The sequence below is a fragment of the Burkholderia stagnalis genome (assembly GCF_902830275.1).
In the GTDB taxonomy this organism is placed as follows: domain Bacteria; phylum Pseudomonadota; class Gammaproteobacteria; order Burkholderiales; family Burkholderiaceae; genus Burkholderia; species Burkholderia stagnalis.
In genome coordinates this window covers 173,015-229,914 of sequence record NZ_CADESW010000010.1, presented here as the reverse complement: position 1 = coordinate 229,914, position 56,900 = coordinate 173,015, and the positions used below count along the sequence as shown (strand labels likewise).

The 56,900-nt window shown below is 66.6% G+C and carries 50 protein-coding genes (2 of these 50 running past the window's edge); 23 read left to right on the top strand and 27 right to left on the bottom strand.

The features are described from left to right. From HWY45_RS19330 to HWY45_RS19310, 5 genes are all read right to left on the bottom strand, one after another. A protein-coding gene (locus HWY45_RS19330) for a CaiB/BaiF CoA transferase family protein (protein WP_059686315.1) crosses the window boundary here: on the bottom strand, window positions 1-1,016 show its 5' portion. Its footprint begins 166 nt before the window's first position; only the first 1,016 of its 1,182 coding nucleotides appear in the window; its start codon is at window positions 1,014-1,016; its stop codon lies off the left edge, out of view. 18 nt (window positions 1,017-1,034) lie between these two features. Continuing rightward, complete coding sequence (locus HWY45_RS19325) at window positions 1,035-2,987, bottom strand: AMP-binding protein (protein ID WP_059881660.1); 1,953 nt, start codon at window positions 2,985-2,987, stop codon at window positions 1,035-1,037. A 15-nt stretch (window positions 2,988-3,002) separates the two neighbouring features. Further along, a complete protein-coding gene (locus HWY45_RS19320; protein WP_059881662.1) occupies window positions 3,003-4,208 on the bottom strand; it encodes an acetyl-CoA C-acetyltransferase in 1,206 nt (401 codons plus the stop codon). Window positions 4,209-4,300: 92 nt separating this feature from the next. Further along, entirely contained in the window at window positions 4,301-5,050 is a 750-nt protein-coding gene (locus tag HWY45_RS19315; protein ID WP_059881665.1) for an SDR family NAD(P)-dependent oxidoreductase, read from the bottom strand. Between the two features lie 24 nt (window positions 5,051-5,074). Continuing rightward, the gene (locus tag HWY45_RS19310) at window positions 5,075-5,950 is read right to left on the bottom strand and encodes a MaoC family dehydratase (RefSeq protein WP_059881668.1); all 876 of its coding nucleotides are present in this window, start codon (window positions 5,948-5,950) and stop codon (window positions 5,075-5,077) included. Between the two features lie 241 nt (window positions 5,951-6,191). Here HWY45_RS19310 and HWY45_RS19305 point away from each other — a divergent pair, with 241 nt between their 5' ends. The 7 genes from HWY45_RS19305 to HWY45_RS19275 all read left to right on the top strand — a co-directional run bounded on the left by HWY45_RS19305 (window position 6,192) and on the right by HWY45_RS19275 (window position 15,017). Further along, the gene (locus HWY45_RS19305) at window positions 6,192-7,343 is read left to right on the top strand and encodes an acyl-CoA dehydrogenase family protein (RefSeq protein WP_059881670.1); all 1,152 of its coding nucleotides are present in this window, start codon (window positions 6,192-6,194) and stop codon (window positions 7,341-7,343) included. 236 nt (window positions 7,344-7,579) lie between these two features. Further along, the gene (locus HWY45_RS19300; protein WP_059686327.1) at window positions 7,580-7,774 is read left to right on the top strand and encodes a hypothetical protein; all 195 of its coding nucleotides are present in this window, start codon (window positions 7,580-7,582) and stop codon (window positions 7,772-7,774) included. A gap of 274 nt (window positions 7,775-8,048) precedes the next feature. Beyond that, on the top strand, window positions 8,049-11,567 hold the full coding sequence (locus HWY45_RS19295; RefSeq protein ID WP_059881673.1) for a pyruvate carboxylase: 3,519 nt from the start codon (window positions 8,049-8,051) through the stop codon (window positions 11,565-11,567). A 431-nt stretch (window positions 11,568-11,998) separates the two neighbouring features. Beyond that, window positions 11,999-12,868: an IclR family transcriptional regulator gene (locus HWY45_RS19290; protein WP_059686547.1), complete on the top strand. Its 870-nt coding sequence runs from the start codon at window positions 11,999-12,001 to the stop codon at window positions 12,866-12,868. Between the two features lie 7 nt (window positions 12,869-12,875). Next, entirely contained in the window at window positions 12,876-13,664 is a 789-nt protein-coding gene (locus HWY45_RS19285; protein ID WP_059686331.1) for an IclR family transcriptional regulator, read from the top strand. Window positions 13,665-13,768: 104 nt separating this feature from the next. Continuing rightward, the gene (locus HWY45_RS19280; protein ID WP_059881675.1) at window positions 13,769-14,482 is read left to right on the top strand and encodes a nitroreductase; all 714 of its coding nucleotides are present in this window, start codon (window positions 13,769-13,771) and stop codon (window positions 14,480-14,482) included. Between the two features lie 121 nt (window positions 14,483-14,603). Further along, a complete protein-coding gene (locus tag HWY45_RS19275; protein WP_059881677.1) occupies window positions 14,604-15,017 on the top strand; it encodes a YybH family protein in 414 nt (137 codons plus the stop codon). A 23-nt stretch (window positions 15,018-15,040) separates the two neighbouring features. Here HWY45_RS19275 and HWY45_RS19270 read toward each other — a convergent pair whose 3' ends face one another. Further along, a complete protein-coding gene (locus HWY45_RS19270; RefSeq protein WP_230946898.1) occupies window positions 15,041-15,928 on the bottom strand; it encodes an alpha/beta fold hydrolase in 888 nt (295 codons plus the stop codon). Window positions 15,929-16,502: 574 nt separating this feature from the next. On the opposite strand from HWY45_RS19270, the gene HWY45_RS19265 reads away from it, so the two are divergent. Beyond that, the gene (locus HWY45_RS19265) at window positions 16,503-17,126 is read left to right on the top strand and encodes a TetR/AcrR family transcriptional regulator (protein WP_059686339.1); all 624 of its coding nucleotides are present in this window, start codon (window positions 16,503-16,505) and stop codon (window positions 17,124-17,126) included. A 50-nt stretch (window positions 17,127-17,176) separates the two neighbouring features. On the opposite strand, the gene HWY45_RS19260 is transcribed toward HWY45_RS19265, so the two are convergent. The 5 genes from HWY45_RS19260 to HWY45_RS19240 all read right to left on the bottom strand — a co-directional run bounded on the left by HWY45_RS19260 (window position 17,177) and on the right by HWY45_RS19240 (window position 23,997). Continuing rightward, window positions 17,177-18,088, bottom strand: a complete 912-nt coding sequence (locus HWY45_RS19260; RefSeq protein WP_059686341.1) for an alpha/beta fold hydrolase — start codon at window positions 18,086-18,088, stop codon at window positions 17,177-17,179. Window positions 18,089-18,343: 255 nt separating this feature from the next. Continuing rightward, window positions 18,344-19,423 (bottom strand): porin, encoded by a 1,080-nt coding sequence (locus HWY45_RS19255; RefSeq protein WP_059881681.1) that lies wholly within the window; start codon window positions 19,421-19,423, stop codon window positions 18,344-18,346. A 766-nt stretch (window positions 19,424-20,189) separates the two neighbouring features. Continuing rightward, complete coding sequence (locus HWY45_RS19250) at window positions 20,190-21,008, bottom strand: SDR family NAD(P)-dependent oxidoreductase (RefSeq protein ID WP_081069757.1); 819 nt, start codon at window positions 21,006-21,008, stop codon at window positions 20,190-20,192. 48 nt (window positions 21,009-21,056) lie between these two features. Continuing rightward, window positions 21,057-22,529, bottom strand: a complete 1,473-nt coding sequence (locus HWY45_RS19245; protein ID WP_059881683.1) for an aldehyde dehydrogenase — start codon at window positions 22,527-22,529, stop codon at window positions 21,057-21,059. Between the two features lie 28 nt (window positions 22,530-22,557). Further along, window positions 22,558-23,997, bottom strand: coding sequence for an MmgE/PrpD family protein (locus HWY45_RS19240; protein WP_059686348.1), 1,440 nt, complete (start codon window positions 23,995-23,997; stop codon window positions 22,558-22,560). A 325-nt stretch (window positions 23,998-24,322) separates the two neighbouring features. Here HWY45_RS19240 and HWY45_RS19235 point away from each other — a divergent pair, with 325 nt between their 5' ends. The 6 genes from HWY45_RS19235 (at window position 24,323) to HWY45_RS19210 (ending at window position 32,449) form a co-directional block, all read left to right on the top strand. Continuing rightward, window positions 24,323-25,135, top strand: coding sequence for an enoyl-CoA hydratase/isomerase family protein (locus tag HWY45_RS19235; RefSeq protein ID WP_059686350.1), 813 nt, complete (start codon window positions 24,323-24,325; stop codon window positions 25,133-25,135). Between the two features lie 212 nt (window positions 25,136-25,347). Next, complete coding sequence (locus tag HWY45_RS19230) at window positions 25,348-26,838, top strand: aldehyde dehydrogenase family protein (RefSeq protein ID WP_059881685.1); 1,491 nt, start codon at window positions 25,348-25,350, stop codon at window positions 26,836-26,838. A gap of 39 nt (window positions 26,839-26,877) precedes the next feature. Further along, window positions 26,878-28,341 carry an aldehyde dehydrogenase family protein gene (locus HWY45_RS19225; protein WP_059686355.1) on the top strand — a complete coding sequence of 488 codons (1,464 nt, stop codon included), beginning with the start codon at window positions 26,878-26,880 and terminating at the stop codon, window positions 28,339-28,341. 55 nt (window positions 28,342-28,396) lie between these two features. Continuing rightward, complete coding sequence (locus tag HWY45_RS19220; protein WP_035956474.1) at window positions 28,397-29,467, top strand: zinc-dependent alcohol dehydrogenase family protein; 1,071 nt, start codon at window positions 28,397-28,399, stop codon at window positions 29,465-29,467. A gap of 43 nt (window positions 29,468-29,510) precedes the next feature. Next, on the top strand, window positions 29,511-30,965 hold the full coding sequence (locus HWY45_RS19215) for an MmgE/PrpD family protein (protein WP_059881687.1): 1,455 nt from the start codon (window positions 29,511-29,513) through the stop codon (window positions 30,963-30,965). A gap of 59 nt (window positions 30,966-31,024) precedes the next feature. Next, on the top strand, window positions 31,025-32,449 hold the full coding sequence (locus HWY45_RS19210) for an MmgE/PrpD family protein (RefSeq protein WP_059686550.1): 1,425 nt from the start codon (window positions 31,025-31,027) through the stop codon (window positions 32,447-32,449). Between the two features lie 153 nt (window positions 32,450-32,602). On the opposite strand, the gene HWY45_RS19205 is transcribed toward HWY45_RS19210, so the two are convergent. The 6 genes from HWY45_RS19205 to HWY45_RS19180 all read right to left on the bottom strand — a co-directional run bounded on the left by HWY45_RS19205 (window position 32,603) and on the right by HWY45_RS19180 (window position 38,498). Continuing rightward, window positions 32,603-33,463 carry an HpcH/HpaI aldolase/citrate lyase family protein gene (locus HWY45_RS19205; protein ID WP_059686361.1) on the bottom strand — a complete coding sequence of 287 codons (861 nt, stop codon included), beginning with the start codon at window positions 33,461-33,463 and terminating at the stop codon, window positions 32,603-32,605. Window positions 33,464-33,466: 3 nt separating this feature from the next. Next, complete coding sequence (locus HWY45_RS19200) at window positions 33,467-34,666, bottom strand: CaiB/BaiF CoA transferase family protein (RefSeq protein ID WP_059881689.1); 1,200 nt, start codon at window positions 34,664-34,666, stop codon at window positions 33,467-33,469. Window positions 34,667-34,676: 10 nt separating this feature from the next. Beyond that, on the bottom strand, window positions 34,677-35,534 hold the full coding sequence (locus HWY45_RS19195; RefSeq protein WP_059686365.1) for an HTD2 family dehydratase: 858 nt from the start codon (window positions 35,532-35,534) through the stop codon (window positions 34,677-34,679). 72 nt (window positions 35,535-35,606) lie between these two features. Beyond that, window positions 35,607-36,539, bottom strand: a complete 933-nt coding sequence (locus HWY45_RS19190) for an electron transfer flavoprotein subunit alpha/FixB family protein (RefSeq protein ID WP_059686366.1) — start codon at window positions 36,537-36,539, stop codon at window positions 35,607-35,609. Between the two features lie 16 nt (window positions 36,540-36,555). Then, the gene (locus HWY45_RS19185) at window positions 36,556-37,305 is read right to left on the bottom strand and encodes an electron transfer flavoprotein subunit beta/FixA family protein (RefSeq protein ID WP_059686368.1); all 750 of its coding nucleotides are present in this window, start codon (window positions 37,303-37,305) and stop codon (window positions 36,556-36,558) included. A gap of 20 nt (window positions 37,306-37,325) precedes the next feature. After that, window positions 37,326-38,498, bottom strand: coding sequence for an acyl-CoA dehydrogenase family protein (locus HWY45_RS19180; RefSeq protein ID WP_059881691.1), 1,173 nt, complete (start codon window positions 38,496-38,498; stop codon window positions 37,326-37,328). A gap of 113 nt (window positions 38,499-38,611) precedes the next feature. Here HWY45_RS19180 and HWY45_RS19175 point away from each other — a divergent pair, with 113 nt between their 5' ends. Next, the gene (locus tag HWY45_RS19175; RefSeq protein ID WP_035956489.1) at window positions 38,612-39,541 is read left to right on the top strand and encodes a LysR family transcriptional regulator; all 930 of its coding nucleotides are present in this window, start codon (window positions 38,612-38,614) and stop codon (window positions 39,539-39,541) included. 12 nt (window positions 39,542-39,553) lie between these two features. Here HWY45_RS19175 and HWY45_RS19170 read toward each other — a convergent pair whose 3' ends face one another. The 8 genes from HWY45_RS19170 to HWY45_RS19135 form a co-directional block, all read right to left on the bottom strand. Continuing rightward, a complete protein-coding gene (locus tag HWY45_RS19170; RefSeq protein WP_059881867.1) occupies window positions 39,554-41,050 on the bottom strand; it encodes a class I adenylate-forming enzyme family protein in 1,497 nt (498 codons plus the stop codon). Between the two features lie 70 nt (window positions 41,051-41,120). Further along, window positions 41,121-41,807 carry a nitroreductase family protein gene (locus HWY45_RS19165; protein ID WP_059686369.1) on the bottom strand — a complete coding sequence of 229 codons (687 nt, stop codon included), beginning with the start codon at window positions 41,805-41,807 and terminating at the stop codon, window positions 41,121-41,123. 99 nt (window positions 41,808-41,906) lie between these two features. Next, window positions 41,907-43,073 (bottom strand): CaiB/BaiF CoA transferase family protein, encoded by a 1,167-nt coding sequence (locus HWY45_RS19160; protein WP_059686371.1) that lies wholly within the window; start codon window positions 43,071-43,073, stop codon window positions 41,907-41,909. 2 nt (window positions 43,074-43,075) lie between these two features. Continuing rightward, window positions 43,076-44,314: a CaiB/BaiF CoA transferase family protein gene (locus HWY45_RS19155; protein ID WP_059686373.1), complete on the bottom strand. Its 1,239-nt coding sequence runs from the start codon at window positions 44,312-44,314 to the stop codon at window positions 43,076-43,078. Between the two features lie 111 nt (window positions 44,315-44,425). Beyond that, the gene (locus tag HWY45_RS19150) at window positions 44,426-45,592 is read right to left on the bottom strand and encodes an acyl-CoA dehydrogenase family protein (protein ID WP_059686376.1); all 1,167 of its coding nucleotides are present in this window, start codon (window positions 45,590-45,592) and stop codon (window positions 44,426-44,428) included. 25 nt (window positions 45,593-45,617) lie between these two features. After that, entirely contained in the window at window positions 45,618-46,079 is a 462-nt protein-coding gene (locus tag HWY45_RS19145) for a MaoC family dehydratase (RefSeq protein ID WP_059686377.1), read from the bottom strand. Between the two features lie 31 nt (window positions 46,080-46,110). Next, window positions 46,111-46,998 carry an HpcH/HpaI aldolase/citrate lyase family protein gene (locus HWY45_RS19140; RefSeq protein WP_059881693.1) on the bottom strand — a complete coding sequence of 296 codons (888 nt, stop codon included), beginning with the start codon at window positions 46,996-46,998 and terminating at the stop codon, window positions 46,111-46,113. 202 nt (window positions 46,999-47,200) lie between these two features. Beyond that, on the bottom strand, window positions 47,201-47,821 hold the full coding sequence (locus HWY45_RS19135) for a TetR/AcrR family transcriptional regulator (RefSeq protein WP_059686381.1): 621 nt from the start codon (window positions 47,819-47,821) through the stop codon (window positions 47,201-47,203). Window positions 47,822-48,150: 329 nt separating this feature from the next. On the opposite strand from HWY45_RS19135, the gene HWY45_RS19130 reads away from it, so the two are divergent. From HWY45_RS19130 to HWY45_RS19100, 7 genes are all read left to right on the top strand, one after another. Then, window positions 48,151-48,372: a hypothetical protein gene (locus tag HWY45_RS19130; protein ID WP_063803084.1), complete on the top strand. Its 222-nt coding sequence runs from the start codon at window positions 48,151-48,153 to the stop codon at window positions 48,370-48,372. A gap of 12 nt (window positions 48,373-48,384) precedes the next feature. Then, the gene (locus HWY45_RS19125) at window positions 48,385-49,104 is read left to right on the top strand and encodes a hydantoinase/oxoprolinase N-terminal domain-containing protein (RefSeq protein WP_059686384.1); all 720 of its coding nucleotides are present in this window, start codon (window positions 48,385-48,387) and stop codon (window positions 49,102-49,104) included. A gap of 340 nt (window positions 49,105-49,444) precedes the next feature. Further along, on the top strand, window positions 49,445-50,437 hold the full coding sequence (locus tag HWY45_RS19120; protein ID WP_081064738.1) for an AraC family transcriptional regulator: 993 nt from the start codon (window positions 49,445-49,447) through the stop codon (window positions 50,435-50,437). Between the two features lie 92 nt (window positions 50,438-50,529). Beyond that, the gene (locus tag HWY45_RS19115; protein ID WP_059686386.1) at window positions 50,530-50,985 is read left to right on the top strand and encodes a nuclear transport factor 2 family protein; all 456 of its coding nucleotides are present in this window, start codon (window positions 50,530-50,532) and stop codon (window positions 50,983-50,985) included. Between the two features lie 116 nt (window positions 50,986-51,101). Beyond that, window positions 51,102-51,464 (top strand): hypothetical protein, encoded by a 363-nt coding sequence (locus tag HWY45_RS19110; protein WP_059686388.1) that lies wholly within the window; start codon window positions 51,102-51,104, stop codon window positions 51,462-51,464. Between the two features lie 56 nt (window positions 51,465-51,520). Beyond that, window positions 51,521-52,765, top strand: coding sequence for an aromatic ring-hydroxylating oxygenase subunit alpha (locus HWY45_RS19105; protein ID WP_059686390.1), 1,245 nt, complete (start codon window positions 51,521-51,523; stop codon window positions 52,763-52,765). A 46-nt stretch (window positions 52,766-52,811) separates the two neighbouring features. Next, window positions 52,812-53,642, top strand: coding sequence for an aspartate/glutamate racemase family protein (locus HWY45_RS19100; RefSeq protein ID WP_060131810.1), 831 nt, complete (start codon window positions 52,812-52,814; stop codon window positions 53,640-53,642). A gap of 80 nt (window positions 53,643-53,722) precedes the next feature. Here the strand turns inward: HWY45_RS19100 and HWY45_RS19095 are convergent, their stop codons facing one another. Together HWY45_RS19095 and HWY45_RS19090 are read right to left on the bottom strand one after the other, a co-directional pair. Then, on the bottom strand, window positions 53,723-55,234 hold the full coding sequence (locus HWY45_RS19095; protein ID WP_059881699.1) for an aldehyde dehydrogenase: 1,512 nt from the start codon (window positions 55,232-55,234) through the stop codon (window positions 53,723-53,725). A 120-nt stretch (window positions 55,235-55,354) separates the two neighbouring features. After that, window positions 55,355-56,149, bottom strand: coding sequence for an SDR family NAD(P)-dependent oxidoreductase (locus HWY45_RS19090; RefSeq protein WP_059686396.1), 795 nt, complete (start codon window positions 56,147-56,149; stop codon window positions 55,355-55,357). A 374-nt stretch (window positions 56,150-56,523) separates the two neighbouring features. Between HWY45_RS19090 and HWY45_RS19085 the strand changes: the two genes are divergently transcribed. Further along, a protein-coding gene (locus HWY45_RS19085; protein WP_059686398.1) for a PDR/VanB family oxidoreductase crosses the window boundary here: on the top strand, window positions 56,524-56,900 show its beginning. 586 nt of this gene lie beyond the right edge of the window; the window shows 377 of its 963 coding nt (coding positions 1-377); it begins with the start codon at window positions 56,524-56,526; its stop codon lies off the right edge, out of view.

Here is a 56,900-nt window from a genome sequence, read left to right as displayed (position 1 = left end):
GCACCGGGATAGTCCATCCAATGGATCACGTCGGCCGCCTTGATGGTTTCGTCTTCCAGTGCCTGGCGTGGTGAATTGACGGGGCTGGCCGGGATGCGCGCCTGCTCCAGTTCACGAAGCGCATCGGCGAGCGTCTTGGCTGCGCACCATTCGCTCATGAGTTCGCTCAGGAACGCACCGTTTTCGCCGCGCAGCCTGTCGTCGGCAAAGCGCGGATCGTCGAGGAGTTCCGGTCGGCCCATGAGTTGCGTCCACCGTTTGAACATCGGACGGCCAATGACCTGGGTGATGAACCAGCCGTCCGTTGCCTTGAAGATGTCTGACGGCGCATAGCCGGACGCGCGGTTCAGCGTGGCCTGGCGATTCAGCCCGAGCAACGCTTCCTCGATCAGCGCGCCGCTGGCCATATTCAGGCCCGTGCACAGCAGCGACGCGCTGACTTCCTGTCCCATGCCGCTGCGCTGGCGTTCGTAGAGCGCCAGCATGACGCCCAGTGCACACGAGAACGCCGTGGCGAAGTCCACCACCGGAACCATGGCCTTTTGCGGCCGATCGGGCGTGCCTGCGATGTACACCGCGCCGCTCAGTGCCTGGCCGACGCCATCGAAGCCCACACGGTCGCGCACGGCTTCGCTGTTGCCGAATGCATTGGACGCGACGAGGATGATGTCGGGTTTGATCGCGCACAGGCTGTCGTAGTCGAGTCCGAGGCTCTTGAGCGTACGGGGCGGCATGTTCGCGATCACCACGTCGGCATCGACAACCAGCTTGCGCACGATGTCGCGCCCCTCGGGGCTGTCCAGATCGAGGGTCATCGAGCGCTTGTTGCGGTTGACTTGCAAGAACAGCGCGCCTTCGCCGTGCTCGGTCACGGGTACGATAAATCGATCCTCGCCGCCGCCGACGCGATCGATGCGGATGACGTTCGCACCATAGTCGGCGAGCAGCGCCGAGCAGAACGGCCCGGCGATGAAGCGGCCGAAATCGAGGACCTTGATGCCTTCGAGTACTTTCATGTTTCGTTTGCGGTTGAGTCAGGCGGAGGTCGCGGCAGCGCGCACTTCGTCGAGCGCGCCGGGGTTGTCGAGCGACGACAGGTCGCCCGGGGGCTGCCCGCAGTACACGCTACGGATCACGCGCCGCATGATCTTGGAGCTCCGCGTCTTCGGCAGTTGCGCGACCACATGTACTCGGCCTGGCCGGAACGGGCGACCGAGACGCTTGTCGACGTGGCCGGACACGATGGTCTCCAGATCCGCACCCGTGCCACTGGCACCGGGTTTGGGCACGACGAACACGACGAGCTTCTGCCCCTTGTCCGCATCGGCGACGCCGATCGCGGCTGCCTCGGCCACGTCCGGCAGTTCCAGCACGACTTCCTCTACCTCGGCCGGCCCCAGGCGCTTGCCGGCGACTTTGAGCGTGTCGTCGGAGCGGCCCATCATGAAGTAGTTACCTTCGGACGTGCGCAGCGCCAGGTCGCCGTGAACCCAGGTGCCCGGAATGGTTTGCCAGTAGGTTTCCAGGTAGCGTTCGTCGTCGCGCCAGAACGACTGCGTCATGCCGACGAACGGCGCACGAATCGCCAGTTCGCCGACTTCACCTGTTACGCTTTGACCATCGCCATTCACCACGTCGGCGGCCACGCCGGGCGAGACGGTGTTGAATCCGCTCGGCGGAATCGGCCGGATCGGAACGCTGGCGAGCAGCGCGCCCGACGCCTCGGTGCCGCCCGTGTAGTTGATGACGGGCGCCGTGCCGTCACCGAAGCGATGCAGGAACCAGTTGAAATGCTCGGGAGCGATGCCTTCGCCAGCCGTGATCAGCAATCGGACGGTGGAGCGGTCGCCGGCGAGCGCGAGCGCCTCGTGGCTGGCCATCCCGCGGATCAGCGTGGGTGCCGATCCGAAGTGCGTGACGCGGTGACGTTCCACCACGCGCGACATGCGTGACCAGTCGGGGTAGTCGGGTGCGCCGTCGTAGCACACCAGTGTGGCGCCCCGCAGCAGCGCGCAGCCCAGCACCAGCGTGCCCGCGATCCAGCCCATGTCGGCGGGCCAGCAGTAGACGTCGCCGGGATGCACGTCGAAGTGAACCAGCGAATCGTGCGCGATCTTGATCGGGAAGCTGCCGTGCGTATGCACCACGCCTTTCGGCTTGCCCGTGGTGCCCGACGTATAGATCACCATGAACGGCGTATCGGGTGTGACGGACACCGCGGGGACTCCCTGATCCTGCCCGACGCTCGCCGTTTCCTGCCAGTCGAGGTCGCGCGCGTCCTGAGCGGTGTCGTCTTCGCCGCGCTTCCAGATCACGTGTTCGAGCAACGGCAGTTGGCGCCATGCGTCGCGCAGCGAGCCCTGTACATCCACGCGCTTGGTTCTACGCGAGAAGCCGGTGGATGCGATCACGAAGCGTGCATCGGCAGCCGACAGACGCGCCACGATCGCATCAACCCCGAAGCCGCTGAACAACGGCACGACCAGCGCGCCGAGATGTACGATCGCCAGCAACGAGACGGTCGCCTCGACACCGTTCTCCATCAGCAGACCGACGCGGTCGCCCTGTTTGACACCACGCCGCACGAGTCCTGCGGCGAAATCGCTGACGCGTTGCTCCAGTTCCGCGTAGGTCAGCTCGCTTACGCCGCCGTCCTCGCGCTCGGCCACGACGGCCTTCTGCTGCGCGGTGGCGGGGTTGCGCGCCCAGCCATAAATGGTGTTGACCCAGTTGAGCCTGCCGCCCGGGAACCAGCTCGGAAACTGGGGGCCGCGCGACAGGTCCACGTAGCCGGTGGGCGGCGCGTCCCACGCGATCGCGCATTCGCGCATCACGGTGTTCCAGTAGCGTTCGGGCTCCGCGATCGACACGCGCATCAGTTCGTCGTACGACGGCACGTCCAGCGCGCGCATCAGCTTCACGATGCCGGCGTTCTGCAGCTCGCGCTGGCCCGGTTGCCAGATCTGGCCGGATTCAGGGTTGCTCATGATCGGTCTCCTGCCTTATGCGCGTTCGACGATCATCGCGATGCCCTGGCCGCCGCCGATGCACATCGTTTCAAGCCCATATCGCGCCTTGCGGCGCTGCATTTCGTGCAGCAGCGTGGTCATGATGCGCCCGCCCGTCGCGCCCACCGGGTGGCCCAGCGAGATGCCGGAGCCGTTCACGTTGAGCTTGTCTTCGAGCGCTTCCATCGAGCTGCCCCAGCCCTTCACGCAGGCCAGCGCCTGGCATGCGAACGCTTCGTTGAGCTCGATCAGGTCCATCTGGTCGAAGGTCAGGCCCGTGCGCGCCAGCACCTTCTGCACGGCGGACAAGGGGCCAATGCCCATGCGGGCCGGGTCGCAGCCGGCGGCGGCCCAGCCGACCAGCCAGCCGATCGGCGTCAGGCCGAGTTCGTCGAGCTTGTCCTCGGCCACGATCAGGCAGGCGGCGGCTCCGTCGTTCTGCTGGCAGGCATTGCCGGCCGTGACGACGCCGTCCTTCATGATCGTGCGCAGTTTCGCCAGGCTTTCGGGCGTCGTGTCGCCGCGCACGCCTTCGTCCCGCGCGACGATCACCGCATCGCCCTTGCGCTGCGGCACGGACACGGGAACGATCTCGGCATCGAAATACCCGGCCTGCTGCGCGGCAGCGGCGCGCTGGTGGCTGCGCGCGGCGAAGCGATCGGACGCGTCGCGCGTGATGTCGTACTCCCGCGCCAGCGTCTCGGCGGTTTCGATCATGCCGCTGATGCGGCCGAAACGGCTTTCCGGTTGCGAACGCTCGCGGCCGCGGTCGAGCCGGTCGTGCATCGTGACGGAGCCCGCACGCTTGCCCCAGCGCATGTCGGTCGTGTAGAACTCGACGTTGCTCATGCTTTCGACGCCGCCGGCCATCACGACGTCCGCCGCGCCGGTCTGCACCATCATTGCCGCCGTCGCCAGCGCCTGGACGCCGCCGCCGCAGCGCCGGTCCAGCTGCATGCCGGCCACTTCGATCGGGAAGCCCGCCTGCAACGCGACCCAGCGCCCGGTGCACGGCATCTCGCCGCTCGGATAGCTTTGCGCGAACACGACGTCGTCGATGCGTGCGGGATCGAGCCCGGTACGCGCTACGACGGCGCGTGCGACCGTTGCGCCGAGTTCCTCGACGGGAACGCCCTTCAACGTTCCGCCGAACGCACCCACGGGGGTGCGCAGCGGGGCGACAATGGCTGCTCGTTTCATTTCGAATGCCTCTTGTATGTCGTCAATATTCAGCCACCCGTGCTCGCGTGTCACGCGCCGGTGGCCATCGTTCATGCGGTGCCGTTGCCGGATCAGCCGTAGCGGCCACCCGTGACGTGCAGCACTTCGCCGCTGATGAAGCCCGCGCGCTCGCTGGCGAGGAAGGCCACCGCGTCGGCGATGTCGTCCGGCCGCCCGACGCGCTTGATCGGCTGCGCGGCCACCGCGCGCTCCTTGATCGTTTCGTAGGTCGGCAGCGCCTGTACCATTTCCGTTTCCATGAAGCCCGGTGCGACGCAGTTGGCGGTGATCCCGTAGCGGCCTTCCTCCATCGACAACGCCTTGGCCATGCCGATCAGCCCGGCCTTGGCGGCCGAGTAGTTGGCTTGCGTCGGGTTGCCCAGGTGCGCGCGCGAGCTGATGTTGATCAACCGGCCCCAGCCTTGCTCGATGAAGTGCGGCATCACCGCGCGGGCGGCGAGGAATGCACCCTTGAGCATCACGGTCATGACGAAATCCCAGTCGTCCTCGCTCATCTTCACGAGGTACTTGTCGCGCGGCGCGCCGGCGTTGTTCACGAGAATGTGCACGCCGCCGAAATGCGCGACCGTTTCGTCGACGAGGCGCTGCACGTCGGCCGCCTGCGTGATGTCGCCCACGACGCAGTGCGCGGCCAGGCCTTCGTCCCGCAGCGCTTGCGCGGTGGCCTGCGCCAGTTCGGCGTTGATGTCGGTGACGACGACGCTCGCGCCTTCCTGCGCGAGCCGCCGTGCGGTAGCGGCGCCCAGGCCGCGTGCCGAGCCGGTGACGATGGCGACCTTGCCGGTCAAACCCAGATCCATGTGTGTCTCCTGAAGAATTGCGTGTCAGCGCAGGTCGACCCGCGCGTTGGTCAAAACCACCACGTTGCGCTCCACGGCCGTGACGCGCAGTGAAACCGTCTCGCCGCGCACCCACATCTCGGTGCGCAGCGTGTCGCCGGGCCACGCCGGCGCAGTGAAGCGCACGCGCATGCCCGCGAAGCGCGTGTCGTCATAGTCCAGCACCGTGCGCAGCACCGCGTGCGCCGCCACGCCCATCAGCGCCATGCCGTGCAGGATGGGGCGTGCGAACCCGGCTGCGGCGGCCACCGTCGGGTCGGCGTGCAACGGATTCAGGTCGCCGCTCAGGCGGTAGATCAGGGCCAGTTGCGCGGGCGTGGTCAGGTCGCAGACGTGATCGGGCGCCCCGTCGGGCATCGCATGGGGCATCGGCAGCGCACCCGTGCTGCCGCCTTCGCCGAAACCGCCGTCGCCGCGCAACAGGCTCAGCTGCACCACGGTCGCGAGCAGGCGGCCCGTGTCGGCATCGGCGATCTCGCGCGTCTGCTGCAGGAACGCACCCTTGTTTTCCCCTTTGTCCCACAGGCCGGTGATGCGCGTCGTGCCCTTGACGCGGCCGCTGGCCGGCAACGGCGCATGAATCCTGATTTCCTGTTCCGCATGCAGGATCTTTTGCCAGGTGATGCCGGTGTCCGGTTCGCGTGCCCAGAAGCCCGGGTACGCGAGCACGTTCGCCATGGTCGGCAGCGCGCGCAGCGAGGCGCCGTCCCTGCCTTCGTAGACGTAACGCAATTGCCCGGCGTCGAGCGGATCGGCGCCCACGCCCAGGCCGAGCGCGTAGAGCTGCGTATCGCGCAGCGAGTACGCATGCTCGATGGGTGGGAACGGGCGGGACAGCAGGTGGTCGGGCTGGAGCGGCATGGCGTACGTGACGGCAGTGGATTCGAGTTCCTACGATGGAACCGCTCGATGTGCCGGTCAACGGATCGACGAAGTTTGTTCCGTACCTTGACAGGCGCCCCGGGCCGCAGCGGTCGCGGGCCCAATGCCGGCCTCATCGGTGCAATTTCATCCTCCGGAACGTTTTCGGCCGGGCGATTGTTTCGTGTCGGCTGCCGGCGCAGCATCTCGTCGTTTTCTTCCTCTTTTCAGGCGTACCGACATGATTCGCGATCAAGAAACGCTCAACGGCCTGCTCGACTCCATCGCCCGGTTCGTGCGCGAGCGACTCGTGCCCAACGAGGAGCGCGTGGCTGAAACCGACGAGATTCCCGACGACATCGTCGCCGACATGAAGGCGATGGGCCTGTTCGGCCTCACCATTCCGGAGCGCTTCGGGGGGCTGGAGCTGACCATGGAGGAAGAGGTGCTGGCGGTGTTCGAGCTGTGCCAGGCTTCGCCGGTGTTCCGCTCGCTGTTGGGCACCACCGTGGGCATCGGCTCGCAAGGCATCCTGTTCGACGGCACGCCCGAGCAACAGGAGAAGTACCTGCCGCGGCTCGCGACCGGCGAGCTGATCGCGTCCTTCGCGCTGACCGAACCGGAAGCCGGCTCCGATGCGGCGTCGCTTCGCACCACGGCAATCCGGGATGGCGACGACTACGTGGTCAACGGCACCAAGCGCTTCATCACGAATGCGCCGCATGCGGGCATCTTCACGCTGATGGCGCGCACCAATCCGGATGACAAGGGCTCGGGCGGCATCTCGGCGTTCATCGTCGACGCGAAAACGCCCGGCATCAGCTTCGGCAAGCGCGACAAGAAAATGGGGCAGAAAGGCGCCCATACGTGCGACGTGATCTTCGACAACGTGCGCGTGCCGGCCGCGAACCTGATCGGCGGGAAGGAAGGGCAGGGGTTCAAGACGGCGATGAAGGTGCTCGACAAGGGCCGCATCCATATCGCCGCGGTGTGCGTGGCCGTGGCCGAGCGCATGCTGTCGATGGCGCTGTCGTATGCGATGGAGCGCAAGCAGTTCGGCAAGCCGATCGCCGATTTCCAGCTCGTGCAGGCGATGCTGGCCGACAGCAAGGCAGAGATCTACGCGGCGCGCTGCATGGTGGTGGATGCCGCGCGCCGGCGCGACGACAAGCTGCCGGTCAGCACCGAGGCGTCGTGTGCGAAGCTGTTCGCGTCCGAGATGTGCGGCCGCGTGGCCGATCGCGCGGTGCAGATTTTCGGCGGCGCCGGCTACATGGCCGAATACGCGATCGAGCGCTTCTATCGCGATGTGCGCCTGTTCCGCATCTATGAGGGCACGACCCAGATCCAGCAGATCGTGATTGCCCGCAACATGGTCCGGGACGCGCAATGACGCGCGGCGTCGCAATTTCAAAATCAGGACCTCAATTTCAAAATTGAACGAATTTTGAAACCGCCTTTGAACGATCTCCCCGCGAGTCGGGGGCGTCCGTTCGAGATCCGATGTGGCCTGCTTTTTGCGTGACTGAACCTCGATGCGTTCGGCGCCCGCCGGTCACGCAGGAATTTCCCTGAACCGGACGGGCCTGGCCGAAGTGCGAAAAGCTTCCATATACGTAAGGTGATGCAATGACTGGCTACCAAAAGCGAAATGGCGTACCGCAGGACGACGCGCACGGGCTCGGGCTCGAACGGCAGGCCGAACGCGTTCGAGCGACGGTGCAGCCCGGCGACCCGCACCGCGATGCGAACTGGGCGTGGGCGAGATCCGGTGCGGGTTACGACTGGATGGATCACGCGCCGCTGTTCGAGCACCGCGACTGAAGTCGTGGCGGGCCGCGTCGTGGCGCGGGCCCGCCGTGTCCCGATCGACGACCGGCCGGCCGGTCTCCAGTTCGTCTGCCCGGTTGGTCGGCTGGATGCTGTTCGTCGTCGCGGCGTCGATAGCGGCTAGCGGGCGATATGACGAAGATGTTGACTGGCGAAAGCCGGGACGAAGCAACCCCCGCATGACCGCCGCACACTCCGTCCGCCGTCTCGTGAATCGGGCACACGGAGGAGGGCGCGTCGGCGAACCTCATACAACCATTCACACTCCATGGCTGCCGTGACGCCTACCCCCATCCAGTCCATCCTGATCGCGAACCGCTCGGAAATCTCGATCCGCGTGATGCGCGCCGCCGCCGAGCTGAACATGCGCACGGTGGCCGTGTATTCGAAGGAAGACCGCCTCGCGCTGCATCGTTTCAAGGCGGACGAAAGCTACCTGATCGGCGAAGGCAAGAAGCCGCTCGCCGCGTATCTCGACATCGACGACATCCTGCGTGTCGCGCGGCAGGCAAAGGTCGACGCGATCCATCCCGGCTACGGCTTCCTGTCGGAGAACCCGGATTTCGCGCAGGCCGTGATCGACGCCGGCATTCGCTGGATCGGCCCGTCGCCGGAAGTGATGCGCACGCTCGGCAACAAGGTGGCCGCGCGCAACGCGGCGATCGCGGCCGGCGTGCCCGTGATGCCGGCGACGTCGCCGCTGCCGGACGATCTCGATGCCTGCAAGGCGCTGGCCGCGGAAGTCGGTTATCCGCTGATGCTGAAGGCGAGCTGGGGCGGCGGCGGGCGCGGGATGCGCGTACTGGAAAGCGCGCAGGATCTCGAGACGCTGCTGCCTGTCGCCCGCCGCGAAGCGCTGGCCGCGTTCGGCAACGACGAGGTGTATGTCGAGAAGCTCGTGCGCAACGCGCGGCACGTCGAGGTGCAGGTGCTCGGCGATCTGCACGGCACGGTCGTGCATCTGTACGAGCGCGACTGCACGGTTCAGCGGCGTAACCAGAAGGTGGTCGAGCGCGCGCCGGCGCCGTATCTCGATCAGGCGGGCCGGCAGGCGCTGTGCGAATCGGCGCTGCGCCTGATGCGCGCGGTCGGTTATACGCATGCGGGCACGGTCGAATTCCTGATGGACGCCGACAGCGGCCAGTTCTACTTCATCGAGGTGAATCCGCGCATCCAGGTCGAACACACGGTGACCGAAATGATCACCGGAATCGACATCGTGAAGGCGCAGATCCGCATCACCGAAGGCGGCCGGATCGGTCTCGCCGACGATGCGACGGATGGTGACGGCACACTCGTCGCGCGCGCGGCCGGCGTGCCGGAACAGCACGCGATTCCGCTGAACGGCAACGCACTGCAGTGCCGGATCACGACCGAGGACCCGGAGAACGACTTCCTCCCCGACTACGGTCGACTCACCGCGTACCGCAGCGCGGCAGGCTTCGGCGTGCGCCTCGATGCGGGCACGGCCTATGGCGGTGCAGTCATCACGCCGTACTACGACTCGCTGCTCGTCAAGGTGACGACCTGGGCGCCGACGGCGGCCGAATCGATTCACCGGATGGATCGCGCGCTGCGCGAGTTCCGGATTCGCGGCGTCACGTCGAACCTGCAGTTCCTCGAAAACGTGATCAACCATCCGGCGTTCATTACCGGCGACGTGACGACGCGCTTCATCGACAAGACACCGGAGCTGCTCGAATTCGCGAAGCGCGGCGACCGCGCGACGAAACTGCTGCGCTATCTCGGCGAACTGAACGTGAACGGCAACGTCGAGATGAACGGCCGCACGCTGCCGGCGCTGCCGCTGTCGAAGCCGGTGCTGCCGAAGATCGATACGACCGCGGCGATTCCCGCCGGCACGCGCGATCGGCTGCGTGAGCTCGGGCCGGAGAAGTTTGCGCGCTGGATGCTCGATCAGAAGCAGGTGCTGCTGACCGACACGACGATGCGCGACGCGCACCAGTCGTTGTTCGCAACGCGCATGCGTACCGCGGACATGCTGCCGATCGCGCCGTTCTACGCACGCGAGCTGTCGCAGCTGTTCTCGCTCGAATGCTGGGGCGGCGCGACCTTCGACGTCGCGCTGCGCTTCCTGAAGGAAGACCCGTGGGAGCGGCTCGCGCTGCTGCGCGAGCGCGTGCCGAACATCCTGTTCCAGATGCTGCTGCGCGGCTCGAACGCTGTCGGCTATACGAACTACGCGGACAACGTCGTGCGCTTCTTCGTGCAGCAGGCCGCGAACGCGGGCGTCGACGTGTTCCGCGTATTCGATTCGCTGAACTGGGTGCGCAACATGCGCGTGGCGATCGATGCGGTGGGCGAGAGCGGGATGCTGTGCGAAGGCGCGATCTGCTACACCGGCGACCTGTTCGACACGTCGCGTTCGAAATACGACCTCAAGTATTACGTCGGCATCGCGCGCGAACTGCAGCAGGCCGGCGTGCACGTGCTGGGCATCAAGGACATGGCCGGCATCTGCCGCCCGCAGGCGGTGGCCACGCTCGTGAAGGCGCTCAAGGAAGAAACCGGGCTGCCCGTGCATTTCCATACGCACGACACGAGCGGCATCGCCGCGGCGTCGGTGCTCGCGGCGGTCGAAGCCGGCTGCGACGCGGTGGACGGCGCGCTCGATGCGATGAGCGGGCTCACGTCGCAGCCGAACCTGTCGAGCATCGCGGCGGCGCTGGCCGGCAGCGAACGCGATCCCGGGCTGGATCAGGATCGCCTGCACGAAGCGTCGATGTACTGGGAAGGCGTGCGCCGTTATTACGCGCCGTTCGAATCGGAGATTCGCGCGGGTACGGCCGACGTCTATCGTCACGAGATGCCCGGCGGCCAGTACACGAACCTGCGCGAGCAGGCGCGCTCGCTCGGCATCGATCATCGCTGGACCGAGGTGTCGCGCGCGTATGCGGACGTGAACCGCCTGTTCGGCGACATCGTGAAGGTCACGCCGACGTCGAAGGTGGTCGGCGACATGGTGCTGATGATGGTCGCGAACGACCTCGGCGTGGACGACGTGCGCAATCCGGACAAGGACATCGCGTTCCCCGAGTCGGTCGTGTCGCTGTTCAAGGGCGAGCTGGGTTTCCCGCCCGACGGCTTCCCGACGGACCTGTCGCGCAAGGTGCTCAAGAGCGAACCGCCCGCGCCGTATCGCCCCGGCGACCAGATTCCGCCGGTCGATCTCGACGCGGTGCGCACGCAGGCCGAGGCCGCCTGCGAGCAGCCGCTCGACGACCGGCAACTCGCGTCCTACCTGATGTATCCGAAGCAGACGGTCGACTATTACGCGCACGTTCGCGCCTACAGCGACACGTCGGTCGTGCCGACGCCGGCGTTCCTGTACGGGCTGCAGCCGCAGGAAGAAGTGGCGATCGACATCGAGCCGGGCAAGACGCTGCTCGTGTCGCTGCAGGGGCAGCACGCCGATGCGCAGGACGGCATCGTGAAGGTGCTGTTCGAACTGAACGGTCAGTCGCGCTCCGCGCTGGTCGAGCAGAAGAGCGTCGTGCAGGCGGGCAAGGAGCGTCACGGCCTGCAGCGTGCCGATCCGGCGAATCCGCTGCACATCGCCGCGCCGATGCCTGGCTCGGTGGTGACGGTCGCCGTGCAGCCGGGGCAGCGCGTCGCGGCCGGCACGACGCTGCTCGCGCTCGAGGCGATGAAGATGGAAACCCACATCGCGGCGGAGCGCGACTGCGAGATCGCGGCCGTGCACGTGAAGCCGGGTGACCGCGTCGCGGCGAAGGATCTGCTGATCGAGTTGAAGGGCGCGGTGTAACGCGCGCCGCGCCGGTCGCGCGGCAGGTCGTCTCCACACGACGGCCTGCCCGATCGCGCGACGGGCACGGCTCGAATCGACGGGTTCGGGAGGGCCGGCCGTGCGCCGGCCACGGCGCGGCGATGCGCTTCGGACGTCGACTCCATGTTCCGTACTTTGACGGACTGCCCGCCCGCGTGTTCCGGCTCCACAACGTCGGAAAAACCCCGCATCAGACGCGTGGGCGTTCGATCGCCGCTCTGGTTCCTGTTTCAAAGTACGGAACGTATCGGCGCTACAATTGACGCGCTTCCCGGTTGGCTCCTCTAATGAAGCCATCGGACGGTCGCCTGGACGAGCGACGCCACCGCGTGTGGCGTCCCGCCCCGGCCGATCGGGACGAGCAGTTCATGGCCGCTTCCAGAGCCGGATCGAGACACATGGAGCAATCGATGTCGCCGCACGCAAACCGGGCAGCGCTGCCCTTGTCAGGACAGGAAGACGCGAGTTGGCACGACGCGCCGATCGGAGACAGCGAGCGCCCGGACGGCGGGCAAGCGTCCGGCGCGATGGTCGTTCCGCTGGCGAGAAGCCTGGCGATCCTGGCCGCGTTCTCGCCGCACGAGCCGTGGCTCGGCAACCAGGAACTCGTGATCGAAACGGGCATTCCCGCGCCGACGGTGTCGCGGATGGTGCGCTCGCTCGTCGCGCTCGGCTATCTTCACTACTCGCCGCAGCGCCGCAAGTATCGGCTGGCGGCCCCCGTGCTGTCGCTCGGCTATGCGGCGATCGCGCATTCCAACGTTCAGCTGCTCGCGCGACTCGAAATGCAGGCGTTCGCGAACACGAACGACACCTACGTGATGCTCGGTACGCGCGACCGTCTCGACGTGATCGTGCTGGAAACGTGCGCGGGCAAGCCGGCGTCGGTCGACCTGAAACTGTACGCGGGCACGCGCCTGCGCATCGCATCGTCGCCGATGGGTTGGGCGTTGTTGGCCGCGTTGCCGGAACTCGAACGCTTCTACCTGCTCGGCAACATCGAACGCAAGACGGGCCGCGACTGGCCGAACCTGCGCCGCCGCATCAGCGAGGGCATCTCGCAGGTGCACAACGTCGGCTATTGCATGTCGCTCGGCGAGTGGGAGCCGGACCTGACGATCCTCGCGGTGCCGCTGGTGGTCCAGGACCACACGCCGCTCGTGCTCGCCTGTATCGGGCGCAGCGCGCGGCTCGGCCGCGCACGGGTCGAACGCGAACTCGGGCCCCGGCTGGTGGCGGCGGCACAGCATCTGCAGGAGCAGGCAGTCGTCATCGACTGACACGAACATGAACCGGACCGACAAGCAACAGGGCGTCACGCTGACCGTCGAACGCGGGCTCGAGGTACTTCACGCCTTCCGCGCGGCGCGCGCGCCACTGTCCAACGCGGAACTGGTGCGGCGCACCGGCCTGCCGAAAGCCACGGTGTCGCGTCTGACCACCACCCTGATTTCGATCGGCTATTTGCGCAGGGTGGGCGGCGGCCGCCAGTTCGAACTCAGTGCCGGCGCCTTGAGCATCGGCCATGCGTACCTGGAAGCGAATCCCGTCACGCGGCTCGTCACGCCCGTGATGCAGAAACTGGCCGACAAGCTGAACTTGTCGGTCGCACTGGCCGTCCCGCACCGGCTCGACATGGTGTACATCGCATGGCGCGCGAGCGCCCGGATCGCGACGCTGCGCCTCGGCGTCGGTTCGCTGCTGCCGATGGCGACGACCTCGGTCGGGCGCGCGTATCTGTACGGGCTGCCCGACGCGATGCGCGAGCCGTTGATGGCCGAGCTGCTCGACGCGGCGGGAGACGATGCGGACACCGTCCGCGAGAACCTCGATGCGGCGTTCGAGGATTTGAAGCACTCGGGTGTGTGCATGTCGGTAGGCGAATATCAGCGCAATGCGTACGGCGTCGCATTGCCGATCGTGGTCGGACGGACCCGCACGCTGATGGCGCTAAATTGCGGGGCCGTGGAACTGGAGCCTGACAAGACGGCGATCCGCCAGCGCGTGACGCCGGAATTGAAGGCGGCGGCCGAAACGCTGTCGTTCATCCTGAGCGACGTCGACTGCGAGCCCTGACCATCACGCATGAAAGCGGGCGCTGGCCGGCCTTCATGGCTAACTAATGATAGTTATACTTGACGCATACGGCGCCTTCGTGCGCCAGTAACCGGAGACGTTCCATGCAAGCGCAAACCGAGGGCGAGGATTCGGGCGTCCGCCCGATCGCCGACGCGGAAGCGATTGACCGCCTTTCGTCCGCGCGTTTCACCTGCCGCGCGTACCTGCCGGATGCCGTGCCGACGGACGTGATCGAGCACATCGTGAACATCGCGAAACGCGCGGCGTCGTGGTGCAACGTGCAGCCGTGGCACGCGATCGTGACGTCCCGCGACACGACCGAGCGCTTCCGCGAGGCGCTCGTCGCGCATGCCGCGCAGCATCCCGGGATCGATTCCGACCTGCCGTTCCCGGACGAATATCGCGGGGTCTACGGTGAGCGGCGCAGGGAAGTCGGCTATGCGCTCTATGCGGCGCTCGGGATCGCGCGCGACGACCGGCCGGCGCGCGAGCGGCAGGTCGCCGAGAACTACCGGCTGTTCGGCGCGCCGCATGTCGCGTTGCTGACGATACCGGCCGAGCTGGGGCCGTATGCGGCACTCGACTGCGGCGCGTTTGTCGCGTCGTTCATGCTGGCGGCGCGCGCGCACGGCATCGCGACGACGGCACAGGCGGCGCTCGCGCATCACGCCCGATTCATCCGCCGCTATTTCGGGATTGGCGACGAGCGGAAATTCGTCTGCGGCATCGGGTTCGGTTATGCCGACATCGCGCACTCGGCGAACGCATTCCGCTCGACGCGCGTGGCCACGGCGGACGTGATGCGGATGGTCTGAACGGTGCCGCTCCGGCCGGCATCCGTCGTGCGCAGGCGTGGCGGCGACGGTAGGTCGGATCGGCGAACACACTTACCCGGCAATGGCGCCGGCAGACGCCCCAAGGAAGAGAGAGGACACGATGGTTGGAACGAACGACACGCCCGGCCCCGCGCTAGCAATCGTGCAGGCGGCGTGGAACGCGGCCGCGCGCGGCTGGAATCCCGACGCGCTGACCGACATCTACACGGCGGATGCGCTGTTCTTCGGCGGCCGGCCCGGCCATTCGGCCGGACGCGACGCGATTCGCGCGTACTTCGCGTCGTACGCTGGCGTGATCCGGTCGGCCACGCTGGCGCTGGTGGAGCAGCACTTCATCCGCCTGGGTGACGACTGTTTTCTTGCGCAAGGCTACGGCGAATTCGTGTTCGTCCTCGGGGACGGCAACACGTCGCGCTCGCGTTTGCGCACGACGCTCGTGATCGCGTTGCAGCGCGGCGAATGGAAAGTCCGCCAGCATCATTTTTCGACTTCGCCCGACACACCGCCGATCTGAATCGGCCAATCCGCGCGTCACGGTCATGCCGCGGGGACGTGGCGCTCGAGAAACTGTTCGGCAGCCTGGCCGAACACGTCGTTGCGGTCGCCGGCAACCATGTGTCCCGCCGCGGCGACGTTCACATACTCCGCATGCGGGCAGAGTTCGAGAAACTCGCGAACGCCTGCCTCACTGACCACGTCGGAACTGCCGCCGCGCACCAGCAGCGTGGGGAGGGCAAGGTTGCGCGCGCAGGCCGAGAAGCGCGCGTGACGGGCGGCCAGGTCGGTCGTTCCCGACAGGAAGCGCGGATCCCAGTGCCAGCGGTAGCGGCCGTCGTCGCCGAGCCGGACGTTCTTCGACAGGCCGGCGTGACTGCCCGGACGCGGCGGGCTCGAGCGGTAGCGGCCGATCGCGTCCGCGACTTCGTCGAGCGAGCCGAAGCCGTCGGGGTTCTGCTGCATGAACGTCCTGATGCGCGCGACGCCGGCCGGCTCGGTGTACGGCACGATATCGACCAGGATCAGCGCGCGCGCATCGATCCGGCGTTCTCCGATCGCGACGAGGCTGGTGCCGCCGCCCAGCGATGCGCCGATGAGCACCGGGTTGCGACCGCCCAGCGCGCCGACGACGTGGCGCAAATCGTCGACGAACGCGTCCTGGCTGTAGTCGCCTGAGGCGCTCCAGTCCGAGTCGCCGTGCCCGCGCGCATCGTACGCGACGGCGAAGTAGCCGGCGCTGCCCAGCAGCGCGCCCGTGCCGCCCCATGCATGACGTGTCTGGCCGCCGCCGTGGAGCAGCACGACGAGCGGCGCGTCCGGATGCCCCCACGTATCGCCGGCGAGCCGCACGCCGTTCGGGGTGCGCCACAGGTGCGCGGGGTCGGGGGTGCCGGGCAGCCGGTTTCCCGGTTTGGTCGGGGCACGCAAGACGGATTCGGTGGATGAAAGCATGACAGGGCGGTGAGCGACGGATGGAGAAGGGCGGGCCGGTCGTGCGGTCCGACGTGTCTTCAAACTTCGCCGGTGCGTGCATGCGTGTCAACGTCCGCCACCACGGTGTTCCGTACACTGGGCGCAGGGGCAATGCACGGTTCGACGGCATCGTGCGACCGGCTTTGCAACGTCGAGCCGCCGACGAGAGATTCAGGCAATCGCGCGACCGGCGAACCCCGCGCGGCGTGCTCGCCAGCGGTGTTTTGGTTCGCTGGCTCGCACCCTGAAAATACGCTACCCTCTCAAACATTAGTTTTGTGCCGCCGCATGGCGGCGTGCGAGCGGATCGGGCAGTACCCGGGGAGACGGGGACATGCCGCCGGCCGCCATCGGCGAGCCGGAACGGCAACGGGATGATCACGCGTGCGGCGCCCTCCACGACGCCGCGCGGCCGGGCTTCGCGCATGCGGCATCCGGACCTCTTCACTTCATCTTGATAACAGCGGACGGCTGATACACGAACGTGCGAAAGCGAAATGTAAATCCCAGCGCGGATACCCGGGAAACCTTGCTGCGGCTTGCCGCGCGCTCTTTTGCGACGCAGGGTTATGCCGCGACGACGATGCGCTCCATCGCGGACCAGGCCGGGATCGAGGCGGCCAGCATCTACTATCACTTCTCGTCGAAGGAGGAACTGGTCGACGTCGTGATGGAGCACGGCGCGGACAGCATCGTGCAGCACATCAACGAGTATTTCGACGCACTGCCGCCCGATGCGACGGCCGAAGCGCGCTTCAAGGCGGCGCTGATCGGGCAGATGAGCGCGCTGATCAAGTTTGGCGACTACGCGCTGGCGCACGGCCGGCTGCTGACCCAGCTCCCGGAGAAGGTGCGGGAGCGCCAGGTGAAGCGGCGCGAACGCCATCAGCAGCTGTGGACCGCGGTGTTCGACGGCTTGCGCGCCGAAGGCCTGCTGCGCGAGGACATCGACATCGCGCTGTGCCGTGTGTTCGTGCTCGGCTGCATCAATTCCGTCCAGACCTGGTTCGACCCGAAGAAGGGTTCGCTGGACAAGGTCGCCGAACAGCTTAGCACGATGTTCTTCGAAGGCGTGAAGCCCACGGGAGGCGCGAAGCCCGCCGCGAAAGCGAAGCGAAGCACGCGCAAGAGCGAACTCGTCGCTTCGTCCTGACGGCATGCGGCCGATCGGTCTTCGATGCGGGCGACACGCACCTGGCCGGGTCACGCGGTCGCACGATGCCGCAGCGCTCGATCGTGCGGGATTCGGCGGCGGAGAAAGTCGAGCACGGTACGGCCGAACAGGTCGTTGTGCTCCCCTGCGACCGTATGGCCGGCATTCCGTACGTCTGTATGTTCCGCGTGCGGACACAGGTTCAGGAACTCGTGCGCGCCTGCTTGGCTGACGATATCGGAGTCTGCACCACGCACGAGCAGCGTCGGCAGAGTCAGGCGGCGCGCGCTGGCCGCAAAACGAGCATGGCGGCGCGTCAGGTCGCGGGGCCACGCGAGAAAGTGCGGATCCCAGTGCCAGCGATATTTGCCGCCGTCGTAGCGCAGGCTGAACGCGAGGCTTTCCTCGCTGAGCGCCTGCGCCAGATGCGGGCGATAGTGGCGGATCGCGTCGGCCACTTCGTCCGGCGACCCGAAACCGTTCGGCTGCTGCCGCATGAACGCCTGCAAACGCAAGACGCCCGCCGGTTCAATGCAGGGTGCGATATTGATAAGCACGAGCGCGGCGGCGTCGACATAGCCTTCGCCGACGGCGAGCAAGCTCGTCCCGCCGCCGAGCCCCGCGCCGACGAGGATCGGCCGCCGGCCTTCGAACATCGCGGCCACCCGCTCGAGGTCGCGAATCATTGCACCTTGGCTGTAGTTGCAGGTCGGCGACCAGTCGGACTCGCCATGACCGCGCGCGTCGAACCCGACCGCATAAAAGCCCGCCGCGCCCAGCAGGCGGCCCATTCCGCTCCAGGCATGACGTGTCTGCCCGCTGCCGTGCAGCAGGACGACCGGCGCGCCGTCGGGGTCGCCCCACGAGTGGCCGACGATCCGGAGCCCGTCGGTGCTCCTCCAGGTATGCCGGATGCCGGTCGGCCCGGACGCATGCGTTCCCGTCGTCATCGCATTCTTCATGATTCGATTGCATTCGCGTAGCGAGGCCGCCCTTCGCCGAGCTGTACCCTGGGCGCCCGCGATCCGCGGTCTTTATCCACCAGCGTTCGGCGCTGCGATGCCGGCATGCCGTCCGCGCCGAACAGGCACCGGCACGTATCCGCATACGTTCGCTGCGGACTACATTCGAGTCAATCGCGGCGGCCGGAATGTTCCGTACTCCGGCCGGACGCAGCCGGAGACGCATCGTACGGCGCTACTGTCGGGGGCGCCACGCTAGAACCGCTTGTTGATCCCGATGATCGCGCCAACCGTCGTGCCCGGCACACCATACAGCGCATTGTCGATCGACAGTCCGAATCGTTCGCGGCCGTGGTTGTTCACTGCGCCCACCTGCAGATATAGCGAGGTCGCCTTCGACATGAAATACCGCGTCGTCAGCGCGCCGAGTAGCGCGTGATTGTCCGAGTCGCGCGGATCACGGATGTACCACACGCCGGCGTTGATATCGAGCTGCGGCAGCGCGTAGTAGTCGAAGCCGACATTCCACACATTGTTGGCGCCGCCGTTCACGACGCCGGCGGCGACCGTCGTCGGCACCTTGTAGCTCGTGAACGAGCCCTTCACCGTGAATCGGTCGAAGTGATAGCCCACGCCGATCATGCGGCCGGAGAACGGTTGCTGGAACGTCGTCAGACCGGCCGAGCTGTGGCCGGAACTCGAGTCGTACATCGCAGCGTTCACGACCAGCCCCCGAAGCTCGTAGCGCGCGCTGACCGAGTACTGCTGCCCCGCCCGATAGTCGCCCGCTACACCGCCGAACGCATACATCGCACTGCCGGAAAACCCGGCGAACTTCGGGCTCGTATAGGTGATCGCATTCGGGTTGAAAGTCCCCACGAACGTGTTGTCCGCATACACGGAGAACGCGGTGCCGAACTGGCCTGCGTTGCGCGGATCGGACTCGTAGATCGCCAGCACGAACGGTGAATACTGGAGGCCGGCCTTCAGCTCGCCGAAGTTGCCGTTAAGCGCCAGCCATGCCTGGCGGCCGAACAGATTCCCGTTGCTGTTGTCGAAGCCGCCGTTGACGACGCTGGCACCGCTTTCCAACCTGAAGGTCGCCTTCAACCCGCCGCCGAGGTCCTCCTGTCCGAACAGCCCGAAATTCGACGGCTCCAGCCCCCCGTTGATGAGGCTGAACTGCTTGCCGCCATTGGTGCCGGTCGCCGAATTGAGTGTCTTGTTGGTGAACAGCATCCCCACGTCCAGCGTACCGTACAGCGTGACGCTGCTTTGTGCCCATGACCATGCAGGTAGCAGTGCGATGCCAAGTGCGAGTATCGACTTCTTCATGTCAAAGCCCGATGACCGGCTTACATTCATTTTGGTATCCGAATTTAATGGAGAGAAGGAACAGTTCATATTGGACCGTTGAAGCATTGCAGCGATATTCAGGGCCGTCGGTCGATTCGCGATGTCCGAAGATGGACGGGCGGTTCCGGGCTTGGCATTAATCTAACGTTCGGTAGATTGAGGCGCGGGACCTTGAATCTCCATTGGGTATAACCCGAGGCGAATTCAGACTATCGGGCAACGATCCATGGATTGAATTTCGGCGTTCCGTACTTCAACGCGTTCTAGCGAACTCGATTAAAAAAATGATCGTACGTTTAACGGAATAGGTCGCATGAAAGCGTTTGCAGGCAGGTAATGGAAGCCGCGCCTGACGGATTGGGACGGGATGTCGATGTCAACGGGCGTTTTACCGGGCGGAACGAATTTTCTACGCGCGTTCGCCGGAATCCGGAAGTCGACGCGCCCGCTACTGCCGGATATTTCGTCGCAAACATGGCGGCCCACGCCATGCCGCGCGCAAACCGGTGGCGGCGTGAGCGGGCGTATGGATTCGTGCTGCCGAGAGCGTGTGATGGGGGAGAAGAGAAGAAGCGGTCTGGGCGGCGCGCGGCAGGCCCGAGCAGGGGCACGTCAGCCATGCCCGCAGCCCAATCGTTCGTGCCGGGCAAATGGAGGAAAAGCAGGAGAGAGCTTGCGACGAAGGCCCGGTCGGATCTTGGTCGCAAGCGGCACAGGCGAATCGAAAGGGCTTCGCGTAGTGCGCCTATTTGCCCATCGGTTTCGCGAACATCATATGCGACATGCCGCCGTCGCATGCAATCGATTGGGCCGTGATATACCCGGCGGCGGGCGACGCGAGATACACGATCAGGTCGGCGACTTCCTCCGGCTTGCCGACCCGGCTCATCGGCAGCATGGTCGCCAACTGGTCCAGAATCTCTTGCGGCACCGAGCCGCGCGCCATCGGCGTGTCGATCACGCCCGGCAACACGACGTTGACGCGCACGCCGTAGGGCGCCCATTCCAGCGCCATCTGCCGGCTCAGCGTGATGAGCGACGCCTTGCTCGGCCCATATGCGCCGCCCTGCGAGTAGCCGTGGACGCCCGCCAGCGAAGCCGTGTTGACGATGGCCGCATGCGGGCTCTTCTTCAGTTGCGGCAGCGCGCTGCGCGCGAGCATCAATGCGCCGTCGACGTTCACCTGGAAGCCGGCGCGCCATTCGTCGATCGGCACGTCCTCGAGCATCCCCGAACGCACCAGCGCAGCGGTGTTGATCACGACGTCGAGCCGTCCGAAGCGCTCGACCGTGGCGGCGATGGCCGCATCGATGTCCGGCTGTTTCGACACGTCGAGGCCGAGCGCGATCGCTTCGCCGCCGCGGCGCACGATCTCGCCGGCGACGCGCTCGGCGTGGCCGGCGTTGAGGTCGGCCACGGCGACGGCGCCGCCGTTGGCCGCGAACGTCTTCGCGCTGGCCTCGCCCATGCCGCTGCCCGCGCCAACCACCAGCGCGACCAGCCCCTTGATGCGTGAATGGATCATCCAGTCGCTCGGCGCGTCATGGCTGGATTCGGTATTCATCGGTTGCTCCTCGTGATGTCGGGTGATGGATGGTTCGTAGGCCGGCACTCAGGCGGCCGGCTGATCCAGTACCACGGTCTTGGATTCGAGAAATGCCTCGAGGCCGCCCACGCCGCCTTCACGCCCGACGCCCGATTGCTTGAAGCCGCCGAAGCCGATCGAGAAATCGGTGCGCGACGCGTTGTGTCCGACGGAGCCCGCGCGCAAGCGGCGCGCGACGCGCAGCGCCCGTTCGGTGTCGTGCGTGAACACGGCGGCATTCAAGCCGAAGATCGTGTCGTTGGCCATGTCGATCGCGTGTTGCTCGCTGTCGGCGGGAATGACCGACAGCACCGGGCCGAACAACTCGTTCTGCGCGATGCTGGAGCGGTTGTCCACGTTCGCGAAGACCGTCGGCTCGAAGAAGAAACCCCGCGCCAGGTGCGCGGGCCGCTTGCCGCCGACCGCCAGACGCGCGCCGTCGGACACGCCTTGCGCAACCAATCGTTCGACCACGTCGCGCTGGGCGGGCGTCGCGAGCGGCCCCATGCTCGTCGCATCGTCGAGCGGATCGCCGAGCACCATGCCGCGCGCGGCATCGACTAGCGCGTCGACCATCTGATCGTGCCTGGCGCGCGGCACGATGATGCGCGTGAGGCTGTGACAGACCTGGCCCGACAGATAACTGAAATACGGTGCGCCGAGCACCTTCGCGGCCGTTTCGACGTCGTAGTCGTCGAGTATCACGGCAGGCGATTTGCCGCCGAGTTCGAGTGTGACGCGCGCGACGCGCTCGGCCGCCACCGCGCCGATGCGCCGGCCAGCGCCGGTGGAGCCCGTGAAGGTGATCTTGTCCACGCCGGGGTGGCGCACGAGCGATTCGGATACGGTCCGGTCGGCCGTCAGCATGTTGACCACGCCGGGCGGCAGGCCGACCTCGTCGCAGATTTGCGCGAACAAATGACCCGAACTCGGCGTCTCGGGCGAGTTCTTGATGACGACCGTGCAGCCCGCGAGCAGGGCCGGCGCGATCTTGTAGGCAAGCAGCCCGGCCGGCCCGTTCCACGGCACGATCACTGCCACCACGCCGACGGGTTCCTGCACGCGGTAGGCCTGATGGCCCGTCACGGCGCGCGCGGGCGCGACGAACGGATAGCTGTGTGCCATCGCCGCGTACTGGCGGAACGCGCCGCTGAGGAACAGGCCGATGCGCGGCTTGGCGATCCGGTACAGCACGCCGGATTCGATGCTCCAGCCGCGCGCGAAATCGTCGTTCAACGCTTCGAGGCGGGCGGCGATTTTCTCGAGGAAGGCGCCGCGTTCGGCCGGCGACAGATGCGGCCACGGCCCGCGATCGAACGCATCGCGCGCGGCGCGCACGGCAGCGTCGACGTCGGCTTCGTTGGCCATCGCCCCGTGCGCGACCACGTCCTCGGTCGCGCAGTTGAGCACCGCGCAGGTCTCGGTGGAAGCGGGCGCCACCCAGCGGCCGCCGATATAGAGGCGATCCGCGTGCGGCATGTTCAGGGAAGGGCTGTTCATCGTTGACGGTTCTCCGGTTTGTGTCGACTTATCGGCCGGCGGCCCGCACGAACTGGCGGATCACGGTGCCGAAGTCGTCCACGTGTTCGAGGTTAAGCACGCTGTCGACGATGCGGTCGACGGTCGCGGCAGGCAGCAGGGCGTCGACGAAGGTGCGGAACTTGCCGACCAGTTCGTCCGTCGTCATGTAGGTCGACGGATCCGCCGACGGCGTGCCCTTCGGGAACATCTTCTCGCCGGCGAAGACCTGGCCGCGTGCGCGCACCTCGACGCGCGACGGGCGGCTCGAAATGTCGGCCGAGATCGACTGGAAATAGGTCGGGTGCGTCTTCAGCGAAACGCGGTTCATCAGCGCCATAACGGACGCGTCGAACACGACGGCCGGATCCTGCCAGCGCGGGCCCGGCGGAATGCGGTGCGCCGCGACGGCGAGCCCGTGCGAGAAACAGAACTGCGCGTCATGCACCTCGAGAATGTCGCGGTTCGTGAAGCAGGGCAGCACATAGGCCCAGCCTTCGCCGTACGACGTGATGCTCTCGATTTCGTCGGGCTTCAGGTCGTGCTGCGTGACGATGTCGATCAGCAGGTCGAGCGGCGCGTGCATCACGCGGCAGTGCGGATAGGGCTTGAACATCTGGAACGCGGGGAAGCGCCACGTGTCGCCGAGGTCGGCTGTGATCAGCTCGGGCGTCCAGCGATCGGTTCCGATGAAGCTCGCGTAGCCGTTGACCTCGTCGTCGAGGATCCGCAGATCACCGCGGTGCCCAAGTTCGCCCATGTCGGCGACGGTGAGCGCGATGTTGGTCAGGCCGCCGGCCAGCTGATACTTGATGGTTGCGGTGGGCGCGTGCATGAACCACGCGCGCTGCGCATTGACGGGCGCCGATGCGGCGGCGAGACCGAGCGCGTTTGCCAACTGCACGGCCGACAGGCGCTTGAGCTTGCCCGCGGACGCGGTCGCGCCGAACACGGTGCTGCTGTAGCCGACGACCGACGCGGGGTTGGCGGACTTGCCGTCCTTGGTGTCGCGATAGCCGGCCATCGCGGCGCCGAAACGGTACGAGATCTCGTGCGACACCGCGACCGCGGCGATCAGCTCCTTGCCGGAGCGCCGGTGCACCTCGGCGGTTGCAAAGGCGCCGGGCAGCACGTACGGGCTCACGTGGCCCGGCAGCAGCACCGAGTCGGCATCGAGCGCGTTCAGCAATTCGCTGTTGGCGAACGCAGCGCCATAGACGGTGGTACGCTCGCCGGTACCGATGATGGTCGCATCGCCTGCGGTGCCACCGATGCGGCTGCCCATTTCGACGCCGATGCGTCCGCGCGGATGATCGATACCGGCCAGCGCGACGCCAAGCGAATCGAGGATGTCGCGCTTGCATTCCTGCACGACGATGTCCGGCAGCCGCGCGGTGTCGACGCCGGCCGCGAAATCGGCCAGCTGCTGGACGATGGTGGGGGAAGTCATGTGTCTCGCTCCTCGTTCGAATGCTGTTTATGTCTGGACAAATGCGATTAGCGTTGGCCCTCGTGCCGCCGTGTGCAATGCCCGCGATCGAAACGTTCCGTTCTTCGAAAGTCGCGCATCGTCACGCGCGCGCGTGCTGTCGCATGCGGGGATACCCTGATGGGAAATCGGCGCACGCAAAATAGAATAACAACTGTTAGTTAGGTTTGCGCGAAAACTCGATGGACCGTTGCGCTTCTCCCTTGCAGCGCGATCCGACGCACGCATACTTTCTCGACGGGGCCGATGCACGCCGCCCGCCGCTCTCCCACTTCCCGGACTACGCATGAAATACGAAGATTTCCAGTTCCTCCTGTTCGATCGTCAGCCGGACGGCGTCCTGCTCGTCACGCTCAATCGTCCGGAGGTCATGAACGCGACGAACAACCGCATGCATTGGGAATTGACCAAGGTGTGGGGCGTCGTCGCCGAAGACGCGAGCGTCAAGGTCATCGTCGTGACGGGTGCCGGCGACCGTGCGTTCTCGGCCGGCGGCGATCTCGCCGTCGTCGAGGAAATGGCGGCCAGCCAGGAAGCCACGCTGCGCGTGATGAAGGAAGCGTCCGACATCGTCTACAACATGCTCGCGTGCGACAAGCCGATCATCTCCGCCATCAACGGCACGGCCGTGGGCGCCGGTCTCGTCGTCGCGCTGCTGGCCGATGTGAGCGTGATGGCCGAGGATGCGAAGCTGACCGACGGGCATGCGCGCCTGGGTGTGTCGGCCGGCGATCACGCGGCGATCGTGTGGCCGCTGCTGTGCGGCATGGCCAAGGCCAAGTACTACCTGATGACCGCGGATTTCGTCGACGGCAGGGAAGCCGAGCGGATCGGGCTGGTGAGCTTCTGCGCGCCGCGCGCCGACGTGCTGCCGCGCTCGCTCGCGATTGCGGCGAATCTCGCGCGCGGCAGCCAGACCGCGATCCGCGCGACCAAGAAATCGCTGAACAACTGGATGCGGCTCGCGGGCCCCATCTTCGACAACTCGCTCGCGATGGAGATGCTGTGTTTCCTCGGCGCGGACGTGAAGGAAGGCGTCGCGGCATTGCGCGGCAAACGCCAGCCTGAATTTCCGTCGGCGCAGCTGCCGCAGTCGTAAGCATAGCGAATGCCCGGGCTTCGGCCCGGCCGCTGCCGCCTTGGATCTAACTAACGATAGATAAAAATCAGGCTGGCCGCGGCCGTTTCTCGACGGCATGGCACCTACCGAAGCCGCACGCTGTTCCTGCCATGGTGCGCGGCATTTTGGATTCGGGCGCGCGTCGACGTTCCGCTGGCCTGACGAACGCTGCGCTATCAACTGGAGGTTTCATGACGACCGTAACTGACGTTGCACAGGCAGCGCGCGCGAAAGCGCTCGCGTGGATCGGACAGGGCACGAAATGTCTGCTGATCGGCGGGCGATGGGTCGACGCCGCATCGGGCAAGACCTTCGAGACGATCAACCCAACGACCGAGCAGCCGCTCTGCCGCGTCGCCGAGGCCGACAGCGTCGACGTCGACGCGGCCGTGGTCGCGGCGCGCAACGCGTTCGATGCGCCGTCGTGGTCGGCGGTGTCGCCGCACGCGCGCACGCGCGCGCTGCTAAAGATCGCCGACGCGATCGAGGCCCATGTCGACGAGCTGGCCGCGATCGAGTCGATCGACAACGGTATGCCGCTGTGGTTCGCGCGTGCCGCGGCGGGCGCCACTGTGGACATCGTTCGCTACTACGCGGGCTGGTGTTCGAAGGTGCTGGGCACCACGATCCCGTCGGACGGCAGCACGCTGATCTATACGCTGCGCGAGCCGCTCGGCGTGTGCGGCCAGATCATCCCGTGGAACGTGCCGATCCTGATGGCCGCGATCAAGTTCGCGAATGCGCTGTGCTGCGGCAATACGGTGATCCTGAAACCGGCCGAGCTGGCCTGCCTGACCTCGATCCGGCTCGCGGAACTGATCCAGGAAACCGACCTGCCGCCGGGCGTCATTAACGTGCTGCCGGGCTTCGGTGCGACGGCGGGCGCGGCGCTCGCGCAGCATCCGGGCGTCGACAAGATCGCGTTCACCGGCTCGACTGCGGTCGGCAAGCAGATCGCGCGCGACGCGACGCTGAACCTGAAGAAGGTGACGCTCGAACTCGGCGGGAAGGCGCCCAACGTGGTGTTCGCCGACGCGGACATCGAAAAGGCCGTGCAGGCCGCGGTAAAGACGTTCTGCGGCAACTCGGGCCAGGTGTGCTCGGCCGGCACGCGCCTGTTCGTGCAGGAAAGCATCCACGAGCAGGTGGCGGAGCGCGTCGCGCAGCTGGCGGCCGGGTGGAAGGCCGGCGACCCGTTCGCGGCCGACACGAAGATCGGCCCGCTGATCTCGGCGACGCAGCGCGAGCGCGTGCAGTCGTACATCGGCGTGGGCCGCGAAGGCGGCGCGACCTTGCGGCTCGGCGGCGAGCCGTGGCGCGGCACCGGCTATTTCGTCGAGCCGACGATCTTCGACAACGTGCGCAACGGCATGCGGATCGCGCAGGAGGAGATCTTCGGGCCGGTGCTGTCGATCATCCCGTTCCGCGACGAGGACGATGCGGTGCTGCAGGCCAACGACACGACCTACGGGCTCTCTGCCGCGGTCTGGACGCGCGACGTCGCGCGCGCACACAAGGTGGTGCGCGCGCTCAAGGCCGGACGGCTGTGGATCAACACCTTCGGCGAATCCGATCCGGCGATGGCGTTCGGCGGATACAAGCAATCGGGCTGGGGCCGCGAATTCGGCCAGGAATCGATCGACGCCTATACGCAGACGAAGTCGATCATGCTGCGCATGTGAACTTCGGCGTCCAGAACATATTCAGGAGACTTCATCAACATGAACATTCCGCATTTCGTGTCGGGTACCAAGCAGCTGCTGATCGGCGGGCAGTGGGTCGAGCCGGCCGGCGGCGAGCGCATCGAGGCCATCAACCCGGCCACCGGCGAGGTGCTGTGCCATATCGCGCAGGGCAGCGCGCAGGACGTCGATCGCGCGGTGGCGGCGGCGCGCCGCGCGTTCGAAGGACCGTGGAGCCGCTTCACGCCGCACGAGCGGCGCAAGCTGCTGCTGCGCGTGCACGACGCGATCCTCGATCACTTCGACGAGCTCGCGCTGATCGAGACGCTCGACATGGGCGCGCCGCTCGCGCGCACGCGCGGCTACAAGGAATGGCTGTCGCAGCTGCTGCAGTTCTACGCATCGCAAACGGGCGCGGGCGCGGTGGAAACGCCGCCGATGTCGATCGCACCGAACTTCACCGCGCTCAAGCAGTTGATGCCGGTCGGCGTGGTCGGCGGCATCATCCCGTGGAACGGCCCGCTGATGGGGATGTGGTGGATCTACGGCCCCGCGCTGGCGACCGGCTGCACGGCCGTGCTGAAGCCGGCCGAGGATGCGTCGCTGTCGTCGCTGCGTGTGTCCGAGCTGATGATGGAAGCGGGCGTGCCCGACGGCGTGATCAACGTCGTGACCGGCTACGGCAAGGACGTCGGCCAGGCGCTGGCCGAGCACCCGGACGTCGATCGCGTCGCCTTCACGGGCTCGGTTGGCACCGCGCAGGCGATCGTGCGCGCATCGGCCGGCAACCTGAAGCGGCTGCAGCTCGAACTCGGCGGCAAGTCGCCCGACATCGTGTTCGCCGATGCCGATCTCGACAAGGCCGTGCCCGGCGCGGCGATGGGCGTGTTCACGAATACCGGCCAGGTGTGCGTGGCCGGCACGCGGATCTTCGTGCAGCGCGCGATCCACGACGAATTCGTGCAGCGCATGGCCGCGTTCGCCGGCACGATCCGCATCGGCGACGGCCGCGATCCCGATACGCAGATCGGCCCGCTGATTTCGCGGCGCCAGCTCGAACGCGTGATGCATTACGTGGACATCGGCGGCAAGGAGGCCCGGCTCGTGCACGGCGGCGGCCGTCCGGACGGCGCGCCGGCCGGCGGGTTCTTCATCGAGCCGACGGTGTTCGCCGACGTGCGCAACGACATGACGATCGCGCGCGAGGAGATCTTCGGGCCGGTCGCGTCGGTGATTCCGTTCGACACGATCGAGGACGCGCTGCGGCTCGCGAACGATACGCCGTACGGCCTCGCCGGCGGCGTGTGGACGAGCAGCCTGTCGACCGCGCACCGCGTTTCGCAGGGGATTCGCTCGGGCACCGTGTGGGTCAACTGCTATGGCGTGATCGATCCGGCGGTGGGTTTCGGCGGCACGAAGATGAGCGGCTACGGCTGGAAGGGCGGCAAGGAGCACGTCGAGAGCTTCCTGTACCCGAAGGCCACCTATATCAATCTGGTCTGAGCCGGCACGGCGCCGCGTCACGACCGCATTCCCGCAGGCACAGGAGACACAAGACATGAAAGGCGTGGTTTTCAGAGGCGAACGCAGGCTGGAGATTCTCGATTTCGACGATCCGACGCCCGGCCCCGCCGATGCCGTGATCGAAATGAAGGCGTCGGGCATGTGCGGCAGCGACCTGCATTTCTACCGCAACAAGCCGGCCGACGTGATCCGCTCGCTGGGCTTCAAGGATCTCGCGTCGCGCGGCATGTCGGAGGACACGCCGATCATCGGCGGTCACGAGCCGTGCGGGCGGATCGTCGCGGTCGGTTCGGCCGTCGATCCGCGCGCATTCAAGGTCGGCGATCGCGTCGCGGTGTTCCACTACGAAGGCTGCATGCACTGCGATCACTGCCGTACCGGCTGGACGCAGATGTGCAGCCACGGCGCGGATATCCACGGCGTGATCAAGCACGGCGGCCACGCGCACTACATGAAGGTGCCTGCGACCTCGCTGGTCCATCTGCCCGACGAAGTGTCGTACGCCACCGGCGCCGCGATTTCCTGCGGCACCGGCACGGCGTGGGGCGCGCTGCTGCGCCTCGGCATCACCGCGCGCGACACGCTCGCGGTGTTCGGGCTGGGCCCGGTCGGCTTGTCGGCCGTGCAGCTGGCCGCGGCGATGGGCGTCGAGGTGATCGGCGTCGATATCGCGGCCGATCGCGTCGCGCGCGCGAAGGATTTCGGCGCGGCCCACGTGATCGACGGCAGCCGGCAGGATCCGATCGAGGAAATCCAGAAGCTCACCGGCGGCCTCGGCGTGACCTGCGCGATGGATTGCGCGGGCGGCGACGTGCCGAAGCAGCAGGCGGTGCGCAGCACGCGCCCGTGGGGGCGGATCGCGCTCGTGGCCGTGGGCGGCAACCTCAACGTCGACGGGATGAAGGACGTGATCGGCAAGCAGCGCACGATCCTCGGCTCCTATACGTTCTCGGAAGTCGGGATGAAGGACTGCATCCATTTCGTCGCCGATCACGGCGTGGACGTCGACAAGCTGTTCACCGATCGCTGGCAGCTCGAGCAGGCCGACGAGGCCTACCGGCAATTCGACGCGCAGGCGGGCGGCAAGGGCGTGTTCGTGTTCTGAGCGCACCGTCGCGAGACACGTGGAGAGACGAGGAGACAGAAGCATGGCGAGATTCGAACGCCGGGGGATCGAGGATCCGATGGCCACGCTGTGCCGGATGGCACTGCAGACGCAGTACGACGACCTGCCGGCCGGCGTGGCGCGCCATGCGCGGCAGACGCTGCTCGACGCGATGGGCGTGACCATCGGCGGCTCGGCGATGGAGGGCATTCCGGAGATCGTGTCGCTCGTCAAGGAGCGCGGCGGCAACCCGCAGACGCCGCTGCCGTTCTATGGCGGCCGCGTGCCGGCGCACGAGGCGGCGCTCGCGATGGGCCCGATGCCGCGCGCGATGGATTGCGGCGACCTGCATGAGGAAGCCGGGCATGTGACCGAATACGTCGTGCCGACGCTGCTGGCTGCCACCGGTCTGCGCGGCAAGGTATCGGGCAAGGAATTCCTCGCGGCGATGGCCGTCGGACAGGAGATCCTGGTGCGGCTCGGCACCGCGTACAAGGTGATCAACCGCGCGATCAAGCACCACGAATGCGGCGGCCATTACATCTTCGGCGCAGTGGCGGCCGTCGGCAAGCTGCTCGGGCTGACGCAGAACCAGCTGGAAAACGCGCAAGGCATCGCGCGGACCATGACGCAGCCCAACACGATGGGCATCTATTCGCCGGCCACGCTGATGGTGCGCATGCATCACGGGCTCGTCAGCCAGGCCGCGATCACGTGCTGCCAGCTGGCCCAGCGCGGCATCACCGGGCCGCGCGCCGAGGTGCTGACCGGGCCGAAAGGGTATCTGGGCACCGCGCGCTGGGAGACCGATCCCGACTTCATCCTGCATGCGCTCGGCGAGCACTGGGAGATGGAGAACATCATCACCAAGGGCTACAGCGCGTGCTACTTCTCGCATTCGTCGATCGACGCGATTCGCGAACTGATGCACGCGCACCGCTTCGGCGCGGCGGAGATCGCCGGCATCCATATCGAGACCTCGACGCCAGGCTGGCGCGCGGTGTGCGAGCCGCAGGACAAGAAGTGGCATCCGGTCACGGTGCCGGAGTGCCAGTTCAGCCTGCCGTACGTGGTGGCCATCGCGGCGTTCGACGACAAGGTGTTCCTCGAGTCGTACAGCGAAGCCGCGCGCCGACGGCCCGAGGTGCGCGAGCTGATGACGCGCATCACGGCCGCGGAAAACCCCGACGTGTCCGACTGGGGTGCGCGCATGACCGTCACGCTGCATGACGGGCGTACGCTGACGAAAGAGTGCATATACGTGAAGGGTCATCCGCGCAATCCGTTCACGGAGCAGGACTTCATCGCCAAGTTCAGGCTGTGCGTGCCGTATTCGGCGATCGACCTGCCGCAGCAGACCGTCGATCGGATGATCGACGACATCCTGCATCTCGACGCGGTGGACGACGTCGCGGCGGTGTTGCTCGATCCGCTCGTGCCGTCCGGGGAAGAATCGGCAGTCCGGCCGGCTTCGTCCGACCGTACCTGCCCCGCATGATTTTTCATGACCCGCGCGAGCGCCGGGCCATTTACCATTCGATCATTCAGGAGACTTTCATGACTGTCACCCGCGAGACCCGCACCGTCGCGCCGGACAACTGCCCGCCGCTCGAGCAAGCGGTCGTGCGTTTCATCCAGGAACTGAAATACGAGCACCTCGACGCGCGCGCGCTGGCCGGCGTCAACCGCCTGATGCGCGACCAGATCGCATTGCAGGTCGGCATTTCGAAAATGCCGTGGTCCGAGCAGCTGCTCGCCTACGCGAAGGCCGGGCAGCGTCCGGGCAAAAGCCGCGTGAGTGCGTCGGCGCTGACGATGAGCGCGGCCGATGCCGCGTTCGTCAACGGTTCGTACGGGCACGGCTTCGAGTACGACGATGCGCACGGCCCGAGCTACAGCCATCCCGGCAGCTGCGTGATCCCGGCCGCACTCGCGATCGGCGAGGAACTCGGCGCCTCGCTCGAGGACGTGATCGTCGCGATGGTGGCCGGCTACGAAGTCTATGCGCGCATCGGCCTGCTCGCCGCGCCCGAGCTGCTGCAGCGCGGCTATCACCCGCACGCGACGCTGTCCAACTTCGGCGCGGCGGCCGTGGCGGCCAAGCTGCGCGGCTTCGACGCCGAGACGACGCTGCACGCGCTCGCGATCGCGCTGAGCCACGTGTCGGGCACGACCGAATACACGTCGACCGGCGGCTCGATCAAGCGCATTCATGCGGGCATCGGCACGCGCAACGGGATGGCGGCGGCCGACATGGCGCACGCGGGCATCACGGGCCCGCGCGCGTTCCTGAGCGGCAACAAGGGCTTTTTCCGCACCTTCCTGCAGCGCACGGCCGGCGACAACGCCGAGCGGCGCTTCGACCTCGACCGGCCGTTCGAGATCGGCACCGTGTGGCTCAAGGCGTATTGCGCGTGCTACTGCACGCACGCCTACATCGACGCGCTGCGGCCGTTCGCGGCGCGCCGCGACGAGATCGCCGACATCCACCTGAAAATCACGCCGCACTTCAACGTCGTCGTCGGCACGGCCAACGTCAACGCGTATACGCCGAAGAACATCGAGCACGTGCAGTTCAGCCTGCCGATCCAGGCGGCGTTCACGCTGCTCGGCAAGGGCAACGGCTATCCGGTCCACCGCGACTATCTGGCCGGCAAGATCGACATGGCGCCCGTGATCGAGATCGCGCGCAGCATCCGCATCAGCGAGGCGCCCGAGCTCGAGCAACAGTATCCGGGCAAGTTCGTCGCCGACGTGACCGTCACGTTCAAGGACGGGCGCACCGAGCACGTATTCGTCGGCGATCCGATCGGCACCGACACGAATCCGATGCCGGAGCACGAGCAGGATGCGAAGTTCATGGATCTGACCACCGACGTGCTGGGCGTCGAACGCGCGCGTGCGCTGCTGGCTGCGCTGCGTGAGCTGAACCCGGCGACGAAGGCGGCGGAACTGACGGCGATGTGGGCGGTGGAAGACTGAGCGGGGCGGTCGTCCGGAGCGGTATGTGCGTTCCGGGCGGCCGCTGCGGTGATGCGAGAGGATGCAAGACAACGGGCGGCGCCGGAATACCGGACGCCGCCCGTTTTTTCATCGGCGTGCGGATTGGAGGGCGACGCCAGCGGGCCGTTAAGCCTATCGCGCAGGCTTCCGCACGCTCGCGGCGATCGCCTCGGCGGCACGGATCACCGGCAGGTCGACCATGCGGCCGTCGAGGCTGAACGCCGCGCCGCCGTGCTTCGCGGCTTCGTCAAGCACGCGGCGCGCCCACGCATGCTCTTCGTCCGAATAACCCATCGCATCGTTCACGCCGCCGACTTGCGCGGGATGGATACAGAGCTTGCCGCCGAAGCCGAACGCGCGCGCGCGCTGCGCGTCGGCGGCCAGCCGTTGCGCATCGTTGGTGCGCGTCGTTACGCCGTCGATCGGCGCGGGCAGCTGTGCGCGGCGCGACGCGGCCACGAGCGCGTTGCGCGCGAACGCCAGCTCCGGTTCGTCGGGCGATGCACGCATGCCGAGATCGAGCTGGAAGTCGAGATGGCCGAAGGCGAGACGCACGACCTGCGGAACGCGCGCAAGCGCATCGGCCGCATCGAGCCCGGCCAGCGATTCGATCAGCGCGACGAGGCGCGCCGCCTCGCCGAGCTGCTGCGCGACGCGGCGCAGCGCTTGCGCGTCTTCCGATTTCGGCAGCATCACGGCGACGCCTTGCGCGGTCAACTCGCGCAGCAACGCGAGATCCGCGTCGTGCCACGGCGTGCCGACGGCGTTCACGCGCACCACGGTGCGCACGCGCTGCTCGGGCGTGAACTGCGACAGGTGCTGCGCGAGCTGCGCGCGCGCGTCGTCCTTGCTGCCTTCGGGTACCGCGTCCTCGAGATCGATGACGATGCAGTCGGCGGCCGTATCGAACGCCTTCGCAAAGCGCTCGGGACGTGTGGCGGGCACGAACAGCAGGCTGCGCGCATGCAGCACGGGGAAGGGAGAGGTCGTCATGGCTCAGATCACGCCGTCGGCGCGCAGTTGTTCGATATCGGCGTCGCTGCGCCCCAGTTCGCGCAGGATCGCCGCGCTGTGTTCGCCGAGCGCGGGCACCGGATCCATGCGCACGTCGAAGCTGTCGATCGTGGCGGGCGGGAGCAGCGCCTGCAGTTCGCCGGCCTGCGAACCGACGGTGCGGAAGCGGCCGCGCGCATGCAGCTGCGGGTGCGTCCACAGATCGCCGACCTGGTTGACGGCGGCATTCGCGATCTGTGCTTCATCGAGCCGCGCGATTACGTCCTGTGCGGTGAGGTCGGCAAACACCTGCTCGATCACGGCCTTCAGGCTCGCGCGGTTTTCCGAGCGGCGTACGTTCGCGTCGAAACGCGGGTCGGTCGCGAGGTCCGGGCGGCGCAGCACGATATCGCAGAACACCTTCCACTCGCGCTCGTTCTGCAGGCCCAGCATCACGACGCGGCTGTCGCCGGCCGTAAACGGCCCGTACGGGTAGATGGTCGCGTGCGCCGCGCCGTTGCGGCCGGGCGGTTGCTGGCCGTCGTACGCGTAGTACATCGGAAAGCCCATCCACTCGGCGAGCGCCTCGAGCATCGAGATTTCCACGTGCGAGCCTTTGCCCGTGACGCCGCGCTGCAGCAGCGCGCTGAGAATGCCCGTGTACGCGTACATGCCGGCCGCAATATCGGCGATCGAATTGCCGGCCTTGCACGGTTCGTCGGGCGTGCCGGTGATCGACAGGAACGCGGCCTCGCTCTGGATCAGCAGGTCGTAGGCTTTCTTGTTGCGATACGGGCCGTCGCCGCCGTAGCCCGAGATGTCGCAGACGATCAGGCGCGGATACTTGGCATGCAGCGCGTCGAACGACAGCCCCATGCGCGCGGAGGCGCCGGGTGCGAGGTTCTGCACCAGCACGTCAGCCTGGGCGACGAGTTCGCCGAGCACGTCCTGTGCAGCAGGTTGCTTCAGGTCCAGCGTGAGGCTTTCCTTCGAGCGGTTGGTCCAGACGAAGTGCGACGCGAGACCGCGCGTGCGGTGATCGTAGGCGCGCGCGAAATCGCCGACGCCGGGCCGTTCCACCTTGATCACGCGCGCGCCAAGATCGGCGAGCTGCCGCGTGCAGAACGGCGCGGCGATCGCGTGTTCGAGCGTGACGACGGTCATCCCGCTCAGCGGGCCGGGTTGAGCTTGGCGAGCTTGCATGATCGGATCGCTATTCCAGTTCGATGCTGGCCTGCATGGCCAGCTGTCCTTGCGGGCCGCGCGCCCACGCGCGGGCGGTATTGCCTTCGAGCTTGCCGTTCACGGTGAACGGCGCGGTGTCGAACAGTGGGCTGACCGCCTTGAAGTCGAAGGCGCGGACGGTCTTGCCGGGGTGGGTGCGGCGCAGCTCCTCCATCAACAGCATCGCGATCAGCGGGCCGTGCACCACGAGGCCCGGATAACCTTCCTCCTGCATCGCGTAGGGCCGGTCGTAGTGGATCCGGTGGCCGTTGAAGGTGAGGGCGGAAAAGCGCATCAGCAGCACCGGATCGGGGATGACGATGCGCGAATACTGTTCGTCGGTCGGCGCCGGCTGTGGGGCGGGTGCCGGCACGCCGGCCGCGGCGGGCGGCGGCGCGTCGCGATAGACGATGTTCTGTTCTTCGCTGATCGCCACGCCTTGTGCGTCGCGGATCTCGTGCAGCACGGTCACGAATACGAGCTGGCCGCTGCGGCCGGACTTGCTCTGCACGTTCGCGATCGTGGAGTGGCGCTGTATCGGCGTATCGACGGCAAGCGGGCGCAGGAACTGCAGCCGACCGCCGGCCCACATGCGGCGCGGCAGCGCGACCGGCGGCAGGAAGCCGCCGCGCCGCGGGTGACCGTCGATGCCGATGTTCGACTGCCGTTCGCCGGGAAGGAAGTACAGCCAGTGCCACAGCGGCGGCAGGACGTCCGGCAGTGCGGACGGCTCGGCGGCGTCCAGCGTGGCTCGCAGAAGCCGGAGCGGCGCGGGCGTAATGCGGTCCGCGCTGTCCTCGCGGCGGCCGATCCACGCGTCGAATGATTCGGGTTGCTCGCCAGTCATTTCGTTTCGTCGTTCTCGATGATTGAAGCGTCGTGAAGACTGCCGGCAACTGCGCTGCGGCAGCCGTGTCCGTCAGAGTTCGTTGACCAGTTCCGGCACGAGCGCGAACAGATCGCCGACGAGGCCATAGTCGGCCACGCTGAAGATCGGCGCTTCCGGATCCTTGTTGATCGCGACGATCACCTTCGAATCCTTCATCCCGGCCAGATGCTGGATCGCACCCGAGATGCCCACCGCGATGTACAGCTGCGGTGCGACGATCTTGCCGGTCTGGCCGACCTGGTAGTCGTTCGGCACGTAGCCGGCGTCGACTGCCGCGCGCGATGCGCCGAGCGCTGCCGACAGCTTGTCCGCCAGCGGCTCCAGCACCTTCGTGTAGTTCTCGCCGCTGCCCAGACCGCGACCGCCCGACACGATGATCTTCGCGCTGGTGAGCTCCGGACGGTCCAGCTTCGTCACTTCACGGCTCACGAACTGTGACTTGCCGGCGTCTGCCGCCGCTTCGATCTTCTCGACCGACGCGCTGCCGCCTTCCGCTGCCACCGGATCGAAACCGGTCGCACGCACCGTGATGACCTTGATCGGGTCGCTCGACTGCACCGTCGCGATCGCGTTGCCCGCGTAGATCGGGCGCTCGAACGTGTCGGCACTGTCAACCGCCGTGATGTCCGAGATCTGCGCGACGTCCAGCTTCGCGGCGATACGCGGCGCGATGTTCTTGCCGTAAGCAGTCGCCGGCGCGAGGATGTGCGAATAGTCCTTCGCAATGTTCAGCGCGGTCGCTTCGACGTTTTCCGCGAGACCTGCTTCGAGTTGCGGCGCGTCGGCCAGCAGCACCTTCGATACACCCGCGATCTTTGCTGCCGCGTCGGCTGCGCCTTGCGCATTGTGGCCTGCGACCAGCACGTGAATGTCACCGCCGATCTTCGCTGCCGCCGCCACCGTGTTCAGCGTCGCGGCCTTGATCGACGCGTTGTCGTGTTCTGCAATCACCAGAATCGTCATTTCTTTCCGCTCCCTCTTACAGCACCTTGGCTTCGGTCTTCAGCTTCTCGACCAGCGTCTTCACGTCCGGCACCTTCACGCCGGCTGCGCGCTTCGGCGGCTCGGCCACCTTCAGCGTCTTCAGACGCGGCGCGACGTCCACGCCGAGGTCTTCCGGCTTCACCGTTTCCAGCGGCTTCTTCTTCGCCTTCATGATGTTCGGCAGCGTCACGTAGCGCGGCTCGTTCAGGCGCAGGTCGGTCGTCACGACCGCCGGCAGCGTCAGCGACAGCGTTTCCGCGCCGCCGTCGACTTCGCGTGCAACCGTTGCCTTGCCGTCCGCGATCGTCACCTTCGATGCGAACGTCGCTTGCGGGAGACCAGCCAGTGCGGCCAGCATCTGGCCCGTCTGGTTCGAGTCGTCGTCGATCGCCTGCTTGCCGAGGATCACCAGTTGCGGCTGTTCCTTGTCGACCAGCGCCTTCAGGATCTTCGCGACGGCCAGCGGCTCGACGCTGTCGTTCGATTCGACGAGGATCGCGCGATCCGCGCCGATCGCCAGCGCCGTGCGCAGCGTTTCCTGCGCTTGCGTGACGCCCACCGACACCGCGATCACTTCGGTCGCGACGCCCGCTTCCTTCAGGCGCACCGCTTCTTCCACCGCGATTTCGTCGAACGGGTTCATCGACATCTTCACGTTCGCGATATCGACGCCGGATTGATCGGACTTCACGCCGACCTTCACGTTCGCGTCAACCACGCGCTTGACGGGTACGAGAATCTTCATGAAAAGGCTTCCTTCGAGAATCAATAGGAACGGGGCAGTTGCAGCACGTGCTCGGCCACGTGCCCCAGGATCATGTTGGTGGAGATCGGCGCGACCTGGTACAGGCGCGTTTCGCGGAATTTGCGCTCGACGTCGTATTCGCAGGCGAAGCCGAAACCCCCGTGCGTCTGCAGGCACGCATTTGCCGCTTCCCAGCTCGCCTTTGCGGCCAGGTACTTGGCCATGTTCGCCTCGACGCCCGCGTTCTGGCGCGCGTCGATCTTCTCGCAGGCGCGCCAGCGCATCAGGTTCGCCGCTTCCAGCTCGATGAACGACTCGGCCAGCGGAAACTGGATGCCCTGGTTCTGCCCGATCGGGCGGCCGAACACCTTGCGCTCGCTCGCGTAATCGCGGGCCTTTTCGAGGAACCAGTAGCCGTCGCCGATGCATTCGGCTGCGATCAGCGTGCGCTCGGCGTTCAGGCCGTCGAAGATCACCTTCAGCCCCTTGCCCTCGGTGCCGAGCAGCGCATCTTCGGGCAGTTCGAGATTGTCGAAGAACAGTTCGTTGGTCTCGTGGTTGACCATGTTCAGGATCGGACGCACGGTCAGGCCGTTGCCGATTGCCTTGTCGAGCTCGACGATGAAGCACGACAGGCCGTCGCTCTTCTTCTGCACCTGCTCCAGCGGCGTGGTGCGCGCGAGCAGGATCAGCAGGTCGCTGTGCTGGACGCGCGAGATCCACACCTTCTGCCCGTTGATGACCCAGTGGCCGTCCTTCTTCACGGCGGTGGTCTTGAGCTTGGTCGTGTCGCTGCCGGTGCTCGGCTCGGTCACGCCCATCGACTGCACGCGCAGCTCGCCCGCCGCGATGCGCGGCAGGTAGCGCTGCTTCTGCGCTTCGGTGCCGCTGAACACGATCGTGTTCATCACGTACATCTGGCCGTGGCAGGCGCCCGAGTTGCCTCCGGAGCGGTTGATTTCCTCCATGATGACCGACGCCTCGGCCATCGACAGGCCCGGGCCGCCGTAGTCCTGCGGGATCAGCGCGGCCAGCCAGCCGGCCTGCGTGAGCGCGGTCACGAAGGCCTCGGGATAGCCGCGCGCTTCGTCGATCTTGCGGTGGTATTCGGCCGGGAACTGGCTGCACAGGGCGCGCACGGCGTCGCGGATTTCCTGGTACTGGTCGGGGGCGGAAAAGATGGAGGCGCTCATGAATCCTGTCTCGTCATTGGCATCGGTTAGGTCCATAATAAGTTTTGATGGATCAACCAAAAAATAGAATTTTCTGATCGATGGATCAGTTTTCGGTATCGAGGACTCTTGCGATGGACCTGAAGCAACTGCGCGCCTTCGTCACCGTGGCCGAAACCGGCAATGTCACGCGTGCGTCGAGCCTGCTCAATCTCGTGCAGCCGGCCGTATCGCGCCAGCTGCGCCTGCTCGAAGAAGACATGGGCACCGAGCTGTTCGAGCGCGGCCGCCACGGGATGCAGCTGACGCCGGCGGGCAAGACGATGCTCGAATACGCGCGGCGCATCCTCAACGAGGTCGCGCGCGCGAAAGCCGAGATTCAGCCCACCGACGGGCCGGTCGCCGGCATCGTCAGCATCGGTCTGCTGGCCAGCACCTCGGATCTCCTCGCGACGCGACTGGCGAGCGAGGTCGCCAGCCGTTACCCGCATATCAGGCTGCGGCTCACGATCGGCTATGCGGGCCACCTGCAGGACTGGCTCGAGGCCGGCGACGTGGATGCCGCGCTGTTGTACGGGCAGAAGGAAACGCCCGCGCTGCACGTGAAGGCGCTGATCGAGGAAAGCCTGTGGGCGGTGGCCGCGCCGTCGGTCGGGCTGTCGCGCAAGCGGCCGCTGGCGCTGTCGCGTGTCGCGAGCGAACCGTTCATCCTGCCGTCCGCGCCGCAGGGCCTGCGTGCCGCGATCGAGCACGCGGCGGCCGAGGCCGACGTGACGCTGCGGGTCGTCACCGAAACCAATGCACTCAGCGTGCAGAAGGATCTGGTCGCGCAAGGGCACGGCTGGACGATCCTGCCGGCCGTCGGCGTCACGCGGGAAGTCGAGCAGGGCACGCTGAGCGCGGCGCCGCTCGCGTCGCCCGGCATCAAGCGCACGATCGTGCTGGCGGCGCCGAGCAGCCGGCAGGCCACCGCGCCGGTGCGCTGCGTGGTCGGCGTGCTGCTCGACTGCGTGAAGGCGACGTTCGACGAGGGCCAGTGGCCCGATGCGCGCTGGCTCGGGTAGTACGGCCGCGGCCTACAGCCGTTCCAGCAGCTGCCGCCGCATCAGCTTGCCGTTGCTGTTGAACGGCAGTGCGTCGATGGCAATGATGCGGCCCGGGTGCTTGTACGGTGCCAGCTGCTCGCGCAGATACCGGCGCAGCGCGGTTTCGTCGAGCGGCCGGTCGCCATCCAGTTCGACGAACGCGACGACGGCCTCGTTGCCGTCCGCTTCGCGCTGGCCGACGACGGCCGAGTTGCGGATGCCCGGGAAGCGGTTCAGCGCCTGTTCGACTTCGCCCGGATACACGTTGAACCCGGAGCGGATGATCATCTCCTTGAGCCGGCCGACGATAAACAGCGCGCCGTCGTCGCGCAGCTCGCCGAGGTCGCCCGACGCGTACCAGCCGCCGTCGCGCATCACGGCGGCCGTGGCCTGCGGGTCGCGGAAATAGCCGGGCATCAGGCCGACGCCGCGCAGCCAGATTTCGCCGCGCTCGCCGGCCGGCAGCGGACGGCCGTCGACCGGATCGACGATGCGCAGCTCGGCGCCCGGGAACGCATAGCCCGCGCTCGTATCGGCGCGCGCTTCGCCGAGGCGCGTCGCATGCAGCGAGCCCGCGTATTCCGACAGCCCGTAGCCGTGATGCAGCGTCTGCCCGAACAGCGCCTCGACCTGCTGTTTGAGCGCGAGGTCGAGCGGCCCCGCGCCGGCGTACAGATAGCGCAGGCAGGGTGCGTCGGGACGCGCGATGCGATGTTCCGCGCAATGCCGCAGCAGCCGCGAGAACAGCATCGGCGGCCCTTGCACCTGGCTCACGCGCCGCCGTGCGAGCGCGTCGAACAGTTCCGCCGGCTCGAACTGCGCGCGCATTTCGAGCGCCGCGCCCGCATGCAGCGACGCGAGCAACACAGTGCCGAGGCCGAAGATGTGCGTCATCGGCGCATACGCGTAGACGCGGTCGTCGGGCCCGAGCGCGCGCGATTCGGCCGATACGCGCGCGAAATGCAGCACGCCGCGGTGCGTCATCATCACGCCCTTGGGCGCGCCGGTGGTCCCCGACGTGAAGATGATGGCCGCCACGTCGCTCGCGAGCGGCTCCGGTTCCGGCTGCGCGGCCGCACGCACGGCGCTGCGTGCGAGGCCGCTCACGCACGACGGGCGCGCGTCGTGCCGCGCCGCGTGCGTCGCGGCCGCCGGCGAAACGCCCGACGTGAAATACAGCACGCGCGCGTCGGCCTTGGCGGCGAACGCGTCGACTTCGCCCGGCGCCATGCGCGCATTGACGCCGCACGACCATGCGCCGAGCCGGCTGCATGCGATTAGCAGCGCCGCATGTTCGGGGCAGTTCTCGGCGACGACCAGCACGCGGTCGCCGCGGCGTACGCCGTCGGCGCGCAGCTCGCCTTCGAGCCGGTCGGCCAGCGCGCCGAGATCCGCATAGCTGAGGCTGCGGTCGGGCAGATGGATGAACGGGCGCGCGGGCGCCTCGGCTAGCCAGCGATCGAGCAGTTCATGAATGCGTTCGGCCATCTTCGATGTCTCCTTGTCCTCGCATACGATGCGCTCGGCGCGGCGACCGCGCAATACGCGCGCGGCCGTCTCACGCGAAGCGCAGCAGATCGTCGACGGCGGCACGCGTGGTGCGGAACTGGTTCACCGGATGCGCGTCTTCCGCATAGCCGAACGAGATGCCGCAGATCATGTGCTGCGTGTCCGGAATGTCGAAATACTCGCGCACGAAACGCGCATGGCGCGCCAGCGCGCCTTGCGGCGTGGTTGCCACGCCATGCGCATAGGCCGCGATCAGGAACGACGACACGAAGCCGCCCGCGTCGACGAGCGCATACGGGCCGAGCTCGGCCGGCACCGTGACGATCGCGACGTGCGGCGCGTCGAACAGGCGGAAGTTGCGCAAGGCCTGCTCGGCACTGCGCTCGCTGTCCTTCGGCCCGATGCCGAGCGCCGAGTAGAGCGCGAGGCCCGCGCCGCGCCGGCGTTCGCGATAGATGCCTTCGTAGCTCGGCGGGAACGGCAGGTCCGATTCGTTGTCCGGATGGTCGGCGACGCGCTGCATCAGTGCCTGCCGAAAGCGCTCGGTGCTTTCCGGCGTTTCGGTGACGACCAATTGCCACGGCTGCACGTTGCACCACGACGCCGAGCGGCCGGCCATGCCGACGATGCTGCGGATCAGTTCGGGATCCAGCGCGATGTGCCGATACGCGCGGCAGGTGGAACGGCCGCTCGTCAGGCGATCGAGCGCGACGAGTTCGGGAGAGGGCGATGTCATGTCTTCAGTCCTTGCCAGTGCCCGGCCCGCGCGCTGCGAGGCGCGACGGGCGCGGGCGGAAAACGGCGGCGAGCAGCGCGCCGGCGCTGCTCGTCCACGTCAGATGAACGTCTGCTGCGCGTGCAACGCCTCGATGCGCGCGTCGGGCAGCCAGTCGCGCAGCGCGGCGATCGCGTTGTCGGTCGTCGGCGCTGCGGGCGGTTCGGGCCGCGCGGCCGGCGTGCGCGAAAAACGCGGGCCGGGCGCCGGATGCGTGACGCCGTCGAGCTCGACGAAGGTGCCGCGCGCCTTCACGTGCGGATGGTGCGGCGCTTCGTCGAAGTCGAGCACGGGCGCCACGCACACGTCGAGATGGCCGAGCAACTGCGCCCACTCGTCGCGCGTGCGCTCGCGGAATTTCGCGGCGAGTACCTGCTTTGCTTCCGGCCATTGCGCGCGGTCCATCTGCGCCTGCAGCGCAGGATGGTCCTGCAGCCCCAGCTGTTCGAGCAGCAGCCGGTAGAACTTGCCCTCGATGGGCCCGACGCTCACGTACTTGCCGTCGGCGCACGCATATACCTCGTAGAACGGCGCGCCGGTGTCGAGCAGGTTCGTGCCGCGCGCCTTGTCGAGCATGCCGGCCGCATGCAGGCCCATCGTCACCGTCATGATCGACGCGACGCCGTCGACCATCGCCGCATCCACGACCTGGCCGCGCCCCGAGCCGCGCGCTTCGAGGATGCCGGCGAGCAGCCCGAAGGCGAGGTAGAGCGAGCCGCCCGCATAGTCGCCGAGCACGTTCAGCGGCGGCGTCGGCGCCTGCCCGGCGCGGCCCATCGCATGCAGCGCGCCGGTGACCGAGATGTAGTTCAGGTCGTGCCCGGCCACCTGCGACAGCGGGCCGTCCTGCCCCCATCCGGTCACGCGCCCGTACACGAGGCGCGGATTGCGCGCGAGGCACGGCTCGGGGCCGAGGCCGAGGCGCTCCATCACGCCGGGGCGAAAGCCCTCGATCAGGCCGTCGGCTTGCTCGATCAGTTCGAGCACCATCTCGACGGCGGCGGGATCCTTCAGGTCGACGCGCACCGACTTGCGGTTGCGCAGGCCGAGGTCGAATTCGACGGGGCGCGGCGCGCCGAGCCCCGACGGTTCCTTGCGGTCCACGCGGATCACGGTCGCGCCGAGATCGGCGAGGAACATCGCGGCCAGCGGGCCGGGGCCGATGCCGGCGATCTCGACGATCCGGACGCCGGCGAGCGGGCCGTGGCGGGATGGTGCAGCGGACATGGTCAGATCACTCCCTCGTCGCGCAGTTGTTGCAGGCGATCCTCGGGCAGCTTCAGCAGCCCGCGATAGATCTCGTCGTTGGCGGCGCCGAGTTCCTGCGCCGGCTGGTCGAACTGCACGGGCGTCTGCGACAGCTTGATCGGCAGGCCCATGCCCATCGCGTCGACGTCGGCGAGCCCCGGGTGCTCGAGCCGTACCACCGCGCCGCGTTCCTGCAGCACCGGGTCCTTCAGCACGTCGAGCGGCGAGCGCACGGGCGCGGCCGGCACGCCGCGCCGAACCTGCAGTTCCTCGACGACTTCCGCGGTGCTGTGCCGGCTCGTCCACGCCTCGATGATCGCGTTGATCTCGGCCGCATGCTTCATGCGCGGGCCGCGCGTCGCGTAGCGCGGGTCCGTGACCATCTCGGGGCGGCCCACGGCTTCCATCAGGTTGCGGAACCAGTCCGGCTGGAACGCCACCATCGCGACGTGGCCGTCGCGCGTGCCGTAGACGCCGAACGGCACGAGGCGATCCTGGAAATTGCCCGAGCGCTTCGAATAGCCGTGCTTGAGGAACACGTCGAAGTGCTCTTCGGCCACCAGCGACGACAGGCAGTCGAGCATCGACACCTGCACGCACTGGCCCACGCCGGTGCGGCCGCGGTGGATCAGCGCGGCGAGGATGCCGTTGACCGCGTACAGCGGCGCGATCAGGTCGGCGATCGGCAGGCCGGAGCGCGTCGGCGGGCCGTCGGCGAAGCCTGTCACGTCCATGATCCCCGACAGCGCCTGCACGATGATGTCCATGCCCTTCAGGTTCTTGTACGGGCTCGGTTCGCCGAACGCCTTGATCGACGCATAAATGATCTTTGGATTGACTTCGCGCACGCTGTCGTAGTCGACGCCCAGTCGTGCGGTGACGCCTTCGCTGGCATTCTCGATGACGACGTCCGATTCCTTGACCAGAGCCATGAACAGCGCCTTGCCCTGCGCCGATTTCAGGTCGAGCGTGATGCTTTTCTTGTTGCGCGCGCGATTGAGGACGGTCAGCGACACCTCGTCGTCGCCCTTGACGCCGAAGTGCACGCCGTTCTTGCCGACGTACGGCGGATTGTTGCGCGCGATGTCGCCCCCGCCGGGCGATTCGATCCGGATGACTTCCGCACCCATGCCGCCCAGCAGCAGCGATCCATAGGGTCCGGCCAGGGCCACGGTCAGATCGAGTACGCGGATCCCTTCCAACGGTCTTGCAGCTGACATGCTTGTCTCCTGAGGCGGGCGCGCGACCGGGGCGCGGCCCGCAGACATTGCTTTATGCCGGTTCGACGGCCGGCGCTTCCGGTTTCGGGAAACGCCGGCGAATGGCCGGCTTCAGTACGATTTCGGCAAGCCGAGCTTGCGCTCGGCAATGTTCGACAGAATGAGTTGCGGGGTGACAGGGGCAATGTAGCCGATCCACGCCTCGCGCATGAAGCGCTCGACGTGATACTCCTTCGCGTAGCCGAAGCCGCCGTGCGTGAGAATCGACGTCTGGCACGCGTTCATGCACGCCTCGGATGCCAGCAGCTTCGCCGCGTTCGCTTCCGAGCCGCACGGCAGCCCCTTGTCGTAGAGGTCCGCGGCCGCGAAGATCATGTGATTCGCCGCTTCGAGTTCCGCCCAGTTGCGCGCGAGCGGATGCTGCACGCCCTGGTTCTGGCCGATCGGGCGGCCGAACACGACGCGCTCCTTCGCATACTGCGTCGCGAGCTTGAGTACCGCGCGTCCGATGCCGATCTGCTCGGCCGCCACCAGCACGCGCTCCGCGTTCATGCCGTGGAAGATGTAGCTCAGACCCTTGCCTTCCTCGCCGATCAGCGCGTCCTTCGACACCGGCATGTCGTCGATGAACAGCTCGTTGGTATCGACGGCCGCGCGGCCGAGCTTGTCGATCTCGCGGATATCGACGTACTTGCGATCGAGCTTCGTGTAGAACAGGCTCAGGCCCTCGCTGTGCTTCTTCACTTCCTCGATCGGCGTGGTGCGCGCGAGGATCAGCATATGATCGGCCACCTGCGCGGTCGAGATGAAGACCTTTTTGCCCGACAGCAGGTAACTGCCGTCGGGTTGCTTCTTCGCGACCACCTTCAGCTTGGTCGTGTCCAGACCGGTGTCCGGCTCGGTGACCGCGAAGCAGGCCTTGTGCTCGCCGCGCGCGAACGGCGGCAGCCACGCCTTCTTTTGCTCGTCCGTGCCGAAGTGCACGACCGGCTGCAGCCCGAAAATGTTCATATGGATGGTCGACGCCGCCGCCTGTCCGCCACATTCGGCGACCGTGCGCATGAACAGCGCCGCCTCCGTCACGCCCAGGTTAGCGCCGCCGACATCCTCCGGCATGCAGATGCCGAGCCAGCCGCCGCTCGCGACGGCTGCGAAGAATTCGTGCGGGAATTCGTGGTTCTTGTCCTTGTTCCGCCAGTATTCGAGCGGGAAGTCCGCGCAGATCTTCTGCGCCGCATCGACGATCGCGACCTGGTCGGCACTCAATTGATAGTCCATTTCCGAATCTCCTGCGGGAACGAGATCAAGCCTGGGCGGTAGGGCGCAGCATCATCAAGCCCGTGCGCACCGCTGTGCAGACGATCTCGTCACGCTGGTTGCGCGCGACGTGCTTGAAGGTGACGATGCCCGAATCCTTGCGGCTCTTCGACAGGCGCGTGTCGACGATCTCCGTCTCGACGCGGATCGTGTCGCCGTGGAAGGTCGGCTTCGGGAACGCGATCTCGCCGAAGCCGAGATTGCCGAGCGTCGTGCCGAGCGTGGTCTCGTACACGGTGATGCCGGCCACCAGCGCGAGCAGGAACATGCTGTTCACGAGGCGCTGGCCGTACATCGTGTTCTTGCTGTATTCGGCATCGATGTGCAGCGGCGCGCAGTTGTAGGTCATCGCCGAGAACAGCACGTTGTCGGTCTCGGTCACCGTGCGGCGGATCGCATGCTCGATCACCATGCCGGGCTTGAATTCTTCGAAGTAGAGGCCTGCCATTTTGTGTCTCCTGACGTATTCGGGTGGGTGTTCAGCGGTTGAACGACTGCGCGAGCGCGATGATTTCGCGTGCCGTTTTCGCGTGGGCGATGTCGATGTGCTCGCCGTCATAGATGCACGACGCGCGGCCTTCCGCCTGAGCCTTGTCGAGCGCGTCGATCATGCCCTGGTAGAACGCGACTTCTTCTTCGGTCGGGCTGTAGGTGCGGTTGACGATCTCGACGTTCGATGGATGCAGCACCAGCTCGCCACTCATGCCGAGCTGGCGGTCATTCGCCGACGAGACCTTGAGCCCGTCGAGGTCGTGCACCTGCTGCCACACACCGCCGATCGGCAGCTTGCCGGCGGCGCGCGCGGCCATCACGATGCGCGACTTCAGGAACTGGGTTTCGCGCCCTTCGAGCGACCAGACGGTCTTCAGCGCGCGCGCCACGTCGGCGTTCTTCGCAGTCGCGCCGACGATCGCCGGCACGCGTTCGTGCTGCGCGATTTCATACGCAAGCTGTAGCGAGCGGGCGGTTTCCAGCAGCGGAATTACCTTCGTGTGACCGACGTCGATGCCGGCGCGGTACTCGGCTTCGGCCAGCATCGACGCGACGGTATGGATGTCCTCCGGCCCGCACGGCTTCGAGATCACGATGCCCTCGACCACCGGGTTCGCGATCGCGAGGATGTCGTCGAAGTCGTACAGGTGCGCGCTGCGGTTGATGCGCACCCAGATGCGCTGCTGCTGCTCGGCCAACCAGGCCAGCTTGGAGCGGACGATCTCGCGCGCCTCGACTTTCTGGGCCGGCGGCACGCTGTCCTCGAGATCGAGGATCAGCGCGTCGGCCCCGGACTGGATGGACTTCTCGATCCAGGTCGGCTTGTTGCCCGGAACGAAAAGGAAGGAACGGATCGGTTTCATCTGCGTCGTCATGGCTGTCTCGGCCTGTTGATGGGATTGGCTGCTTTACCGTTAGGCTTTACCTAACTATTGGTAGTTAGTTTGATGCGCAAATGCTGGGACTGTCATTGGGGTTTATACCGAGATCGGATCGCTGTGATGCGTCGCGGGGCACGCCGGCCACATGCGCGAGGGCGGCGTGTGGCGGTGTCCGGTGCGGTGCAGCGTGGCGTAATCAGGGCCGCGACGACGGTCCCACGCCGTAGAGGAACATCGTGCAGAGTTGGTCGGCGATCCGTTCCAGCGAGCCTTTTTGCGGGTTGAACCACGACTGGATCGAATTGATGCTGCCGAGGATGTGGATCCGCGCCAGCGCGATGTCCACGTCTTCGCACAGGCGGCCTTCGGCGCGCAGGTCTTCCAGCAGCCCGTTCCAGAGCGTCTGGTGATGCTCGCGCCTGATGACCTGCCGCTCGCGGATCGTGTCGGGCAACTGGCCGAGCAGACGACCGTGTGCGACGGCGAAATCGCCATGCGTGACGAGGCCTCGCATCTGGCCGAGCACGGCGGCGCGGAACCGTTGTTCGGCCGTTGCATCGGGGCCGAGCGCGTCGAGGCGCTCGTTCAGGTGATGGACGATGTGCGCCGCGCCTTGCTCCATCACTGCCTCGACCAGTTCTTCCTTCGACGAAAAGTGGTAGTAGATGCTCGCGGCCTCTATACCGGCCTGATCGGCGATATTGCGCATCGTCGTGGCCGAATAGCCCTGCATCCCGAACGTACGCGCGGCAAAACGGATCAGCGATTCGCGCGTCTCGCACGGATTGACGGAGTTAGACTTCGGTCGTTTTGCCATGCCCCTGGAGCCTGCCGATGGTGAGTCATGTCGGCATTCTAACAGTGGTTAGGTCGAAATAGGGTGCCCCGGTATTGTACGAACGGCTCGCCGCTTGTGAAGCGCGGGCCGGTTACTACACGTGTAACCCTGGCTTGACAATGAACGGCAGTCTGTCCCCTCGGAAGGTGATGCCCGGCGGCGCGTGCCGTTCCTATCATCGGTTCCGTCGCACATGCAAAGAGCGCGACGAAATGGATCGAAACCGATAGGAGACATCCCATGACATCCAGCATGTCGTGCCACCCCCGGCATGGAGCCCGCATCGCCGAGCAACCGGCGAGGACCTCATGACTTCAACGCGAGTGACAAGCCCTGCGCTGCATCTCGAACGCACGCCGGTGGACGGTAACTGTCCCGCGTGCGAATCGACGCTGCTCGCGCGCTATCCCGTGCATTCGGAAGGCGGCTGGTTCGACGTCGTGAATTGCCAGGCGTGCCTGCATTCGATGCGGCGCGAGCCGGTGTCGCGGCTCGGCCCCGTGCTGCGTCTGCTGTCCGACACCTTGTAGGAGCGAACCCGGATGATTGCCATCGACGCAGGCGGTACCTTTACCGACGTGGTTTCGCTGCGGGACGGCCGCATCGAGACCGCGAAAATTTCGACGGACTACGACGACGTGACGAAGCCGATTCTGGCCGGCGCGCGGGAATTGAACGTGGCCGACGCCCGGGCCTTCAACCACGCGAGCACGCACGGCCTGAACGCCGTCATCACGCGCCGGCTGCCGAAGATCGGATTCCTGACCACCGAAGGCCATCGCGACATTCTCGACATGGGGCGGGTCTGGCGTCCCGCGTCGGCGATTCTCGATCCGCGCTGGCGCCGCAGTTTCGGCGACGCGACGCGCCCGCTGGTGCCGCGTTATTTGCGTCGCGGCATCCGCGAGCGGATTCTTGCTGACGGCTCGGTGCTGTTTCCGCTCGACGAAGCGCAGGCGCGCGAGGAACTCGAGGTGCTCAAGCGCTGCGGCGTCACGGGCGTGTCGATCTGCCTGCTCAATTCATACGTGAATCCCGCCCACGAGATCCGTCTGAAGGCGCTCGTGTGTGAAGTCCTCGGCGACGTCGCCTGCTCGATCTCGAGCGAGGTTTCGCCGCTCGCACGCGAGTATCCGCGCGCGTCGGCGGCCGGGATCGCCGCCGATCTCGGCATCGGTACGGAGACCGTCGTCACGTACCGGAAGCGTTTGTACGAGCGACTGTCGATCGGCAGCCACGCGAATTGCTGCTCTGGTATCTGAACGTCTGCAGCCGTTTGCAGTGACGGCCGGCGTGTCCGAGCGTTCCCGGTTCGCGCGCGGCATCCACAGTACGGAACGAATTCGTCGCAAGAATTGACTTGCGTTCGCGGTGGAGCGAGGCTGGCTCAGATCGAGTCCGGCGCGTGTGCGACGCCGTTACCGGCATCGCCCCCCGCGCCGCGACCGCCTCCGGACGAGGGTCGCTCATCGCCGGCGGACACCAGAACATATTCAGCGTCGCAACGGCCAGGACCGGACCGTTTGACCAGGAGACAGACGATGCGGGTCCGCCGTGGTCCGATGGACGGTGCGCCAGGCATCGTTCACGGATGGATGGCCTATGGACTCGCTCTCGGATGTGCTTGCGCGACTGAAACCGCACAGCCAGTTCTATGCGGGACTCGACGCGGCGGGCGAGTGGTCGTTCGCGTTTCCGGAATATGAGGGAATCAAGTTCGCCGCCGTGCTGCGGGGTGCATGCTGGGCCGTGATCGAAGGCGTCGCGCAGCCGGTTCGCTTCGAAAAGGGCGATTGTTTCCTGCTGAACAGTCGGCGCAGCATCGTGTTGTCGACCGACCTCGCGCTCGAGCCGCAGGACTCGACGGCGATCATGGATGCGGTCGCGCGCGACGGCATCGCGGTGCACGGCGGCGGCGGCGACGTGCTGCTGATCAGCGGATTCTTCGCATTTTCGGGCGACCATGCCGCGCTGCCGTTCGATGCGCTGCCTCCGCTCGTCAGCGTGCCGCGCGCGTCGAGCCAGGCCGAGGTGCTGCGCTGGTCGCTCGACCAGCTGACCGCCGAACTGCGCGACCCGCGGCCGGGCGGCGCGCTGGTGTCGAACCATCTGCTGCACCTGATGCTCGTGCAGGTGCTGCGCCTTCATCTGGCGGCCACGCCGGCCGGATGGTTCATGGCGCTGTCCGACCGGCGGATCGGCGCGGCCATCAGTGCGATCCACGCGGAGCCCGCGCGCCACTGGACGCTCGACGAACTGGCGCGCATCGCTGGGCTGTCCCGAACCGTCTTCGCGCAGCGCTTCAAGCGCCTCGTCGGCGCGACCACGATCCACTACCTGACGCGCTGGCGAATGCTGATCGCGGCCGATCGGCTGCGCGCCGGGCACGAGACCATCGCATCGATCGCGTTCTCGCTCGGCTACGAATCCGAAAGCGCGTTTTGCACGGCCTTCAAGCGAACCATGTGTTGCTCGCCGACGCAGTATCGCCGTCAGGCGCGCGCAGCAGATCCGTACGATCTCGAAACAGAAGCGCACGGCGGCGATAGGTCCGGGCGGCCGGGCAAAAATAACATGATGCTGTGTCCGATCTAGATCGTCGTGCTTCGCAACGCAAGCACGAGGATCGGGAACCGTGCCCGGTCCCTGTCCGGGCACGCATCAGCCTATAACGGGAGACAACCGGCATGACCTCCAGCGATTCCAGCCTCGACGCGGCACTGCGGCGACTCGTCGATACCGACGCGATCCGCACCCTGATGTCGAAATACTGTCACGGCATCGACAAGCACGACGAGACCCTCTTCACGAGCATCTGGGCCGACGACGGCATCTATGAGCTGCCGCGCGGACAGACGGCCGGCATCGACGGAATCCGGCAACTGGTCCACAAGGTCTGGCGCGAGGTGCCGAAGTGCCACCATCACATCACCAATCCGCTGATCGAGATCGATGGCGATCGCGCGACGGCGGCCACCGACGTGATCTATTACCGGCAAACCGACGACGGCGTGCTGCAGCTGCTTTCGGGAACCTACGCATTCCGGTTCGCGAGGATCGCCGGGGCATGGAAAACGACGTATCTGAAGTTCTCCAGCTTCGGCACGGTCAGCCCGGTCTTCAAGGAAAACATCGGCGGGTGAGGGTGTAGTTCGCCGGCGAAGCGGGCGGTCGTGACGGACCGCATCGCTCGCGACAAGCAACATGCCTAACGATTCGGATACCGATTCAATTCTCAAAATGAAGAAGGAGACACCGAATGACCGATCGTGCAACCGATGAATCGCAGTGTTTGCCGCAAGGCTTCGAGGAACTCGCCCCGTTCCTCGCCGACTGGAACGCGCCCACCTCGCACGAGCGATGGATCCGGCGCGCGGCGATGCCTTACGCCGAGATCGTCCGCTTCTACGACGCGATGTTCTCGCGCGCGGAAGAGGCGACACGCTATCTCGAGCAGTTTCCGCTCGACGACATGCCGGCACCGGCGAACAACCTGTTTCGTTTGCTGTTGTCGCTGTGCCACGCGTCGGTCGCCGTGGAGATGCACGAGGCGCCGAGTATTCGCCACGCGCCGGCCGAGCATGCGCTGCGGATCGTAACCGGCTTTCAGCCGCACGGTTGAGAAGCGACCGATCGTCCATCGCAGTGGACGGCCCTCATTTATCAGCAGGAGTCAGCATGAATCATCCGACCGATTTCAATCCTGGCCTGACGCGCGCCGTCGGCCTCGGCACCGACGCGATGCCCACCGCGCTCTATACGGACGCGGCGCAGTTCGAACTCGAACGCAAGCAGATTTTCCGACGCGCATGGCTCCTGGTCGGGCGCGTCGAGCGCATTCCGAATCCCGGCGATTTCTTCGTGAAGGACCTCGCGGTCGTCGATGCGTCGATCATCGTCGCGCGCGCGTCGGACGGCAAAGTCCGTGCGTTCCACAATGTCTGTGCGCATCGCGCGAACATCGTCGAACATCGCGCGTCCGGCAACGCGAAGCGCTTCGTCTGCCGCTATCACAGCTGGAGCTACGACAATGCCGGCGCGCTCGCGAACGTTCCCGACGAAGCCGGTTTCTTCGGCCTCGACCGAAAAAAATGCGGGCTGACGCCGGTCGCGCTGGAGATCTGGGAGGGCTGGATCTTCATCAACGTGGCGCCGGAGCCGGAAGTCACGCTGCGGGAATTCCTCGGGCCGGTGGCCGACGCGCTGGCAGGCATCGCATACCAGCATCCCGATCATCCGATCGTGCTGCGCGGCGAGTTCAAGGCGAACTGGAAGGCCGTCGCCGAAAACTTCAGCGAGGCCTACCACGTCGCGTCGATTCATCCCAGGACACTGGCACCGTTCTACACCGGGCCGGCCAACCCGTTCGGGCGCCCGATCAGCGTGCGGCTTCATGGCCCGCACCGCTCGATGTCGTTGTGGCTGAACCCGCTCGCGCAACCGTTTGCCGATTCGAAGGTTGCGAAATGGCTGTTTTCGGCCGACCACTCGGTGACGGGCACGCGCAAGGCGGGGCAGACCAACGCGGTCGTGGAGCACAAGCACGTGAATCCGACCAAGGATGCGAACTGGGCCAGCGACGTCAACTGGTTCTTTCCGAACTGGCATCTGCAGATTTCCGCGAACCAGTTCTGGACGCACGAGTTCTGGCCGACCTCGGCATCGACGACCGTCTGGGAAGCACGCTTCTATTACAAGAAGGCCGCTACCGTGCGCGATCGGCTGCAACTCGAGCACTTTACGTCGCAGATCACCGATTCGATGCTCGAGGATCTCGGCAACATCGAGAGCATGCAGGTCGGGATGGCGTCGGGCGCGAAGCCCTTCGTTCATTTCAACGAGAGCGAGGTCCTGTGCCGGCATTCGCTCGAGCAGGTCGTCAAATGGTCGAATGCCGCGACGATGAAGGATGCGCTCGCGTAGGTCGGCCGGATTTCAGCTGTCCAGTGCGGTGAAAAGGAGGGGAACGATGGGAATGAGAATACTGTGGCAGGCCGAAAACCGCTCAAACGATGCGGACTTCGAGGGCGTTACCGAAACCTACGCGGCGATGCTGAAGTTTGCGCATCAGGTTGCCCGGCCCGATACCGAGATCACGCTGCGCTACATGGAGGATGCGCCGCATTCGTTTGCGAACAACCTGATCTACCCGCGCGCGGTCACGAAGGTGCAGGTCGTCAACCGCGTCGTCGATGCCGAGCGGGAAGGATTCGATGCGGCGCTGGCCGGCGTCTGCATCATCGACGCATATTCGCAGGAATGCCGGCAGACGGTCAGGATGCCGGTACTTGGCGGAGCGGAATCGACGATGCTGATGGCGCAGCTGGTCGGCAAGCGGTTCGCCTGGGTGACGATCGCGCCGTCGTTCATCGAGCCGTTCGAAGCGCATATCCGCCAGCACGGCTGGACGGATCGCGCGATTCGCGACCGGCCGGTGCGCGCGCTCGATCCGTCGTGCTGGCTGGCGATCGTCGACGCGGCGAAGGGGCGGCCCGAGCGCTGGATCGAGACGTTCGACGAGGCGGCCCAGGCCTGCGTGCGCGACGGTGCCGATACCGTTCTGTGCGGCTGCAACCCCGGCGGCGCGTTGCTGGGGCTGGCCGGCTATCGCGAGGTGCGCGATACGGGCGTGCCGGTCATCATGGGGCCGGCGGCGATGGTGAAATTGGCCGAAGCGATGGTCGACCTGCGCCGAAGCCTCGGCCTGACCAAGTCGGAGGCCGTGATCGGCGCGTATCGAACAACGCCGGCTCATATCCTCGAGGAACTTCAGGCGATGGGGAAGAAACTCGTCGCGTGAGGCGGGGGCGGTGATCCGAACGGGTGGCGCCAAAGCGATGCGCCGACGGTGAGTCCGCGCATCGCCGAAACATCACCCGTTCAGTCCGTATACAGGTTCGGAAACTGCCCGGTGGTACTGATCACCGTCGTGCGGGTTTCCAGATAAGGGGCAAGCGCGTCGATCCCGTATTCGCGACCCCAGCCGCTGGCCTTGAAACCGCCGTACGGCGTCGACCACCGCAGGAACGAGTAGGTATTGACCCACACCATGCCCGCGTCGATACGGCTGGACACGCGATGCGCGCGGCCGACGTCGCGCGTCCACAAGCCTGCCGTCAACCCGTAGGGTGTGTCGTTCGCGATCGCGACGGCCTCGTCTTCGCCATCGAACGGAATCAGCGAGGCCACCGGGCCGAAGATCTCGTCGCGCGCGACGCGCATGCGGTTCGTGACGCCGGCGAACACGGTCGGCTCGACGAAATAGCCGGCCGCGAGTTCGGGCGTAGCGATACGATGGCCGCCGGCGACGAGTTCCGCGCCGTCCTGCTTGCCGATCTCAATGTACGACAGAGTCTTGTCCAACTGCGCCTGATGCGACTGCGGGCCCATGTGATTCGTGTCGACCGACGGCATGCCGACGCGCACCGACTTCGCGCGTGCGCAGAACGCGTCGACGACGCGATCGTAGATCGACCGCTCGACGAGTACGCGCGAGCCGAGCGCGCAGCTTTGCCCGGTCAGCCGCCATGCCGATGCGGTGGCGGCGTTGATCGCGTTGTCGAGGTCGGCGTCCGCGAACAGGATATGCGGCGCCTTGCCGCCGAGTTCGAACGTGAAGCGCTTCAGGTTGTCGGCGCCGTCGCGAACCATTTGTTTGGCGGTCTGACTCGCGCCCGTGAACGAGATCTTGTCGACATCTGGATGCTGGACCAGACGCGCGCCAGCCGTGCGCCCGTAACCGGGCACGACGTTGAACACGCCCGGCGGAAAGCCCGCTTCGTGGACGAGGCGCGCAAGCTCGAGCGCCGACACGGGCGTTTGCTCGGCGGGCTTGACGACGACCGTGCAGCCGGCCGCGAGTGCGGCGCCGATCTTCAGGCAGGTGGCTAGCAGCGGCGCATTCCACGGGATGATCGCGCCCACCACGCCGATCGGCACGCGCGTCGTGAATGCATGGACGCTGTCGTCGATCGGGATGGTCGTGCCTTGCGCCTTGTCCGCCAGCGACGCGAACCACTGATACCACTGCACCTGCGCCGTCAGACTCGCGCGATGCTCGCGCACGAGATTGCCGTTGTCGCGCGATTCGATGATTGCCAGTTCGGGGACCGCCGCGCTGAAGCGCTCCGCGAGGCGCCGCAGCAGCGCCGCGCGTTCGTGTCCCGGCGTGCGGCGCCACGGGCCGAAGGCGGCGCGCGCCGCGGCGACGGCGCGATCGATGTCCTGCGGGCCGCCCATCGGCGCGATCGCCCAGGGCCGGCCGGTGGCCGGATCGATGCTTTCGACCAGTTCGCCGTCGATCGGCTTCACCCAGGCGCCGTCGATATAGAGGTGCTCGTAGCGGCGCAAGGAGGTGTCATCGGTCGTCGCGTGTTGTGAAGCGTTCGACATTCGGTACTCCGGTCAGGTCGTGCGTGGTTCGTGTAAGCGTGCAGGGCGTGCGGCGCGATGGCGTTGCGGTCGCGCGTGCGTCGTGCCCGTTCTTGAGCAGCCGCAACGGCTGCCCGCCGCTCAGATCGGCGTGTCGGCAACGCCGCCGTCCGCCCGCAGCGCGGCGCCCGTCGTCGCCGACGCGAGCGGCGAGCACGTGTAGAGCACGAGGTTCGCCACTTCGTCGACCGACGCGAAGCGCCGCGTGATCGACGACGGACGCAGCGCCTTGACGAGTTCCGCGCCTTGTTCCTCGATCGTCTTGCCGGTGCGGCGGATCTCCGCTTCGAGGAAATCCACGACGCCTTCGCTGAGCGTCGGGCCTGGCAGGACCGCGTTCACCGTGACGCCGGTGCCCGACATGCGTTTCGCGAGGCCGCGCGACAGGCCGAGCAGTGCCGTCTTGGTCACCGCGTAATGCAGCATGTCGGGCGGCGTGCTGATCCCGCACTCGGAGCTGATGAACACGACGCGTCCCCAGTCGCGCGCGCCCATGTTCGGCAGGTAAGCCCGCGACAGCCGGACGCCCGACATGATGTTGAGCTCGAAATACTTCTGCCAGGTTGCGTCCGGGATCTCGAAGAAATCGGCGGTCTCGTAGATCGCCGCGTTGTTCACGAGGATGTCGCAGTGTGGCACCTGTTCGACGAGGCGATTGCAGCCGGCGGCCGACGACAGGTCGGCGGCCGCGCCGCGCACCGCTGCGCCGGGAATCGCGGCCCGGATCGCGTCGACGGCGGCGGCGATCCGTCGCTCGTCGAGATCGTTGACGACGACCTCGGCGCCGCACTGCGCGAGCCGCTTCGCGATCGCATGGCCGATGCCCTGCGCGGCGCCCGTTACGACGGCAAGCTTGCCGTCCAGCGTGATCTGCATGATGTCTCCTTGCCTTGTTGGGTCGATTCTGTCGGCGCGTCGCGATCGTTCGTTCCGTGCAGCGAGCCGCAAACGGCAAGCGGCCAGCGCAGCGCCGGCGGAAGGCGTCGCGTGCCGATCTTAAGCAGCCGCCGTCGCACGGACCATGCTGCAGCGTTCGCATTTGTTGCGCGATCGTACGGAATCGCGTTGTCTGCGCGTGACTTGGCCGCGGGCGCTCGGACCGGCACACGCGTGAGTGCGTATGCCCCCGGACGCATCGCTGGTCGCGAGCCGTTCGGTTCCCCGAAGTACGGAACGTCGAAACGCGCCGAATTGACACACGTCGGCCTCGCCCCTGTAATCGCCCCCATCGAAGGGAGGAGGGGACGAACATGATCGACGGACTGACGGTCCGCGTCGCGGCGAGGCACGACGAAGCCGCCGACATCTGCAGTTTCGAGCTGGTTCGCGCGGACGGCCGGCCGCTGCCGCCGTTCTCGGCCGGCGCGCATATCGACGTGGCCGTGCCCGGCGGCCCGACGCGCCAGTACTCGCTGTGCAATGCACCCGACGAAAGCCACCGATACCGGATTGCCGTGCTGCGCGATCCGAACTCGCGCGGCGGGTCGGCCGGCATGCACGATCGCGTGAAGATCGGCGACACGCTGACGATCAGCGCGCCGAAGAACCATTTCCCGCTCGCGCATGACGCGAAGCACAGCCTGCTGCTCGCAGGCGGCATCGGCGTGACGCCGATCCTCTGCATGGC

What these genes read in the sequence shown, in the direction of transcription:
- HWY45_RS19325 (WP_059881660.1), bottom strand. Translation starts at nt 2,987, where the DNA reads ATGAGCAACCCTGAATCCGGCCAGATCTGGCAACCGGGCCAGCGCGAG.
- HWY45_RS19320 (WP_059881662.1), bottom strand. Translation starts at nt 4,208, where the DNA reads ATGAAACGAGCAGCCATTGTCGCCCCGCTGCGCACCCCCGTGGGTGCG.
- HWY45_RS19315 (WP_059881665.1), bottom strand. Translation starts at nt 5,050, where the DNA reads ATGGATCTGGGTTTGACCGGCAAGGTCGCCATCGTCACCGGCTCGGCA.
- HWY45_RS19310 (WP_059881668.1), bottom strand. Translation starts at nt 5,950, where the DNA reads ATGCCGCTCCAGCCCGACCACCTGCTGTCCCGCCCGTTCCCACCCATC.
- HWY45_RS19305 (WP_059881670.1), top strand. Translation starts at nt 6,192, where the DNA reads ATGATTCGCGATCAAGAAACGCTCAACGGCCTGCTCGACTCCATCGCC.
- HWY45_RS19300 (WP_059686327.1), top strand. Translation starts at nt 7,580, where the DNA reads ATGACTGGCTACCAAAAGCGAAATGGCGTACCGCAGGACGACGCGCAC.
- HWY45_RS19295 (WP_059881673.1), top strand. Translation starts at nt 8,049, where the DNA reads ATGGCTGCCGTGACGCCTACCCCCATCCAGTCCATCCTGATCGCGAAC.
- HWY45_RS19290 (WP_059686547.1), top strand. Translation starts at nt 11,999, where the DNA reads ATGTCGCCGCACGCAAACCGGGCAGCGCTGCCCTTGTCAGGACAGGAA.
- HWY45_RS19285 (WP_059686331.1), top strand. Translation starts at nt 12,876, where the DNA reads ATGAACCGGACCGACAAGCAACAGGGCGTCACGCTGACCGTCGAACGC.
- HWY45_RS19280 (WP_059881675.1), top strand. Translation starts at nt 13,769, where the DNA reads ATGCAAGCGCAAACCGAGGGCGAGGATTCGGGCGTCCGCCCGATCGCC.
- HWY45_RS19275 (WP_059881677.1), top strand. Translation starts at nt 14,604, where the DNA reads ATGGTTGGAACGAACGACACGCCCGGCCCCGCGCTAGCAATCGTGCAG.
- HWY45_RS19260 (WP_059686341.1), bottom strand. Translation starts at nt 18,088, where the DNA reads ATGAAGAATGCGATGACGACGGGAACGCATGCGTCCGGGCCGACCGGC.
- HWY45_RS19255 (WP_059881681.1), bottom strand. Translation starts at nt 19,423, where the DNA reads ATGAAGAAGTCGATACTCGCACTTGGCATCGCACTGCTACCTGCATGG.
- HWY45_RS19250 (WP_081069757.1), bottom strand. Translation starts at nt 21,008, where the DNA reads ATGAATACCGAATCCAGCCATGACGCGCCGAGCGACTGGATGATCCAT.
- HWY45_RS19245 (WP_059881683.1), bottom strand. Translation starts at nt 22,529, where the DNA reads ATGAACAGCCCTTCCCTGAACATGCCGCACGCGGATCGCCTCTATATC.
- HWY45_RS19240 (WP_059686348.1), bottom strand. Translation starts at nt 23,997, where the DNA reads ATGACTTCCCCCACCATCGTCCAGCAGCTGGCCGATTTCGCGGCCGGC.
- HWY45_RS19235 (WP_059686350.1), top strand. Translation starts at nt 24,323, where the DNA reads ATGAAATACGAAGATTTCCAGTTCCTCCTGTTCGATCGTCAGCCGGAC.
- HWY45_RS19230 (WP_059881685.1), top strand. Translation starts at nt 25,348, where the DNA reads ATGACGACCGTAACTGACGTTGCACAGGCAGCGCGCGCGAAAGCGCTC.
- HWY45_RS19225 (WP_059686355.1), top strand. Translation starts at nt 26,878, where the DNA reads ATGAACATTCCGCATTTCGTGTCGGGTACCAAGCAGCTGCTGATCGGC.
- HWY45_RS19220 (WP_035956474.1), top strand. Translation starts at nt 28,397, where the DNA reads ATGAAAGGCGTGGTTTTCAGAGGCGAACGCAGGCTGGAGATTCTCGAT.
- HWY45_RS19215 (WP_059881687.1), top strand. Translation starts at nt 29,511, where the DNA reads ATGGCGAGATTCGAACGCCGGGGGATCGAGGATCCGATGGCCACGCTG.
- HWY45_RS19210 (WP_059686550.1), top strand. Translation starts at nt 31,025, where the DNA reads ATGACTGTCACCCGCGAGACCCGCACCGTCGCGCCGGACAACTGCCCG.
- HWY45_RS19205 (WP_059686361.1), bottom strand. Translation starts at nt 33,463, where the DNA reads ATGACGACCTCTCCCTTCCCCGTGCTGCATGCGCGCAGCCTGCTGTTC.
- HWY45_RS19200 (WP_059881689.1), bottom strand. Translation starts at nt 34,666, where the DNA reads ATGCAAGCTCGCCAAGCTCAACCCGGCCCGCTGAGCGGGATGACCGTC.
- HWY45_RS19195 (WP_059686365.1), bottom strand. Translation starts at nt 35,534, where the DNA reads ATGACTGGCGAGCAACCCGAATCATTCGACGCGTGGATCGGCCGCCGC.
- HWY45_RS19190 (WP_059686366.1), bottom strand. Translation starts at nt 36,539, where the DNA reads ATGACGATTCTGGTGATTGCAGAACACGACAACGCGTCGATCAAGGCC.
- HWY45_RS19185 (WP_059686368.1), bottom strand. Translation starts at nt 37,305, where the DNA reads ATGAAGATTCTCGTACCCGTCAAGCGCGTGGTTGACGCGAACGTGAAG.
- HWY45_RS19180 (WP_059881691.1), bottom strand. Translation starts at nt 38,498, where the DNA reads ATGAGCGCCTCCATCTTTTCCGCCCCCGACCAGTACCAGGAAATCCGC.
- HWY45_RS19175 (WP_035956489.1), top strand. Translation starts at nt 38,612, where the DNA reads ATGGACCTGAAGCAACTGCGCGCCTTCGTCACCGTGGCCGAAACCGGC.
- HWY45_RS19170 (WP_059881867.1), bottom strand. Translation starts at nt 41,050, where the DNA reads ATGGCCGAACGCATTCATGAACTGCTCGATCGCTGGCTAGCCGAGGCG.
- HWY45_RS19165 (WP_059686369.1), bottom strand. Translation starts at nt 41,807, where the DNA reads ATGACATCGCCCTCTCCCGAACTCGTCGCGCTCGATCGCCTGACGAGC.
- HWY45_RS19160 (WP_059686371.1), bottom strand. Translation starts at nt 43,073, where the DNA reads ATGTCCGCTGCACCATCCCGCCACGGCCCGCTCGCCGGCGTCCGGATC.
- HWY45_RS19155 (WP_059686373.1), bottom strand. Translation starts at nt 44,314, where the DNA reads ATGTCAGCTGCAAGACCGTTGGAAGGGATCCGCGTACTCGATCTGACC.
- HWY45_RS19150 (WP_059686376.1), bottom strand. Translation starts at nt 45,592, where the DNA reads ATGGACTATCAATTGAGTGCCGACCAGGTCGCGATCGTCGATGCGGCG.
- HWY45_RS19145 (WP_059686377.1), bottom strand. Translation starts at nt 46,079, where the DNA reads ATGGCAGGCCTCTACTTCGAAGAATTCAAGCCCGGCATGGTGATCGAG.
- HWY45_RS19140 (WP_059881693.1), bottom strand. Translation starts at nt 46,998, where the DNA reads ATGACGACGCAGATGAAACCGATCCGTTCCTTCCTTTTCGTTCCGGGC.
- HWY45_RS19135 (WP_059686381.1), bottom strand. Translation starts at nt 47,821, where the DNA reads ATGGCAAAACGACCGAAGTCTAACTCCGTCAATCCGTGCGAGACGCGC.
- HWY45_RS19130 (WP_063803084.1), top strand. Translation starts at nt 48,151, where the DNA reads ATGACTTCAACGCGAGTGACAAGCCCTGCGCTGCATCTCGAACGCACG.
- HWY45_RS19125 (WP_059686384.1), top strand. Translation starts at nt 48,385, where the DNA reads ATGATTGCCATCGACGCAGGCGGTACCTTTACCGACGTGGTTTCGCTG.
- HWY45_RS19120 (WP_081064738.1), top strand. Translation starts at nt 49,445, where the DNA reads ATGGACTCGCTCTCGGATGTGCTTGCGCGACTGAAACCGCACAGCCAG.
- HWY45_RS19115 (WP_059686386.1), top strand. Translation starts at nt 50,530, where the DNA reads ATGACCTCCAGCGATTCCAGCCTCGACGCGGCACTGCGGCGACTCGTC.
- HWY45_RS19110 (WP_059686388.1), top strand. Translation starts at nt 51,102, where the DNA reads ATGACCGATCGTGCAACCGATGAATCGCAGTGTTTGCCGCAAGGCTTC.
- HWY45_RS19105 (WP_059686390.1), top strand. Translation starts at nt 51,521, where the DNA reads ATGAATCATCCGACCGATTTCAATCCTGGCCTGACGCGCGCCGTCGGC.
- HWY45_RS19100 (WP_060131810.1), top strand. Translation starts at nt 52,812, where the DNA reads ATGGGAATGAGAATACTGTGGCAGGCCGAAAACCGCTCAAACGATGCG.
- HWY45_RS19095 (WP_059881699.1), bottom strand. Translation starts at nt 55,234, where the DNA reads ATGTCGAACGCTTCACAACACGCGACGACCGATGACACCTCCTTGCGC.
- HWY45_RS19090 (WP_059686396.1), bottom strand. Translation starts at nt 56,149, where the DNA reads ATGCAGATCACGCTGGACGGCAAGCTTGCCGTCGTAACGGGCGCCGCG.